This is a genomic window from Halobellus salinus (assembly GCF_014646875.1).
Lineage (GTDB): Archaea > Halobacteriota > Halobacteria > Halobacteriales > Haloferacaceae > Haloquadratum > Haloquadratum salinum.
In genome coordinates, this window is the sequence record NZ_BMOC01000007.1 from 57,672 (window position 1) to 113,613 (window position 55,942).

General features: G+C 68.1%; 55 protein-coding genes and 1 pseudogene (2 of these 56 only partly in view). 37 read left to right on the plus strand and 19 right to left on the minus strand.

Annotated elements, in window-relative coordinates; genetic code table 11:
- On the minus strand, positions 1-468 hold the start of the coding sequence (gene tatC, locus IEX72_RS07140; RefSeq protein WP_188786686.1) for a twin-arginine translocase subunit TatC. Its footprint begins 1,794 nt before the window's first position; the window shows 468 of its 2,262 coding nt (coding positions 1-468); the start codon lies at positions 466-468; its stop codon lies off the left edge, out of view.
- Between the two features lie 104 nt (positions 469-572).
- On the opposite strand from tatC (IEX72_RS07140), the pseudogene tatC (IEX72_RS07145) reads away from it, so the two are divergent.
- Positions 573-1,979 (plus strand): annotated as a pseudogene (gene tatC / locus IEX72_RS07145) (twin-arginine translocase subunit TatC); the annotation flags it as partial.
- Positions 1,980-2,496: 517 nt separating this feature from the next.
- Here tatC (IEX72_RS07145) and larE read toward each other — a convergent pair.
- On the minus strand, positions 2,497-3,477 hold the full coding sequence (gene larE, locus IEX72_RS07150) for an ATP-dependent sacrificial sulfur transferase LarE (protein ID WP_188786687.1): 981 nt from the start codon (positions 3,475-3,477) through the stop codon (positions 2,497-2,499).
- A 252-nt stretch (positions 3,478-3,729) separates the two neighbouring features.
- On the opposite strand from larE, the gene IEX72_RS07155 reads away from it, so the two are divergent.
- The 4 genes from IEX72_RS07155 to rpiA all read left to right on the plus strand — a co-directional run bounded on the left by IEX72_RS07155 (position 3,730) and on the right by rpiA (position 7,904).
- Entirely contained in the window at positions 3,730-5,757 is a 2,028-nt protein-coding gene (locus IEX72_RS07155) for a MutS-related protein (protein WP_188786688.1), read from the plus strand.
- Between the two features lie 16 nt (positions 5,758-5,773).
- Positions 5,774-5,941: a hypothetical protein gene (locus IEX72_RS07160; protein ID WP_188786689.1), complete on the plus strand. Its 168-nt coding sequence runs from the start codon at positions 5,774-5,776 to the stop codon at positions 5,939-5,941.
- 77 nt (positions 5,942-6,018) lie between these two features.
- Positions 6,019-7,143 carry an ORC1-type DNA replication protein gene (locus tag IEX72_RS07165; RefSeq protein ID WP_188786690.1) on the plus strand — a complete coding sequence of 375 codons (1,125 nt, stop codon included), beginning with the start codon at positions 6,019-6,021 and terminating at the stop codon, positions 7,141-7,143.
- 74 nt (positions 7,144-7,217) lie between these two features.
- A complete protein-coding gene (gene rpiA / locus IEX72_RS07170) occupies positions 7,218-7,904 on the plus strand; it encodes a ribose-5-phosphate isomerase RpiA (protein ID WP_188786691.1) in 687 nt (228 codons plus the stop codon).
- 88 nt (positions 7,905-7,992) lie between these two features.
- Here rpiA and IEX72_RS07175 read toward each other — a convergent pair whose 3' ends face one another.
- The gene (locus tag IEX72_RS07175; RefSeq protein ID WP_185194266.1) at positions 7,993-8,160 is read right to left on the minus strand and encodes a DUF1931 domain-containing protein; all 168 of its coding nucleotides are present in this window, start codon (positions 8,158-8,160) and stop codon (positions 7,993-7,995) included.
- Positions 8,161-8,423: 263 nt separating this feature from the next.
- Between IEX72_RS07175 and larB the strand changes: the two genes are divergently transcribed.
- The 5 genes from larB (at position 8,424) to IEX72_RS07195 (ending at position 12,572) form a co-directional block, all read left to right on the plus strand.
- On the plus strand, positions 8,424-9,188 hold the full coding sequence (gene larB, locus IEX72_RS07180) for a nickel pincer cofactor biosynthesis protein LarB (protein WP_188786692.1): 765 nt from the start codon (positions 8,424-8,426) through the stop codon (positions 9,186-9,188).
- Positions 9,189-9,381: 193 nt separating this feature from the next.
- Positions 9,382-9,531 (plus strand): DUF7563 family protein, encoded by a 150-nt coding sequence (locus IEX72_RS15645; RefSeq protein ID WP_425603791.1) that lies wholly within the window; start codon positions 9,382-9,384, stop codon positions 9,529-9,531.
- A 180-nt stretch (positions 9,532-9,711) separates the two neighbouring features.
- On the plus strand, positions 9,712-10,578 hold the full coding sequence (surE, locus tag IEX72_RS07185) for a 5'/3'-nucleotidase SurE (protein WP_188786693.1): 867 nt from the start codon (positions 9,712-9,714) through the stop codon (positions 10,576-10,578).
- A 25-nt stretch (positions 10,579-10,603) separates the two neighbouring features.
- Positions 10,604-10,876, plus strand: coding sequence for a GIY-YIG nuclease family protein (locus IEX72_RS07190; protein ID WP_188786694.1), 273 nt, complete (start codon positions 10,604-10,606; stop codon positions 10,874-10,876).
- A gap of 322 nt (positions 10,877-11,198) precedes the next feature.
- Positions 11,199-12,572 carry a phosphoglucomutase/phosphomannomutase family protein gene (locus IEX72_RS07195; RefSeq protein WP_188786695.1) on the plus strand — a complete coding sequence of 458 codons (1,374 nt, stop codon included), beginning with the start codon at positions 11,199-11,201 and terminating at the stop codon, positions 12,570-12,572.
- Here the strand turns inward: IEX72_RS07195 and IEX72_RS07200 are convergent.
- Together IEX72_RS07200 and samp2 are read right to left on the minus strand one after the other, a co-directional pair.
- Entirely contained in the window at positions 12,565-13,041 is a 477-nt protein-coding gene (locus tag IEX72_RS07200; protein WP_229663774.1) for a GNAT family N-acetyltransferase, read from the minus strand. The two genes, IEX72_RS07195 and IEX72_RS07200, sit on opposite strands and share 8 nt — an antisense overlap.
- Positions 13,038-13,268 carry a ubiquitin-like small modifier protein SAMP2 gene (gene samp2, locus IEX72_RS07205; RefSeq protein ID WP_188786696.1) on the minus strand — a complete coding sequence of 77 codons (231 nt, stop codon included), beginning with the start codon at positions 13,266-13,268 and terminating at the stop codon, positions 13,038-13,040. Before samp2 ends, IEX72_RS07200 begins: the two co-directional genes overlap by 4 nt.
- Positions 13,269-13,397: 129 nt before the next feature.
- On the opposite strand from samp2, the gene IEX72_RS07210 reads away from it, so the two are divergent.
- The 6 genes from IEX72_RS07210 (at position 13,398) to IEX72_RS07235 (ending at position 22,362) form a co-directional block, all read left to right on the plus strand.
- Entirely contained in the window at positions 13,398-16,382 is a 2,985-nt protein-coding gene (locus tag IEX72_RS07210; protein ID WP_229663775.1) for a replication factor C small subunit, read from the plus strand.
- 301 nt (positions 16,383-16,683) lie between these two features.
- Positions 16,684-19,458, plus strand: coding sequence for an alanine--tRNA ligase (gene alaS, locus IEX72_RS07215; RefSeq protein WP_188786697.1), 2,775 nt, complete (start codon positions 16,684-16,686; stop codon positions 19,456-19,458).
- 109 nt (positions 19,459-19,567) lie between these two features.
- Positions 19,568-20,161 (plus strand): DUF7504 family protein, encoded by a 594-nt coding sequence (locus IEX72_RS07220; protein ID WP_188786698.1) that lies wholly within the window; start codon positions 19,568-19,570, stop codon positions 20,159-20,161.
- Positions 20,162-20,200: 39 nt separating this feature from the next.
- Positions 20,201-20,974, plus strand: coding sequence for an alpha/beta fold hydrolase (locus tag IEX72_RS07225; RefSeq protein ID WP_188786699.1), 774 nt, complete (start codon positions 20,201-20,203; stop codon positions 20,972-20,974).
- 133 nt (positions 20,975-21,107) lie between these two features.
- Positions 21,108-21,812: a type 1 glutamine amidotransferase gene (locus IEX72_RS07230; RefSeq protein WP_188786700.1), complete on the plus strand. Its 705-nt coding sequence runs from the start codon at positions 21,108-21,110 to the stop codon at positions 21,810-21,812.
- Positions 21,813-22,041: 229 nt separating this feature from the next.
- Entirely contained in the window at positions 22,042-22,362 is a 321-nt protein-coding gene (locus IEX72_RS07235) for a 4Fe-4S dicluster domain-containing protein (RefSeq protein WP_188786701.1), read from the plus strand.
- 299 nt (positions 22,363-22,661) lie between these two features.
- Here IEX72_RS07235 and IEX72_RS07240 read toward each other — a convergent pair whose 3' ends face one another.
- The gene (locus IEX72_RS07240; protein WP_188786702.1) at positions 22,662-23,798 is read right to left on the minus strand and encodes a sensor histidine kinase; all 1,137 of its coding nucleotides are present in this window, start codon (positions 23,796-23,798) and stop codon (positions 22,662-22,664) included.
- A gap of 692 nt (positions 23,799-24,490) precedes the next feature.
- Entirely contained in the window at positions 24,491-24,868 is a 378-nt protein-coding gene (locus tag IEX72_RS07245; protein ID WP_188786703.1) for a 2'-5' RNA ligase family protein, read from the minus strand.
- Positions 24,869-25,025: 157 nt separating this feature from the next.
- On the opposite strand from IEX72_RS07245, the gene IEX72_RS07250 reads away from it, so the two are divergent.
- From IEX72_RS07250 to IEX72_RS07265, 4 genes are all read left to right on the plus strand, one after another.
- A complete protein-coding gene (locus IEX72_RS07250; RefSeq protein WP_188786704.1) occupies positions 25,026-25,772 on the plus strand; it encodes a tetratricopeptide repeat protein in 747 nt (248 codons plus the stop codon).
- 10 nt (positions 25,773-25,782) lie between these two features.
- Positions 25,783-26,082: a DUF424 domain-containing protein gene (locus IEX72_RS07255; RefSeq protein ID WP_188786705.1), complete on the plus strand. Its 300-nt coding sequence runs from the start codon at positions 25,783-25,785 to the stop codon at positions 26,080-26,082.
- A gap of 88 nt (positions 26,083-26,170) precedes the next feature.
- Entirely contained in the window at positions 26,171-27,448 is a 1,278-nt protein-coding gene (gene sufS / locus IEX72_RS07260) for a bifunctional cysteine desulfurase/selenocysteine lyase SufS (protein WP_188786706.1), read from the plus strand.
- Between the two features lie 143 nt (positions 27,449-27,591).
- A complete protein-coding gene (locus IEX72_RS07265; RefSeq protein ID WP_188786707.1) occupies positions 27,592-29,340 on the plus strand; it encodes a DUF2339 domain-containing protein in 1,749 nt (582 codons plus the stop codon).
- A 15-nt stretch (positions 29,341-29,355) separates the two neighbouring features.
- Here IEX72_RS07265 and IEX72_RS07270 read toward each other — a convergent pair whose 3' ends face one another.
- The 4 genes from IEX72_RS07270 to IEX72_RS07285 all read right to left on the minus strand — a co-directional run bounded on the left by IEX72_RS07270 (position 29,356) and on the right by IEX72_RS07285 (position 31,805).
- Complete coding sequence (locus tag IEX72_RS07270) at positions 29,356-29,931, minus strand: HIT family protein (RefSeq protein ID WP_188786708.1); 576 nt, start codon at positions 29,929-29,931, stop codon at positions 29,356-29,358.
- 5 nt (positions 29,932-29,936) lie between these two features.
- Positions 29,937-30,827, minus strand: a complete 891-nt coding sequence (gene map, locus IEX72_RS07275; protein WP_188786709.1) for a type II methionyl aminopeptidase — start codon at positions 30,825-30,827, stop codon at positions 29,937-29,939.
- 61 nt (positions 30,828-30,888) lie between these two features.
- Positions 30,889-31,536, minus strand: a complete 648-nt coding sequence (locus tag IEX72_RS07280; protein ID WP_188786710.1) for an alpha/beta hydrolase — start codon at positions 31,534-31,536, stop codon at positions 30,889-30,891.
- Positions 31,533-31,805, minus strand: coding sequence for a VOC family protein (locus IEX72_RS07285; protein WP_188786711.1), 273 nt, complete (start codon positions 31,803-31,805; stop codon positions 31,533-31,535). The genes IEX72_RS07280 and IEX72_RS07285 overlap by 4 nt, the downstream gene beginning before the upstream one ends.
- Positions 31,806-31,905: 100 nt before the next feature.
- Between IEX72_RS07285 and IEX72_RS07290 the strand changes: the two genes are divergently transcribed.
- Positions 31,906-32,307 carry a winged helix-turn-helix transcriptional regulator gene (locus IEX72_RS07290; protein WP_229663780.1) on the plus strand — a complete coding sequence of 134 codons (402 nt, stop codon included), beginning with the start codon at positions 31,906-31,908 and terminating at the stop codon, positions 32,305-32,307.
- A 178-nt stretch (positions 32,308-32,485) separates the two neighbouring features.
- Entirely contained in the window at positions 32,486-33,061 is a 576-nt protein-coding gene (locus IEX72_RS07295; protein WP_188786713.1) for a hypothetical protein, read from the plus strand.
- A 34-nt stretch (positions 33,062-33,095) separates the two neighbouring features.
- Here the strand turns inward: IEX72_RS07295 and IEX72_RS07300 are convergent, their stop codons facing one another.
- Positions 33,096-33,755 carry a DsbA family oxidoreductase gene (locus IEX72_RS07300; protein ID WP_188786714.1) on the minus strand — a complete coding sequence of 220 codons (660 nt, stop codon included), beginning with the start codon at positions 33,753-33,755 and terminating at the stop codon, positions 33,096-33,098.
- 317 nt (positions 33,756-34,072) lie between these two features.
- Here IEX72_RS07300 and icd point away from each other — a divergent pair, with 317 nt between their 5' ends.
- The 4 genes from icd to IEX72_RS07320 all read left to right on the plus strand — a co-directional run bounded on the left by icd (position 34,073) and on the right by IEX72_RS07320 (position 37,638).
- The gene (gene icd / locus IEX72_RS07305; RefSeq protein ID WP_188786715.1) at positions 34,073-35,335 is read left to right on the plus strand and encodes an isocitrate dehydrogenase (NADP(+)); all 1,263 of its coding nucleotides are present in this window, start codon (positions 34,073-34,075) and stop codon (positions 35,333-35,335) included.
- A 63-nt stretch (positions 35,336-35,398) separates the two neighbouring features.
- On the plus strand, positions 35,399-36,694 hold the full coding sequence (locus tag IEX72_RS07310; protein ID WP_188786716.1) for a lactate racemase domain-containing protein: 1,296 nt from the start codon (positions 35,399-35,401) through the stop codon (positions 36,692-36,694).
- 57 nt (positions 36,695-36,751) lie between these two features.
- Entirely contained in the window at positions 36,752-37,279 is a 528-nt protein-coding gene (locus IEX72_RS07315) for a DUF5817 domain-containing protein (protein ID WP_188786717.1), read from the plus strand.
- Entirely contained in the window at positions 37,276-37,638 is a 363-nt protein-coding gene (locus IEX72_RS07320; protein ID WP_188786718.1) for a hypothetical protein, read from the plus strand. The genes IEX72_RS07315 and IEX72_RS07320 overlap by 4 nt, the downstream gene beginning before the upstream one ends.
- A gap of 13 nt (positions 37,639-37,651) precedes the next feature.
- Here IEX72_RS07320 and hmgA read toward each other — a convergent pair whose 3' ends face one another.
- Positions 37,652-38,875, minus strand: a complete 1,224-nt coding sequence (gene hmgA / locus IEX72_RS07325) for a hydroxymethylglutaryl-CoA reductase (NADPH) (protein ID WP_188786719.1) — start codon at positions 38,873-38,875, stop codon at positions 37,652-37,654.
- Positions 38,876-39,088: 213 nt separating this feature from the next.
- Between hmgA and pyrF the strand changes: the two genes are divergently transcribed.
- Positions 39,089-39,898, plus strand: a complete 810-nt coding sequence (gene pyrF / locus IEX72_RS07330) for an orotidine-5'-phosphate decarboxylase (protein WP_188786720.1) — start codon at positions 39,089-39,091, stop codon at positions 39,896-39,898.
- Between the two features lie 39 nt (positions 39,899-39,937).
- Here the strand turns inward: pyrF and IEX72_RS07335 are convergent, their stop codons facing one another.
- Positions 39,938-40,129 carry a zinc finger HIT domain-containing protein gene (locus tag IEX72_RS07335; protein ID WP_188786721.1) on the minus strand — a complete coding sequence of 64 codons (192 nt, stop codon included), beginning with the start codon at positions 40,127-40,129 and terminating at the stop codon, positions 39,938-39,940.
- Positions 40,130-40,260: 131 nt separating this feature from the next.
- Here IEX72_RS07335 and IEX72_RS07340 point away from each other — a divergent pair, with 131 nt between their 5' ends.
- Both IEX72_RS07340 and IEX72_RS07345 read left to right on the plus strand, forming a co-directional pair.
- The gene (locus IEX72_RS07340) at positions 40,261-40,506 is read left to right on the plus strand and encodes a glutaredoxin family protein (protein ID WP_188786722.1); all 246 of its coding nucleotides are present in this window, start codon (positions 40,261-40,263) and stop codon (positions 40,504-40,506) included.
- Positions 40,503-41,036, plus strand: coding sequence for a cob(I)yrinic acid a,c-diamide adenosyltransferase (locus IEX72_RS07345; protein WP_188786723.1), 534 nt, complete (start codon positions 40,503-40,505; stop codon positions 41,034-41,036). Before IEX72_RS07340 ends, IEX72_RS07345 begins: the two co-directional genes overlap by 4 nt.
- Before the next feature lie 398 nt (positions 41,037-41,434).
- On the opposite strand, the gene IEX72_RS07350 is transcribed toward IEX72_RS07345, so the two are convergent.
- A complete protein-coding gene (locus IEX72_RS07350) occupies positions 41,435-42,037 on the minus strand; it encodes a helix-turn-helix domain-containing protein (RefSeq protein WP_188786724.1) in 603 nt (200 codons plus the stop codon).
- Between the two features lie 75 nt (positions 42,038-42,112).
- Positions 42,113-42,367, minus strand: coding sequence for a hypothetical protein (locus IEX72_RS07355; protein ID WP_188786725.1), 255 nt, complete (start codon positions 42,365-42,367; stop codon positions 42,113-42,115).
- Between the two features lie 619 nt (positions 42,368-42,986).
- Between IEX72_RS07355 and IEX72_RS07360 the strand changes: the two genes are divergently transcribed.
- Together IEX72_RS07360 and IEX72_RS07365 are read left to right on the plus strand one after the other, a co-directional pair.
- Complete coding sequence (locus IEX72_RS07360; RefSeq protein ID WP_188786726.1) at positions 42,987-43,793, plus strand: oxygen-binding di-iron domain-containing protein; 807 nt, start codon at positions 42,987-42,989, stop codon at positions 43,791-43,793.
- A 36-nt stretch (positions 43,794-43,829) separates the two neighbouring features.
- Positions 43,830-44,570: an MBL fold metallo-hydrolase gene (locus IEX72_RS07365; RefSeq protein ID WP_188786727.1), complete on the plus strand. Its 741-nt coding sequence runs from the start codon at positions 43,830-43,832 to the stop codon at positions 44,568-44,570.
- 36 nt (positions 44,571-44,606) lie between these two features.
- On the opposite strand, the gene IEX72_RS07370 is transcribed toward IEX72_RS07365, so the two are convergent.
- Positions 44,607-45,461: an HpcH/HpaI aldolase/citrate lyase family protein gene (locus IEX72_RS07370; protein WP_188786728.1), complete on the minus strand. Its 855-nt coding sequence runs from the start codon at positions 45,459-45,461 to the stop codon at positions 44,607-44,609.
- Between the two features lie 136 nt (positions 45,462-45,597).
- Here IEX72_RS07370 and IEX72_RS07375 point away from each other — a divergent pair, with 136 nt between their 5' ends.
- Positions 45,598-46,359, plus strand: a complete 762-nt coding sequence (locus tag IEX72_RS07375; RefSeq protein ID WP_188786729.1) for a class I SAM-dependent methyltransferase — start codon at positions 45,598-45,600, stop codon at positions 46,357-46,359.
- A gap of 9 nt (positions 46,360-46,368) precedes the next feature.
- On the opposite strand, the gene IEX72_RS07380 is transcribed toward IEX72_RS07375, so the two are convergent.
- Complete coding sequence (locus tag IEX72_RS07380) at positions 46,369-48,528, minus strand: dipeptide ABC transporter ATP-binding protein (protein WP_188786730.1); 2,160 nt, start codon at positions 48,526-48,528, stop codon at positions 46,369-46,371.
- A 330-nt stretch (positions 48,529-48,858) separates the two neighbouring features.
- Between IEX72_RS07380 and IEX72_RS07385 the strand changes: the two genes are divergently transcribed.
- The 3 genes from IEX72_RS07385 to IEX72_RS07395 all read left to right on the plus strand — a co-directional run bounded on the left by IEX72_RS07385 (position 48,859) and on the right by IEX72_RS07395 (position 52,954).
- A complete protein-coding gene (locus IEX72_RS07385) occupies positions 48,859-50,076 on the plus strand; it encodes an MFS transporter (protein WP_229663776.1) in 1,218 nt (405 codons plus the stop codon).
- A 64-nt stretch (positions 50,077-50,140) separates the two neighbouring features.
- Complete coding sequence (locus IEX72_RS07390) at positions 50,141-51,055, plus strand: isocitrate lyase/PEP mutase family protein (RefSeq protein ID WP_188786732.1); 915 nt, start codon at positions 50,141-50,143, stop codon at positions 51,053-51,055.
- 735 nt (positions 51,056-51,790) lie between these two features.
- Positions 51,791-52,954, plus strand: coding sequence for a 2-methylaconitate cis-trans isomerase PrpF family protein (locus IEX72_RS07395; RefSeq protein WP_188786733.1), 1,164 nt, complete (start codon positions 51,791-51,793; stop codon positions 52,952-52,954).
- Positions 52,955-53,065: 111 nt separating this feature from the next.
- Here IEX72_RS07395 and IEX72_RS07400 read toward each other — a convergent pair whose 3' ends face one another.
- The gene (locus IEX72_RS07400) at positions 53,066-53,893 is read right to left on the minus strand and encodes a COX15/CtaA family protein (protein ID WP_188786734.1); all 828 of its coding nucleotides are present in this window, start codon (positions 53,891-53,893) and stop codon (positions 53,066-53,068) included.
- A 153-nt stretch (positions 53,894-54,046) separates the two neighbouring features.
- On the opposite strand from IEX72_RS07400, the gene IEX72_RS07405 reads away from it, so the two are divergent.
- Both IEX72_RS07405 and IEX72_RS07410 read left to right on the plus strand, forming a co-directional pair.
- On the plus strand, positions 54,047-55,276 hold the full coding sequence (locus IEX72_RS07405; RefSeq protein ID WP_229663777.1) for a M24 family metallopeptidase: 1,230 nt from the start codon (positions 54,047-54,049) through the stop codon (positions 55,274-55,276).
- A gap of 91 nt (positions 55,277-55,367) precedes the next feature.
- Positions 55,368-55,942, plus strand: the 5' end (the start) of a protein-coding gene (locus IEX72_RS07410) for an NADP-dependent malic enzyme (protein ID WP_188786735.1). 1,669 nt of this gene lie beyond the right edge of the window; the window shows 575 of its 2,244 coding nt (coding positions 1-575); its start codon is at positions 55,368-55,370; the stop codon falls past the right edge of the window.

Below are 55,942 nucleotides of genomic sequence, written 5' to 3' on the forward strand. Positions count from 1 at the left end.
GAACGCGAACGTGAATGGGAAAAAGACGTAGTAGCCGTACGCCACACCCGCAACGAAAAGCGTCAGTATCCCCGCGAAGATCAACGCGAGTTGCCAGGCCGGCACGGGCGAGGAGGGCCACAGATCGCGCTCCTTCAGCGCGTCCTGCGAGAAGTAGACGAACGACGGGACGGCGAGCACAACGCCGACAACAAGCCCGATCTTCGCTTGCAGCAGGATGACGTCAAAGGGGGTTTGGGCGATGATCGAGACGTCCCCACTGACCTGCGCGGACATCCGTGCGCGGGTGACCCGCTTGAGGAAGTCCCAGATGTAGAGTCGGAGCGCGTAGAACGTCCCGAGAAAGCCGACCAGAAAGAACACGAAGACCTTCTGGAGGTCCTTCTGGGCGGCCCGCAGCATAGCGCCGGCGGTCTCCCGGCCGGCGTTGAGGGTTGCCCGGGTGTCGTTGTCGAGCGCGCTGGACATACCTGACATCAGCCCGTTGGCGGTTATCAATCTTTTCGACCGGGACCGACGGACCGAGCCGATGCGGAAAGGCCTATAAGAACCGCGGAGCGATCCACGGGTGAATGGGCGACGATTCGGAGCGTGCAGGTCGGGCCTCCGACGGCGAGTCCTCCGTGGACGACGAGCCAGGGAGCGCTGCCGCCGGAACGCCGTCGGACGCCGACGCGCCCGCGTCCGACCCCTCGGACCGCTCCGACGACGACCCGGTCACGGCCGATTCGACCGACCCGGACGCCGACACTACCGGGGACGGGTCGGCTGACGGAGGACCGACCGAAGTTGACGCGGCGGAGACGGTTGAACGCCTGCGGGCCGGCAGCGGCAGTGACGACACCGGCAGCGACAGTGACGACACCGGCAGCGACAGTGACGACACCGGCAGCGACAGTGACGACACCGGCAGCGGCAGTGACGACACCGGCAGCGACAGTGACGACACCGGCAGCGACAGTGACGACACCGGCAGCGACAGTGACGACACCGGCAGCGACAGTGACGACACCGGCGAGTCAACCGACGACACCTCCTCCGACGACGAGTCGGACGAGATCTGGCCCGACAACAGGGGCGCACCCGCCGACGCCGCCGAGGTCACCGGCACCGACGGGGGGACACCGACGGCAGCGGGGGACGCCGCAACCGGGGGCGGGGCCGGGACGGCGTCCGAAGAGTCGCTGATCGACGACGGACTCGTCTCGGACGGCCCCGAGAGCGACGAGGAGATGCCGCTGGCCGATCACATCGAGGAGATGATCCACCGGCTGGCGGTCGTACTCGGGGTCGGCGGCATCATCACGCTACTGCTGTATCCCGGTGCGGATCTCGCCAACTCGGCGTTCGGGCTCGATCTGGTGAGTTCGACCGAGGTTATCGACTTCCTCTGGAACAAACACGTCCCCGGCGCGCCGGAGCTCACGGACCGCCGACCCCGGGTGTACGGCCCGCTTGAGCTCCTCCTGACCGAACTCAAGGTCGCCGCGCTGGGCGGGCTGGTGGTCGGGTTGCCGGTGTTCGTCTACGAGACGTATCTGTTCATGCGCCCCGGGCTCTACCCGAAGGAGCGGCGCTACTACCTCGCGGCGGTCCCGACGAGCATCGTACTCGCGTTCGTCGGGATCTCGTTTGCACATTTCATCGTGCTTCCGGCGATCTTCGCGTACTTCACCTCCTACACCACCGGGACGGCGGTCGTGGCGTTCGGGCTGAAGGAGACGTTCAACCTCATTCTGATCCTCATGGCGTACAACGCGATCATCTTCCAGATCCCGTTGTTCATCATGCTCGCGATCATGATGCGGCTCGTCACCCGGACGTGGCTGGAGGACCGCCGGTTGCTGTTCTGGGGGGCGTTCCTCGGGCTGGCGTTCCTGGTTAGCCCCGACCCGACGGGGATGGCGCCGATCATCATCGGCGTGACTATGATCACGCTGTTCGAGGGGACGCTGCTCGCGCTCAGATGGACCGCGAGCGGGTCGTTCGCGCTCACCTCGGAGAAACTGGCGGCCCGGCGTCCCTACGCCGTCGTGGTCGCGGCGCTCGTCGGCTACCTCCTCAGCTCCCTGCCGGCTCCGGTGGGGTACTACGACCTCCTCCCCTCGGTGGCGGTCGAAACGCTCACCGCCAACGGCCTCGCGGTGTACACCCCCCTGCTCATCGCGGGTGCGCTCGTCGGTGTGTTCGAGCTTGTTTCGGTCCTCCTGCGTCGCTTCGGCCGCTCCCGACGGCTGCTCCGGGCACGCCTCGCGGTCGACACCGCCCGGCGTCCGGTGTGGCTCGTCGCCGCTATCGTGGGGTATCTCGGGAGCCCCGACCCGGTCGTGCTTCGGTTGATCGCCGGAGTGAGCCTCCGCCCGGTGGTGGCCGGCGGGATCGCTGTCGGACTGGTGGTCGGCTACGAGGCGCTCCGCCTCCTGCTCGGCGCTCGCGAGGATCGGTCGGGGTGAACTGTCGGCCGCGTCTCCCCGCTCCGGGAGGGACGGACCCGGATCACTCCCCGGTCGGGTAGTCGGTACCGAAGACGTCCGCGACGGCCGGGTCATCGGCGTCGCTACCGGTCTCCGTTTCGTCCGCGCCGTCCTCGTCTGGACTGACGCTCCCCGTCCGGTAGCCGTGGAGGTCGAGCGTGACGTGGTCGAACCCCAGATCCGAGAGGTGTTCCCGGGCGGCGACCACGAAGTCGTGATTCAGCGCGGCGTCGAGTTCGTCGGGGTCGATCTCGATCCGAGCGAGGCCGTCGTGGTCGCGCACCCGGAACTGGGCGAACCCCCACTCTCTGAGCACGCGTTCGGCGGTCTCGATCCGCGAGAGCCGCTCGTCGGTGACCTCCAGTCCGGTCGGGATCCGCGAAGAGAGACACGCCATCGACGGCTTGTCCGCGACCGAAAGCCCACGACTGTCGGCGATCGCCCGGACCGCCGCCTTCCCGATTCCAGCCTCCAGGAGCGGCGACCGCACCTCCAACTCCTCGACGGCTTGGAGGCCCGGGCGGTGGCCCTCGCCGGGGTCGGAGGCGTTGGTGCCGTCGCACACCGTCGGAATCCCGAGGTCGTGGGCGGCTTCGTACATCCGACCCAGCCGCATCGTGCGGCAGTGGTAGCACCGGTCGTCGCCGTTCGCGACGAAGTCGGGATCGTCGAGTTCGGAGAATTCGACGACCTCGTGGCGGATCCCAATCTCGTCGGCCACCCGGCGGGCGTCGTCGAGCTCCGCGGCGGGGAGCGTCTCGGATTTGGCGGTACACGCCACCGCGTCGTCGCCGAGCGCGTCGTGTGCGAGCGCCGCGACGACCGAGGAGTCGACACCGCCCGAAAAGGCGATCAGCACGCCGTCGCACTCGGCGAGCGACTCCCGGACTGTCGCGGCCTTGGTGTCGAGTGCGGTCGTGTCGCCGTTGGCGTTCGGATCAGCGGCGACGTCCACGTCGCCCGCGTCGCCCGCGTCGGCTACGGCGTCGGAGTCGGTCTGCATACCCCGACCACTAGCGCGGAGTCGCAAAAGCGCGTTGTCGTGGCCTCGGTGGGGATGGGACGGCGCGAGCGGCGGCGAAAGGCCCGTGTTTGGATGTCAGAGTGCCGAACAGACAGCCACCGCTGGGTGGGACTGGAAGGGGCGGGGGCTTCCGGAATCGTCGTCACAGTTCCGGTGATCCTGTTCCCATCCCGCTCGTCGTACTACCAAGACCCGTAACGTTTTGTCGGATGCGGAGCCAACGCCGCTCGAATGGAGTTCGAGGCCATCCCGGGGGTCGGCGAGAAGACCGCGGCCGCGCTTGCGGAGCTCGACGGCGCCGAACGGGCGCTCGAAGAGGGCGACGTCGCCACCCTCGCGCGAGCCCCCGGCCTCTCGGAGGGGCGGGCCGCTGTGGTCGCCCGCGGGGCGATCCGGCGGCGCCACGGCGACGACGGCGGGTTTCTCGCCACCGGCCGCGCCCGGGAGGTCTACGAGGACGCCCTCGATCTCCTCCGGGAGCGGACCGTCACCGACTACGGCGCCAAACGCGTCGCGACCTTCTATCCAACGCAATCGGCGTCGCGGATCTCGGAGGTCCGGGCGTTCGTCGACCGCGCGACCGACCGCGCGACCGACCGCGACTCCGATCCGGCGGTCCGCAACGCCCTGGCTGGCGTCGAACCCCTCGAACCGCCGCCGACGCGTCGGGTCCGTGATCGGTGTCTCGCCACCGCCGACGCCGAGCGGTTCGCCGCCGCGGAGGACGCATTCCCCGAACTCTCTGTCGAGGTCGTCGAAGACACCCGTGGGCTGGCGGAGCTCGCACGCTCCTATGCCACGGTGATCGCACTCGACGAGCGGTTCGCCGGCGTCGATGTCGACGGCGACGTTCGGATCCGCCCCGACGCGCTCGAACACCCCGACGAGATCGTCCCCGAGCGCGTGCTCGCCTTCTTCGCGAGGAACCGCTCCCGGCTCCTCGCGGCCGCCGAGGTCGCCGAAGCCGCCGGCATCTCCCCCGGCTGCGACCTCGACGCCCTCCGGAACGCGCTTGACCGAGTCGACGACGACGGCACCGTGGTTGGCGACGTGGAACTCGGCCGTCTGTTGACCGCGGTCGGCGACCTCGACGCCGCGGTCAGTACGGCAGAATCGGTCGCTAACGACCGGCTGCGCGACGCGATCCGGGAGCGCGACGTGACCATCGATGGCACCGACTTCCTCTCCTTGGTCGAACAGGGCGCCCGCGTCGACTCCCTGTTAGACCGGGAGCTCGCCGACGAGTACGCCGACGCGGTCGACGCCGCCCGCGGGCACCTGGTTGAGGCGCTCGATCTCAAGCCCGAGGAGGCGGGGTTCGCCGAGCGGGCATTTCCCGAGGACCCCGCCTTCCCCGTCGCCCACGAGGAGTCGGTGATCTCGCGGCTCCGGACCGAACTCAAAACCGCGAGAGACCGCCGCGCCGCCCGGTTGAAGCGGGAACTCGCGGCCGATCTCTCCGGGTTGCGCGACCCCGCGGAGTCGCTGGTCCGCGACGCACTGGAAGTCGACGTGGAGCTCGCAGTCGCGCGCTTTGCCGCCGACTTCGAGTGTACGCTACCGACATTCGTCGAGAGTGATGAGAGTGAAGGAAGCGAATCCGACGCCGACGGGGACGGTCACGGCATCACCATCGAGGGCGGCCGCTCGCCGCTCTTGAACGTCGATTTCGAGAACGTCGACCCCGTCGACTACGCGGTGTCGGGCCCGACGCTGCTGTCGGGCGTCAACTCCGGTGGGAAGACCTCGACGCTGGATCTGGCGGCGCTTGTGGTCGTGCTCGCTCAGATGGGGCTGCCCGTTCCCGCTGACCGGGTCGAACTCGCGCGCTTCTCGGAACTCCATTACTACGCGAAGACCCAGGGCACCCTCGACGCGGGGGCGTTCGAGAGTACGCTCCGGGATTTCCGGGGGGTCGCCGACGGCGCCGAAAACCGGCTCGTACTCGTCGACGAACTCGAAAGCATCACCGAACCCGGTGCCTCTGCGAAGATTGTCGCCGGGATCCTGGAGGCCTTAGCGGAGCAGGCCGCGACTGCGGTGTTCGTTTCGCATCTGGCCCGAGAGATCAGCGAGGCCGCAGACTTCGACGTCGCGGTCGACGGTATCGAGGCGCTCGGACTCGAAGACGGCGAACTCGTGGTGAACCGGTCGCCGGTCAAGGATCACCTCGCGCGGTCGACCCCCGAGCTCATTGTCGAGAAACTGGCCGAAGATGACGGCTCGGGCTTTTACGATCGGCTGCTGCGGAAGTTCTGACTGGCCGGCGTGGGCGGTGGATTTTCACGTAGCGCTCGCAGGGATCGGACTCGCAGTCGCGGTCGGCGGGATCGAGCCGTTCCTCCGCGGGTCCGTGTCCCTGACCGCGTTTGTGGCCGGCGTCGTCGCGCTCGCGGTCGCCGTCTTCGCCGCGGTTCGCGCCTACCGCCTCGTCACAGAGTGAGCCGCCCGGAACCCCCGATTCCCCCCGCATCGCCGGCTGGGGAACGGTTAAGTGAGTTCCTCGCCGTCGTTCACGTGATGAGCGACGACCCCGACGAGGGGATGCTGTCGTGGGACGAGTCGGTGTTCCGCGACGAGCACGTCTTCGAGATCGACTACGTGCCCGAGACCTTCGAGCACCGCGAGACCCAGCTCGAAAGCCTGAAATACGCGCTCCGCCCGGCAGTCCGCGGCTCGCGCCCGCTCAACACGATGATCCGCGGCCCGCCCGGGACCGGAAAGACCACCGCGGTCCAGAAGCTCTTCGGCGAACTCGGTGTCCAGACCGACGTCCGGACCGTCCGGGTCAACTGCCAGGTCGACTCGACGCGGTACGCCGTCTTCTCCCGGGTTTTCGAGCACATCTTCGAGTACGAACCACCCGCCTCGGGCATCTCTTTCAAGAAGCTGTTCGGGCAGATCACCGACCGACTGGTCGAAGACGACGAGGTGCTGGCGGTCGCGCTCGACGACGTGAACTACCTCTTTTATGAGAACGAGGCCTCCGATTCCCTCTACTCGTTGCTCCGCGCCCACGAAGCGCACTCGGGAGCGCGAATCGGTGTGGTCGTCGTGTCCTCTGATCTCTCGCTCGACGTTATCGACGAGCTTGACGCCCGGGTCCAGAGCGTTTTCCGACCTGAGGAGGTGTACTTTCCGGTGTACGACGTCGACGAGATCGTCGACATCCTGCGGGAACGCGTCAAGCGGGGCTTCCACAGTGGAGTCGTCGGCGCCCCTGAACTCGACCGCGTTGCGGAACTCACCGCCGAGAGCGGCGACATCCGCGTCGGGATCGATCTGCTCCGGCGGGCCGGGCTCCACGCGGAGATGCGCGCCAGCCGGACCGTCGAGACCGAGGACATCGAGGCGGCCTACGAGAAGTCGAAACACGTCCACCTCTCGCGGAGCCTCCGCGGCCTCTCCGACCGGGAGCGCGAACTCGTCGCGGTCATCGCCGACCACGACGGCGACCGAGCCGGCGAGGTCTACGAGGGCTTCCACGAGGAGACCGGGCTCGGCTACACCCGCTACTCAGAGATCGTGAACAAGCTCGACCAGCTCGGGGTTGTCGACACCGCCTACGCCGACGTGGAGGGCCGCGGCCGGTCGCGGTCGCTGTCGCTGGCGTACGACGTTGACGCCGTTCGCGAACGGCTGTGACACGTCGGCCCCAGCAGTGACGACCACCGGCCCACAGCGGAACTTTTGTCACCCGCCTCCCCGAGACGGCTGGTATGAAGACCACGGACGGCACCGACGGCCAGAAGCGGCGGGCGGGCGAGCGCGCCGCCGAGGCGGTGGAGGACGGCGACGTGGTCGGGTTGGGGACCGGCAGCACCGCCGCACACGCCATCCGCGCCATCGGCGACGCGGTCGACGCCGGACTGGACGTTCGAGGCGTTCCCACGTCGTTCGACGCCCGCCGGCTCGCACGGGACGCCGGGATCCCGCTCCGGTCACTCAACGAAGTCGACGGCATCGACCTCGCGATCGACGGCGCCGATCGGATCGACCGCGACTGTACGGCGATCAAGGGTGGCGGCGCGGCCCACGCCCGGGAGAAGGTTGTCGACGCTGCTGCCGACCGGTTTGTGGTGGTCGCGGACCCCTCGAAGGTCGTCGACACGCTGTCGCACCCGGTGCCCGTGGAAGTGCTCCCCGACGCCTACACCGCGGTTGAGCGGGCGGTCGCAGCGCTCGACGGGGAGCCGACGCTCCGACGCGCGGAGGCGAAGGACGGTCCGGTGATCACCGACAACGGAAACCTGGTGTTGGACTGCGCGTTCGGTCGGATCGACGATCCTACGGGGCTCGCACGGCGGTTGTCGCCGGTCCCCGGGGTGGTCGAACACGGGCTGTTTGTCGGCCTCGTGGACACCGCCTACGTCGGCACCGACGACGGGGTCAAGCGCTTGGAGTGATCGGTACACCCTCTCGTCGTGACTGCCCCCGCGGGCGCATCGCTGACCGTATCGAGATGAAAAATCGGGGTCAGAACCGTGAACCGAGCTACAGGTCGCGGGGCTGCACCGTCTTTCGGTCGTTCGCTTCGGCACGCCGGGCGGCGTCTTCGAGCAGTTCGGTGACTTCGTCGTCGAGTGCACCGTAGAAGTCGGACGAAACGTTCTTGTCGTCGAGCGCTTCCTTGACTGCCGCTTTGACAATAAGGTCTGCCATACGCGTCGTTCTACACCGGCACTATATAAAAATATTTTCCAAAACGCCGGCGTCTCCGGCCGTGCTTGTCGTCTGTAGGGTTTCACAGTAGAATGATTTATATACCCGGATACCCGAACAGGGCTCCGGCCGCCGCGGGACCGCCGCGGAGAGGCGGGTCAGCCGGTTGGGGTGCCGGATCCAGCCGACGGGTGCGGCCGAACAGACGCGTGTGTCGCCCGGCGAGCGTCACATACGTCCCACTTCGCCGCCGAGGGAGGGGTATGCGAGAGTTACTCGAAGCGGTTGCAACTGGCGAGGTCTCCCCGGCCGAGGCCGAGACGCAACTCCGGGGCTACGCCACGACCGATGCCGGCCGGTTCGACGCCGGCCGGGAGACACGGCGCGGGGTACCGGAGGGGATCCTCGCGGCGGGAAAGTCGCCGTCTGCGGTCGCAACGCTCACACAGGCCGCACTGGAGACGACGGGCCACGCGCTCGTCACTCGTGTCTCCGAGGCCGACGTCACCGCCGTGACCGACGAAGTCGCCGACGGCGTGACTGTAGCCCACGACGAACGCGGGCGGACCCTCGTAGCGCGGTGCCGCGGGGACGAGCGTCCGACGGTTGATGCCGAGGTCACAATCGTCACCGGCGGGACCGCCGACGCTGCCGTTGCGGCCGAGGCCGAGACCGTGCTCAGCGTGATGGGCGTTGACACGACACGGGTCGACGACGTCGGTGTCGCCCACCTCGGTCGGGTGCTGGACGAGACCGAGGAGCTGCGGGCTGCGGACGTGCTGGTCGTCGCCGCGGGACGCGAAGGGGCGCTTCCGACGGTCGTTGCCGGCTTGGTCGACACGCCGGTCATCGGTGTGCCGGTGTCGTCGGGTTACGGCCACGGCGGGGACGGTGACGCCGCCTTGGCCGGCCTCCTCCAGTCGTGTACGGTGCTGTCTGTCGTCAACATTGACGCGGGGTTCGTCGCCGGAGCCCAAGCGGGGCTCGTTGCCCGGGCGGTCAGCGACGCGCGTCACGGGTCGACGTGAGCAGCACGGACACGTCACCGGGTGGAGGGCCCAGCCGTGTGCGGGCCACGGGTTTCCTCCAAGAAAGCCAAGAACGGTCAGTTATGTAGCGGTCTTCTGAACGTTTCTCGGCTTCGCGCGCGTGCGCGGGAAGCCATATGTATGCCGGGTGTGTACCCGAAGCACCGGCAACAGGTGGCTGCCGGACACACGCATGCCAAGTTGTGACCACTGCGGGTCACACGTCTCCGACCGGTTCGCGCGCGTCTTCGCCGACAAGCACGGGCGACTCCTCGCCTGTCCAAACTGTTCGGCGAACGCGGGCATCGCCGAAGTCGCACGGCGGCGGACCCGCACAGCGTGACCACTGAAGCGAACCCAGACCACCACGCGAAGCCGTACTCCACGTGTTCCGGTTGGGCGGTAGGACCGCCCGACCACCGTGGCGACACTAGCCTTCCAGCGGGTGCTCTCTGATCGATCCGGCTGTCTCCACCGGAACCGGACCGGAAGGGCTACCTGCGGTTCGACGAAGATGGCACTGATGGCTGCCAACCCCACGATCCTGCTGACGAACGATGACGGGATCAACGCCCCGGGGCTCGCGACGCTCCGGACGGAGCTCACCGCGTTCGGCGATGTCACCGTCGTGGCGCCGGAATCAAACCAGAGCGGCGTCGGCCGCGCCCGAAGCGAGGCCGCGGTGGTTCGCGACCACCCGTGGGGGTACGGGCTGGTCGGGACACCCGCTGACTGCGTCGCCTACGCACTCCGCGGACTCGACACCGACTTCGACATCGTGGTGTCCGGTGTCAATAGCGGCCCAAACGCCGGCAACTACGTCGTCGGGCGCTCCGGGACCGTCGGTGCAGGGATCGAGGCTGCGTTCTTAGGAACGCCGGCACTCGCGGTTTCGGCGTACCACTCCACCGACTTCTTTCTCTCGCCGCCAGCGGAGTACGACTTCGGCCGCCCAGCCCGGATCGCCGCCCGGCTGATCTCCCGGGCGGTCGATGTCGGCGTCTACGACGATGTCGACCTGCTGAACGTCAACGCACCGGTCGACGCACCGAACCCGCCGGTCGTTCTCACCGAGCCGTACCACGACTACGGACAGGACGTAGAGCGGCTGGAGGTCGCAGACCGCGACACCACCGAACTCGGGGTCGACGCCGGGGAACTCGGCGACGACGAACACGTTGTTCGCCTCCGTGACCGGACCTGGCCCGGCGTCGTGGGGTGGGAAAACCCGTTCCCACCGACCGACGAGCACCGCAGCCGGTACCCGGTCGGGACCGACCGCCGGGCGATGGTCGACGCCGCAGTCAGCGTCTCCCCGCTGTCGGTGCAGCACGCCTCGCCCGACAGCGCCGCGCTGGCGGAGGTCGTCGAGACGCTTGACACGGAATGACCGGCGAGTCGAGGGGTGAGTAACGGTGGAAGCCGCCGATTTCGACGCCAGCGCCGACCACTACGTCTACGTCCTGGAGTGTGCGGACGACTCGCTGTACACCGGCTACACGACGGACGTCGAGCGGCGCGTCGCGGAGCACAACGCGGGCGACGGCGCGAAGTACACCCGGGGTCGGACGCCGGTCGAGGTGATCCACGTCGAGACGTTCGACACCAAGTCGGCGGCGATGTCCCGCGAGTACGAGGTCAAGCAGCTGTCGCGCGCCGCGAAGAAGCGGTTGGTCGGCTGGGGATGAACGGGCCGGGTGGCGCGTTGCGGACGGCGACCCGCCGCGGGCGGCAAGGGAGAGCCGCCGCGCGTCGGCGACAGCGACCGGTCGGCCCGGGTGTCGCATCCGAAGATAACGAACAGTCGGCACACCTGTTGCCCGCGTCGACGTGCCGAGCAATCGCTGCCCGACGCGGGGTCGCTCTCAGGTCACGGGAGCGGTGGCCGCGGAATCGTATATAAACCCACGGCGTGAGACACCCGATACCGGCGCTCGCTCGCTGGCGGGACCGACAGTTGACCAGACGCGCTGCCGCACCTTTTTGCCCGGTGGCGGCGAGGCGGGTGGTATGAACGCGATCTCTTTCGGCACGGACGGGTGGCGCGCAACCCTCGATACGTTCACCGACGAGCGGGTGCGGATCGTCGGGCAGGCTGTCGCGGACTCCCTCGCAGACGCGGGTCGGGACGACCCCGTGATCGTCGGCTACGACGCCAGAGAGACCTCCGAGGGGTTCGCGGAGTCGCTTGCCGACGTACTCTCGGGCAACGGCTTCGATGTCCTCCTCCCGGAGCGGGACTGCCCGACTCCCCTCGTCGCGCACGCGGTCGTTGACCGCGGACTCTCCGGCGCGCTGATGATCACGGCGTCGCACAACCCCCCGGAGTACAACGGCGTGAAGTTCATTCCTGCCGACGGCGCCCCCGCGCTCCCCGAGGTCACCGACGCGATCGCGACCCGCCTCGCCGAGCCGACTCTGCTTCCACCCGCCGAACACGGCTCGGTCAAGACCGTCGACGTGGTGACGCCCCACGCCGAGCGCGCTCGCGAGTTGGTCGACGCCGACCTTTCGGGGGTCACGGTCGTCTACGACGCGATGCACGGGTCGGGGCGGGGCGTCACCGACGACCTCCTCCGGTCTGCGGGTGCGGATGTGGTGAGCATCCGCGACGGCCGCGACCCCGAGTTCGGCGGCACGCCGCCGGAGCCCAGCGCGGAGAACCTCGCCCCCCTGGTCGACGCGGTCAAGGCCCACAACGCGGATCTGGGGGTCGCAAACGACGGCGACGCCGACCGCGTCGCGTTTGTCACGCCGGGCCGCGGGCACCTCGATGAGAACCTGTTCTACGCCGCGGCGTACGACTACCTGCTCGAATCGGATTCGGGGCCGGCAGTCCGGACGGTCTCGACGACCTTTCTGATCGACCGGATCGCCGACGCCCACGGCCACGAAACCGTCGAGACCGCGGTCGGGTTCAAGTGGGTCGCGGAGGCGATGGCGGACAGTGACGCCCTCATCGGCGGAGAGGAGTCCGGCGGGTTCTCGATCCGCGGCCACGTCCGTGAGAAAGACGGCGTCTTGGTGGGACTGCTCGGCGCGGCCGCGACCGCCGCGGAGCCCATCGGCGCCCGCGTGGACCGCCTCATCGGCGAGCACGGCGACATCGTCGCCGACAAGATCAGCCTTGAGTGCCCCGACAGCGAGAAGCGCCGCGTCATCGACGAGCTTGAAGCGACACTTCCCGAGGACGTCGCCGACCGCGAGGTTGCCGACGTGGTGACGCTCGACGGGTTCAAACTCCTGCTCTCGGACGGGTCGTGGCTCTTGGTCCGGCCGTCGGGCACCGAGCCCAAGATGCGCGTCTACGCCGAGGCCGGGAGCCGCGAGCGGGCCGATGCGCTGCTCGACGCGGGCCGGGATCTGGTCGCGCCGCTCATCTGAGGACGCCACGGAGGCGGTCGCGGTCCGAATCCTCCGGGTCGTCCTCCCCCACGCTCTCCGGCGCGTCGATCGCAAACCCCAGCGACTCGTAGAACGGCCGGACGCTCTCGCGGAACCGCGCGACGAGCGGACCGTCGGTCCGTGCCGCGGCTGTCTCCACCAGCGACGCGCCGACCCCCCGCCCCCGACGCGACCGATGGACGGCGATCTGTTCGACCTCGGGTGGGCCCGCTCTCGGATCGCTGAGAACGCAAGCGCCGACCACGCGCTCGTCGCGCCCCGCGGTGTCGCCGTCGGTGGACGCCCGACGCTCCTCACGGCTGTGCCCGCGGACGACCGCCACGAGCACGTCACCGTCTGTGACCCGGCCCCGGGCTCGCCCGCGGTCGAACTCCAGCATCGCGGCGTCGAGCAGCCGGACCACGCTGTCGGCGTCGCCGTCGGTCGCCTCGCGGACGGTGTGGGTCACGACGGGGGGCCGAGAGTTGCGCCCGAGGACCCTCCCTTGATCAATCGGAGCACCCGCACGCGGCCGGCGTCGACGGGTTGGTCCTCGGGCACGGGGCTTCCGTCGACCATCACAGACACCTCGTGGGGCGAGTAGCCGACCGCCCGCGCGAGGTCGGCGTACGTCGCGTCCGCGGCGACGTCGACGTTCCGGGTCTCCTCGCCGACGACTTCGACGGTCACGCGCATACTCTCGTGTGGACGCTACCGGGGTTTCCCGGTTTCGCTCGGTGTCGGTGGCGGCCGACCGTAACCGTCGTCGATGCCTGCCGGACGCAACGCGGGTGGTTTATGACCCGCCGGATCCGTCCTTCCCGTATGAGCGAGGCCGACGCGCCAGCGGACGCCGCGGCAGGGCGGGAGATCTGGATCGAGAAGTACCGCCCGGAGCGTTTCGAGGACATCCACGGCCAGGAGGACATCGTCGCTCGCCTCCAGTCGTACGTCGAACGCGACGACCTGCCCCACCTGCTCTTTGCGGGGCCGGCGGGTACCGGGAAGTGCGTCACCGGAGACACACCCGTCCTCACGAACCGTGGGATCGAGCGTGTCGAATCGGTAGTCGGCGACGTCGACGGGTTCGGCACGCCCGACGACGGAGTAGAGGTACTATCACTCACCGACGCAAACGAGTTCGAGTACGTGGAGCCGTCCCACGTGTTCGGAAAAGAGGCGTCTGAGCTCCGGCGAATCGAGACACGTGACGGAGAGACGATGGAGGTCACGCCGGAGCACAAGCTCCTCGTTCTCACGAAGGACGGGCTCACGTGGAAGGAGGCGGATTCCGTCGGCGATGGGGATCGGATCGCACGACCACGGCGCGTTCCGACGCCCCGCGTTCGTGCCGAATCGGAATCGACGGCGCAGTCCGATGTACGGCTAAATTGGCTCGAAAACGTCGACGACGAACGCATCCGGATTCGTCTCACCGAGGAGTTCGCATCGGAGCTCGGACAGCCGAGTACGACCATCTCTCCCGACAGACTCCGAGCACTGGAGCCCGACACGGAAGCGCTCGAAGCCGGCGTCGAGTCGATCCAGTACGTCAATTCGGTCGGTAGAGAATCACGACCCGTCACGCCGCCGTGGCGACTGACGCCCGAACTGGCCCGGTTCGTCGGCCTCGCTGTCGCGGAAGCACGCATCGATGGGGGACGGATCAAGTTCTACAACACCGACAACGACCTCTGCGACGCGTTCGCCGAAGCGGCCCGATCGCTGTTCGGTCTCGAACCGAAACGCGGGACACAGAAGGATGTACCCTACGTCGCGGTCCGGTCGCAGACGCTCACGCATCTGCTCCGGGAGTCGTTCGATGTCTTCCGGAGCGCGAGCGGCGATCAGGGGATCGGATCGACGCTCGTGTCCGGCGACGACGAAAGCCGCGCCGCATTCGTTCGAGCGATGTTCGATGGGGAGGCGCACGTCTCCGACAACGGGATCATCGAACTGACACAAAAGAACGGAGATCATATCACACTTCTCTCCTATCTCCTCTCGACGTTCGGGATCCCGAGCCGTCGGCAGACGGTCCAGAAGTCGGCGACGAACGGTTCGGGCATCGAGCGTGAGTACCACGTGTTGTACGTGTCCGGCGCTCGGAACCTCCGGCAGTTCGCCGACGAGATCGGGTTCAGTATCGAGCGGAAACGGCGTCGGGTCGAGACACACGCTCGGAAAGAAGCCAATCCCAACCACGACACGATCCCCCGGCAGCGTGCCGCTCGGCAACTGTGCGCGGAACTGAACCTCCCTACCCAGTCGCTGCTGTCGGACACGCTCGATCCGGACAGTCCCGGGCGGAAGGCTCACGAATCGGAGCTCGCAGACGTCGTTGCGGCAGCGACGGACCGTATCGAGGCGGCACAGGAGACGCTCGCGGCGATCGAACAGCTCTCGTCGGAGCTGAAAAGCGCCACTGCGGCCCCGGCCGAGTGGGTTCGCGCCAGAGAACAGTTAGAGCCGATAACGTCCCGACGCGACGTATCCGAGTCGACCGGCGTCCGTAGCGATCGGCTGCTGGAGTACGCCGACGGTCGTCGGACCCCGTACGTGTCGCGGGTGACGACGTTACTTTCCGAACTCGATGGAGAGGAACGCGACACGACAGCTTCAGATGCAGGCCAAACCGCGAATATCGGACGCCTCAACCAGGAACTCTCCGCGTGTGTCGACGCACTAGGGGTCTCGTACGAGCGCGTCGCCGAGGGGACAGACCTACGCGGCACCGACGTGAACCAACTCCTGACGGCGGACGGTCAGGAACTCGATGGGCTCGTCAGGTTCGAGACCGTCGCCGACCGGCTGCGCGAACTGGCCGACGGGATGCTCTCGCTCGACGTGATCGAACGTCTCGATTCGATCTCCCGCGTTGCGGACGCTGATCTGTACTACGACGAGGTGACGAGCGTCGAGACGATCAAGGAGCCGCGGCGCGTCTACGATCTCACGGTCCCGTCCTCGCGGAACTACGTCGCCGGGACGAACCCTACCGTGATGCACAACACGACCTCGGCCACTGCCATCGCCCGTGCGGTCTACGGCGACGACTGGCAGAACAACTTCCTCGAACTCAACGCCTCCGACGAGCGCGGGATCGACGTGGTGCGCGACCGGATCAAGAACTTCGCGCGGTCGTCGTTCGGCGGGTACGACCACCGGGTGATATTCCTCGATGAGGCGGACTCCCTCACGGATGACGCACAGGCAGCACTCCGCCGCACGATGGAGCAGTTCGCGGACAACACCCGCTTTATCTTGTCGTGTAACTACTCCTCGAAGATCATCGACCCGATCCAGTCGCGGTGTGCGGTGTTCCGGTTCTCCCCGCTCGGCGACGACGCGATCGCGGCGCAGGTCGAGGAGATCGCCGACGCGGAGGGGATCGAGGTGACCGAAGACGGTCTCGACGCCCTCGTCTACGCCGCAAGCGGCGACATGCGCCGCGCGATCAACGCCCTCCAGGCCGCGGCCACGACCGGGGAGGTCGTCGACGAGGAGGCGGTGTATCTGATCACCTCCACCGCCCGCCCCGAGGACATCGAGGAGATGGTCGAGGCCGCGATCGACGGCGACTTCGCGGCCGCGCGATCGCAGTTGGAGACGCTGCTCGTCGACACCGGGATGGCCGGGGGCGACATCATCGACCAACTCCACCGGTCGGCGTGGGACTTCGACCTCGACGACCGGACCACCATCCGGCTGATGGAGCGGATCGGCGAGGCCGACTACCGGATCACCGCGGGCGCCAACGAGCGGGTCCAGTTGGAGGCGCTTCTGGCGTCGCTGGCGGCCGAGGAGTAGGTCGGCTCGCGGCCGTTCGCGGAATCCGTGGCGTCGACTGCCAGTGTTCGGGGGAGCGATGGCTGAGCGAAAACCTACCGGGTGGGACTGGAAGGGGCCGCGTTCTCGCTGAGCGAGACGACGCAAGGACCGCAGGCGCGAACGAAGCGAGCGCCGAGGACCGCAGCGAGTCGCAGCCAGCGAGAACGCGGGGGCTTCCGAGGTCCCGACTGATCCGCTCAAGACAGTTTCATCGAAATGTAAATCGTATCGACCCCGGTCCCGGAACTGTTTTACCCGGCCACTGGCCAACTCACGGGCAATGAGTGAGCTCGAAGCGGAGTACCGACTCGACTACTTTGAGGAGGAGGGGTTCCACCGGAAACAGTGTCCGGTGACCGACGTCCACTTCTGGACGCGCGACCCCGACCGCGAGACGTGCGGCGAGCCGCCCGCCGACGACTACTCCTTCATCGACAATCCCGGCTTCGACGAGGCGTACACCTTAGCGGAGATGCGCGAGGCGTTCCTCTCGTTTTTCGAGGCCAACGACCACGAGCGGATCCAGCCGTACCCCGTCGCCGCCAACCGGTGGCGCGACGACGTGTTGCTCACCCAGGCGTCGGTCTACGATTTCCAACCGCTTGTCACCTCCGGGCGGAGCCCGCCACCGGCCAACCCGCTGACTATCTCTCAACCCTGCATCCGGATGCAGGACATCGACAACGTGGGCAAGACCGGTCGGCACACGATGGCGTTCGAGATGATGGCCCACCACGCGTTCAACACCCGCGAGGATGCCGACAACGAGTACGCCTACGAGGGGGAAGTCTACTGGAAGGACCAGACCGTTGAGCTCTGCGATCAGTTCCTCGAGCACATGGGCGCCGACCTGGAGGAAATCACCTACATTGAGGACCCGTGGGTCGGCGGCGGCAACGCCGGCCCCGCCTTCGAGGTGCTCTACCGCGGCGCCGAACTCGCGACACTCGTCTTCATGTCGATGGAGCAGGATCCGGAGGGCAACTACGAAATGAAAGACGGCAACCGGTACTCGCCGATGGACACCTACGTCGTCGACACCGGGTACGGCCTCGAACGCTGGACGTGGGTCTCTCAGGGCACCGCCACCGTCTACGAGGCGATCTACCCCGACGCCATCGAGTTTCTCAAAGACAACGCCGGGGTCACCCTGAGCGAGGAGGAGGAAGACCTCGTCCACCGGGCGGCGAAACTCTCCGGATACCTCGACATCGACGAGGTCGACGACCTGACTGCGGCCCGGGCGGAGGTCGCCGACCAACTCGACGTCGACGCCGACGAACTCACCGAACTCCTCGAGCCGCTCGAGACGATCTACGCCATCGCGGATCACTGTCGGACGCTCGCGTACATGTTCGGCGACGAGATCGTCCCCTCGAACGTCGGCACCGGATACCTCGCGCGGATGGTGCTCCGGCGGACCAAACGCCTCGTCGACGATATCGGCGTCGACGCCCCGCTCGACGAACTCGTGGACATGCAGGCCGAGCGGCTGGGGTACGACAACCGCGACACCATCCGCGACATCGTCCGGACCGAAGAGCGAAAATACCGCGAGACGCTCGAGCGCGGCCGCCGCAAAGTCGAAACGCTGGCCGCGGAGTACGCCGATCGTAACGACCCCATCCCGGTCGACGAACTCATCGAACTGTACGACTCCCACGGTATCCAACCCGGGATGGTCGAAGACATCGCCGGGGAGTATGGGGCAACAGCCACCGTTCCCGACGACTTCTACTCGCTGGTCGCCGACAGACACGCCGGCGCGGACGCAACGGCGGCCGCGGAGGGCCACGACGACCGGCTCACGGACCTCCCGGAGACCGAGAAGCTGTTCTACGACGATCAAGAGCGGACCGAGTTCGAGGCGGTGGTTCTCGACGTCTTCGAGCGCGACGGCGACGAGGGCGCGTACGACGTGGTGCTCGACCAGACCATGTTCTACCCCGAGGGCGGCGGCCAGCCCGCCGACCACGGCACCCTCGCGACCGACGACGCGACCGTTCGGGTGACCGACGTCCAGAAGCACGACGGCGTGGTCGTCCACCGGACCGACGGCGACCCGGGGACCGGGGAGTTCGTTCGCGGCCAACTCGACGTGGAGCGTCGCCGGCGGCTCATGCGCCACCACACCGCGACTCACGTGGTCGGGCTCGCTGCCCGACAGGTCCTCGGCGAGCACGTCCGGCAGGCGGGCGCCCAGAAGGGAACCGACAGCGCGCGGCTCGACATCACCCACTACGAGCGGCTCGAACGCGAGGACGTGACGCGGATCGAAGCCGTCGCAAACGAGATCGTGATGGAGAACACGCCGGTGGAGCAGGCGTGGCCCGACCGCAACGAGGCGGAGGCCGAACACGGGTTCGACCTCTACCAGGGCGGGATTCCGCCGGGAGATCAGATCCGGACGATCACCATCGACGACGATGTCCAAGCCTGCGGCGGCACCCACGTGCACCGGACCGGCGACATCGGCGCGATCAAGCTGCTCTCGACGGAGCCGGTCCAAGACGGGGTCGAGCGGCTGACGTTCGCCGCGGGCGACGCTGCCGTTGAGGCCACCCAGCGCACCGAGGGCGCGCTCTACGACGCCGCAGAGGTCCTCGACGTGACCCCCGAGGACGTGCCCGCGACCGCAGAACGGTTTTTCACCGAGTGGAAGGAGCGCGGCAAGACCATCGACCGGCTGCGGACGGAACTTGCTGAGGCCCGTGCGAGCGCCGACGACGCGATTGATATCGACGGCACGCCTGCGGCGGTGCGCCGACTCGACGCCGACGCCGACGAACTCCGCGCAACCGCGAACGCGTTGGTCGATAACGGAACCATCGCCGTGCTCGGCTCCGGCGCCGGCGGCAGCGCGCAGTTCGTGGTCGGCGTCCCCGACGGCGTCGGCATCAACGCCGGGGAGGTCGTCGGTCGACTCGCGGCGGCGGTCGGCGGCGGGGGCGGCGGTCCGCCGGACTTCGCACAGGGTGGTGGCCCCGACGTCGACACTCTCGACGACGCCCTTGAGTCGGCGCCGGAAGTCTTGCGGGCGGTCCACCGGGCGTAGCCGGGCTTCCGCACCGACAGGCCACGAGCGCGTGGTTTGCGCTACGTCCACCGGGTGGCACCGCCGCGACCAGCACAAAATTTATTCGTAACTGTTGTCCATTTAACGTGTGGACGATGTATCGCGAACCGCCTCCCGGATCGACGGGGCGTCGTCGGTGCTGATCCTGCGCCCGCAGTCGGCCGCGCGAGCGGACACCGCGTGGAGACGGGCGCTCGTCGACGATCCAGAGTCAGTCAAGTTGGTCGGTGTGTGCCTGTCCGACCGCCCGGCGGAGTGGTACAAAGAGTGGCGTGAGGTGCTCGGGACCGAACCCGCGGCAGCGGCGGTGATCACGACGCCGGAACTGGCGGGCGACGACGACCCCGACAGCGTCGAGTTGAAAACCGTCTCGACACCCTCGAACCTCACGGGAATCGGGGTGAAGACCACGCCGTACCTGAACCGGTGGGATGACGCGGTCGCAGTGGTCGACCCCCTAACGGTGTTGTGCCAGTACGCTGACACGCAGGAGGTCTATCAGTTCCTCCACGTGCTGTTGGCGCGGCTCCGGGGCAGCGGCCAGGCGCAGGTCTACGCCGACCCGGTAGTCGATGACGAACGCTCGATCGAACTCCTCAAATCACTCTTCGACGCCGTGGTCGAGTACGATCCCGAGGGAGAGCACAACGGCGACTGGAACGCTCGGCGCCGCCAGTCGTGAGTCGGGTGAAATAACCCGAACCGACGTCTCGAGTGAGGTATGCCGACAGTCACGAACGGCGCCGAGATCTACTACGAGACCGTGGGGACGGGTGAGACGGTCGTATTCGTTGGTGACGCGGGGTACGGCGCGTGGCAGTGGGGGTGGCAACACCCCGCCGTCGCTGGCCCGTACGAAGCCATTGTGACGGACCTCCGGGGAGTCGGTCGCTCCGACCGGGGAGCGACGGTCGACGGTGTCGAGACCCTGGCTGCGGATCTCACAGCAGTACTCGCCGACGCCGGTGCCGACGCTGCCCACTTGGTCGGGGCGGGACTCGGCGGGATGGTGGCGCTCCAAGTCGCGCTTTCGACCTCTCGAGTCGAGAGTCTGACCCTGGTCGGGACCGCCGCGCGCGGCCACGGTCTCGACCTCGGCCCGCTGTGGGGCGACCCCGGCGACCCCGATACACTCGAACGGTCGGTCGCGGCCGGACTCTCCGATGCGTTCCTCGACGCACACCCCGACGCCGTTGAGCGGATGGTGGGGTGGCGGGCCGAGGAGGACGCCCCCCGGCCGGTGTTCGAGGCCCACGCCGCCGCCGTGGCGAGGTTCGACGTGTCCGACCGGCTCTACGAGGTCACCCAACCGACGCTGGTCGTCCACGGCGGCGACGACACGGTCTGGCCCCCCGAACGCGGCGCCGCGCTGGCGGAGGACCTCCCCCGCGGGGAGTTCCACGAGGTGGCCAACGCGGGCCACTTAGTCCACGTCGAGGCGTCGCGTCGGGTCAACGATGACCTGCTCGGGTTCCTCGCGGGGGTGTCATACTGAGAGCACTCAGTACGAGCGGGTCGGGCGTCGCCCGTCGCGTTCGACCGGCAGTCGGCGAGGGGCGGTGGGCCACGGCAGCAATCCGTTGTCAGGGTCGCAAGGAATTTGAGCTCCGGCCCCGTCTCGGGTAGTAATGAGTCGACACGACGACCGGCTCCGGGTGGCGCTCCTCGACGCCTCACACGGCGACACCCACACCCGTCGGAACTTCCGGCGGGAACTCGACGCGGAGCTCGTGGAGTTCGACGTGACCGAGGGCGACCGCCCGGCCGGCTTCGAGTTCGATGGCGTGGTGATCACCGGCTCCCGGGCGTCGGTCTACTGGGACGAGGGGTGGATCGATCCACTGGTCGACTACGTCGCGAGCGCCCACGACCGGGGGATCCCCATTCTCGGCGTCTGTTACGGGCACCAGGTTCTCGCCGCGGCGCTCGACGGCCGCGTTGAGTCGATGGGCGAGTACGAACTCGGCTACCGCGAGGTGACTCGTGTCGGGGACGACGACCTCTTCGAGGGGGTCCCCGAAACGCTCACCGCGTTTATGTCCCACTCCGACGCCGTCACCCAGCTTCCGGCAGGAGCGGAACTGTTGGCGGAGAACGACTACGGGATCCACGCGTTCCGCCGGGGCCGCGCGTGGGGCGTCCAGTTCCACCCGGAGTACGACCGTGAGACGGCCACGACGCTCACGAAACAAAAGGACCTCGACGAGGAACGCATCCGGTCGGTCCTCAACGGCATCACCGCAGAGAACTACGACGCCGCCTGCCGGGCCAAACGGCTCTTCGACAACTTCACGCAGTACGCCCGCCGGGTGCGGGCGGAAGCGACCGCCTGATACGTCGGGATCGTTCCCACCACCCGACCCCGGCTCCGCGCACACCCCGATCTTCTCCGAGTCGAGGTCCGCTGTCACGCCGGGGTCCCGCATCGCCGACACGCCCTCCAGAGGCGCGTCAGCGCTCGTGACTCCGACTCCTCGTCCCGGGGCCGGCCGCCACCCAGGGTACCGGCGTCCGGGTCACCGACCGACGGGATTTTCCACCGCGCCCGAGTACCCGTAGACGATGGGAATCGATCCGAACTTCGATGACAACCGCGAGCGCGTCGGCGAGGAGAACGGTGTCGACGTGTGGGGGCCCGTGGACCCGCCGGAGCAGCTCGGAATCCACGGCGTTCACGTCGCGGTCGACTACGACCTCTGTGTCGCCGACGGCGCGTGCCTACAGAACTGCCCGGTCGACGTGTTCACCTGGGTCGACACCCCTGGCCACCCCGAGTCGGACCGGAAGGTCGAACCCACCTACGAGGACCAGTGTATCGACTGCATGTTGTGTGTCGACATCTGTCCAGTGGACGCGATCGACGTGGACGGCTCCCGGTCGTGAATCGCCTCGGGGTCAACCCCTGGGGCACTCTGCTTGTATACTGTGACCTACCCCGCCCCACTCGCTCCCGCTCGCCCTGCGGCGGTCGGTCACTCCGCGAGGGCGGGGCTGGAGGGGGCTTCCGAGGTCTTCGCTCTCTCGATCTGCCCGATGTCACTCCTAACTGAACAGTACCCGCGCTTCCCTGCCGACCTGCTCGCTTTGCTCGCCGAGGCCGGGGGCCCCGCGCTCCCGACTGCTGAACGCCGGGCTGTCGTGACAGCGCGGAGGACCGGGGGCCGTCTCCACTCGAAGGCGGTTCACGCCGCCTGCTCGGCGGCGAGCGACGGACTCGGCGTGGATATGGTTGACGCCGCGCGGGCTCGTCGCAGTCGGAGACACACCACAGTTCCCCCGGATGCGCTCTCCTCGAACCGGACCGAACCGCCGGATTTCACTACGATCCAGTTGACGAGCCACAGTCCCAGCCCGCTCGCGTGTTCCAGGTTGGTCTCATAGCCCCGGTCGAACGCCGCGAGTTCGCTATCCGGAATCCCCGGACCGTTGTCCGCCACGCGGAGGGTGACGAACTCGTCACCGTCCTGCGGGGGAGTCGTCGAGCCGATGGTGACGTGAGGCGCCTCGGCGTCGTTGTGTTCGACGGCGTTTTCCACCACGTTCATAACCGCGGACTTGACGAGTGGATGGGCGACCGCCGGGAGCGTCGGTGGGAGCGAGACGTCGATATCGGCGTCCGAATACTCCGCGCGGATCTGTTTACAGCAGGTTTCGACGAGCGCGGCGAGATCGACGTCTTCGCGTTCCGCGTCGCTCTTGTAGAACAGCCGCTCGATCTCTCTGGCGTGGTCTCCGAGTTCGACGAGGGTGGCCGCCTGTCGCTCGATGGTGCGGGCGTGCTTGATCGATGCTGTGTCCCCGTCAGCGAGCAGTTCGGCGTGGCCCTGGATGACGTTCGCACTCGTGCGGATGTCGTGCCGGAGCACACGGTTGAGCACAGTAAGGTGCTGGCTCAGCTGGTTGGCCTCCGCTCTGGCAGCGCGCTGGCGGGTGTCGTAGACGCCAACAATAAGCCCGACCAAGCCACCCGCCGACGCCGCAGTGACCACGACGACCATCTGGTCGCTCACGGTTACGCCGCGGGCCTGCTGGGAGAGGATCGTGAGCTCCGCCCCGAGGGACAACACGACGGCTCCGCCGACACACCACGCCGCAACGCGCGGGAACTGCGCGCCGTCGACATCGAGTCGACGGAGTTGGGCGCCGCCCGCCAGGATCCCCACGGCGAACCCGGCCGGGATCAACAGTCCGAGGAAGAGCGCCCGGAGGCTCTCGTCAGCGCTGAGGGCGTGGACAGTATGGAGGCCGAAAAGCCCCAAACCGGTGCCGAAGATACCGCCCAACCCGGCGTACTCCTTCCAAGATCCCGATGCGGACATTTTGCGAACCTGTTACATATCGTAAAAGTCAGGTGATAAAAAAGCGCGCACCGCACTATCAGTTTCGATATTTGTGGTGTCCGACGGGTCCGTGCCGGTGGGCGTTCACAACTCGACCGCCCACAGGGTTCCGCAGACCCGCCCGTCGCTCGTCAGGGTGTCCGTCGGGGAAACTTCCCCGCCCCACTCGCTTCCGCTCGCCCTGCGGCGGCCGGTCACTCCGCGAGGGCGGGGCTGTACCGCACCGATACTGCGCCCGCGGTCCCGTGCGTGGGCGCGGCCCGACTCTCTCTTCGCGTCCTGCCGTCGACGTGAGTGCATTGATGCTGCTTCCCGGTGTGCTCGCGCTTTCCTCAACGCGGGGACGGAATTGCCCCGGCCCCAGCCCCGGCCCCGGCCGCGGTCGCCGGTCCCGGGTACGGGGTGCGTTGGAACCGCACCACGGGAGCCAGTTCACTCGTGTGCGAACGCGCTTTCTCGCCGGCCTGCTCGCTCTGCTCGCTGAGGTCGGGGGCTCCGCGCTCCCGACTGCTGATCTCCTCGACCCGGACCCCCGAGGCCCGGGTCGGTCACCTGAACGACGCGCTGCACGAGGTCTTTCCCGCGGGCGTCGGCCGTCCGGGCGAGCGTGATGTTCGGCGTACATTGCCTCGGGGGTGTCGCCCTCGAACACTGGCGCTTCGAGTTCGCGCTCAACGGCTCCGTTGCGTCGGGTTGTTTCGGCACGGACCCCTGCGAACACCGGTCCAGACCACGCTGCTGTCCTCCAGAGCGGGGAAAACGCCGACCCCGCCCACGCGCATCCCCAAGGGATCCACGCCGGCGTCGTCGGCTGCGCGTTCCAAGGCTGATCCGTTCCCGTCGATCCGATCAGGGTCGACCTCCCCGATAACAAAGAGGGTACGGTGAGCGGTGTCGGGGTCGACGAACCGCAACCCGTCGGGGTCGACGAACCGCAGCCCGTCGGGGTCGACGAACCGCAGCCCGTCGGCGTCGGCAAAGCGGTCCTGCGCGTCCGCGACAGCGTCGACGAGGTGGTCAGGGAGGTCGATGCTGACGAAGACTCGCACGCGGGGTTCTCATACTGTCGGCTATAACTACGTGAAGATTTTCGACACCCCGGGGTGTCGAAATACGTCACGCGACTATAGCCGACAGTATCACTCCGAATCCACCGAACGTTCCAGTGACGCAGTCCTTAACCGTTCCGACGACCAACTTCGGGGTATGACAGACGGCGACGCCGACAACCACGAGTTCTCCTCGGGGCAGGGGTTCGACGCCGAGTACGAGGAGTTCACGCTCGATCCGCCGGAGTTGAAGGTGGATCCGGCGACGGTCGACCCCGTCGACACCCGGGTCGTCACCGACGAACTCGACCGGCGGAACATCGCGTCCGACCAGGTCGATGTCGAACAGCTCATGGACGTCGGGCTGTCGTACATGCAGATCAACCGGTTCGAGGAGGCCACCGGCACCTTCGAGCGCGCCGCGCAGTTCGCCGACGAGGACTCCCTCGAAGCTCAGGAGGCGTGGGTGAACAATGGTGCCGCGCACGCCGAACTCGAGGAGTGGGACGACGCGATCGGCGCCTACCGGGAGGCGCTCCGGATCGACGACGACTCCGAGCACGCCGCCTCCGCGGAGACCAACCTGGCGTACGCACTGTGGAACGCCGGCGAGACCGAGTCGGCGCTGCGGCACGCCGAGCGCGCGGTCGAGATCGACCCGCGGTTCGCCCAGGCGTGGTACAACCGCGGGTTCTTCCTCCGGGAGCGCGGGCTGAACGACGAAGCGGTCAACGCCTTCGACAACGCGATCCGGCTGGGGATGCAGACCGCAGACGTGTTAGAAGAGAAAGCCGCCGCCTTGGAGGAGCTCGGGGAGGACGAGCAGGCCGAAGAGGTCGCAGCACGGGCCGAAGACATCCGTCAGGAACGCGAGCAGGAACTGCTCGAACAGCGGGACCAGTGAGGTGACGCGGATGCTCCTCCGCGAGCGGCAGACCGCCGAGGGGCTGCTCGTGTCGGTCTGCGACGCGGCGTGCCTGGGCGAGACCTACGAGGAGGGCGAGGTGTCCCTGAACGTGACCGAAGCGTTCTACGGCGGGGACGACGCCGAAGCGGTGGGCGACGACGCGGTCGTCGAGAGCTTGGCGCGGGCCAGCGTCGCCAACATCGTTGGCGAGGCGTCCGTCGCCGTCGCGATCGACGCCGGGGTCGTCGACGAGACACGCGTTCTCTCGATCGAGGGGACGCCGCACGCACAGCTCGTTCGGATGTGAGGCTCGCGCGGCTCGGGACCCGGAGTCGGCACGCGACGGACTGGATCGACCGAAGCCGTGTTAGTCCTGGGGCCCGTATCGGAGCGTAATGGGAACGCAGGAAACGTATCCGATCGACGTCGGCGCAATCCGCGAGGACTTCCCGATCCTGGACCGGATGGTCGGCGGCGACATCGAGACGCCTGGTGAGGGAGAGGGCGACACGCAGCCGCTTGTGTACCTCGACAACGCCGCCACCAGCCACACCCCGGAGCCGGTTGTCGACAGCATAGCCGACTACTACCGCGGGTATAACTCCAACGTCCACCGCGGAATCCACCACCTGAGCCAGGAGGCCTCCGTGGCCTACGAGGCGGCTCACGACCGCGTCGCGGAGTTCATTGGCGCGTCGGGCCGCGAGGAGGTGGTGTTCACCAAGAACACCACCGAGGCCATGAACCTCGTGGCGTACGCGTGGGGGCTCGCCGAACTCGGCCCCGGCGACACGGTCGTCCTGACCGAGATGGAACACCACGCCTCGCTTGTGACCTGGCAGCAGATCGCCAAGCGAACGGGCGCCGACATCGAGTTCATCCGCGTCGATGACGAGGGCCGGCTGGACATGGACCACGCCGCGGCGCTGATCGACGACTCGACCGAGATGGTGTCCGTGGTCCACGTCTCCAACGTCCTCGGGACCATCACGCCCGCTGCGGAGCTGGCGGAGATGGCGCACGCCCACGACGCGTACATCTTCGTCGACGGTGCGCAGTCGGCGCCGACCCGGCCAGTCGACGTCGAGGCAATCGACGCCGACTTCTTCGCCTTTTCGGGACACAAGATGCTCGGCCCGACCGGGATCGGCGTGCTCTACGGGAAAGAACACCTCCTTGAGGCGATGGACCCCTACCTCTACGGCGGGGAGATGATCCGAAGTGTCACCTACGAGGACTCCACGTGGGAGGACCTCCCGTGGAAGTTCGAGGCCGGCACACCCGTGATCGCTCAGGGGATCGCGCTCCACGCCGCAATCGATTACCTCGACGACATCGGGATGCAGAACGTGCGGGCCCACGAAGACCACTTGGCGGAGTACGCTTACAACCGGCTGGCGGGGTTCGACGACGTGGAGGTCTACGGCCCGCCGGGCGACGAGCGCGGCGGCTTGGTCGCGTTCAATCTGGCGGGCGTCCACGCCCACGACCTCTCCAGCATCCTCAACGACCACGGGGTCGCGATCCGCGCGGGCGACCACTGCACCCAGCCGCTGCACGACAAACTCGGCGTCCCGGCGTCGACGCGGGCGTCGTTCTACATCTACAACACTCGCGAGGAGATCGACGCCTTGGTTGACGCCGTCGACGACGCCCGGCAGTTGTTCGCGTAGCCCGGCGGTGGCCGGTCACCACCGAGGCGATGCTGCGGGACACACACCGCCGTTGCACCGGGGCGGGTGTGCCGGCTTCGGAGGCTTCCACTCGGGTTTCACCTACCGGTATACGTTTGCCGAGTCGGTTCTATGGCCGCGGTATGACCGACGACGACGACCTCGGAGCGGAGGTCCGAAAGCTCCGTTCGGAGGTCGACGCCCTCCAGCATCGCGTCGGGCGGCTCGAATCGAGGCTGGACGGCGAAACGCCGTTCGAAGGGCACAGACCAGGCGAGAGCGACTCCGTCGACGCGCGTTCCGGTGCGGGCGATACACCCGCCGCCGCCGCCGACCACGACCGAAACTGGGAGCGGGACATCGGAACCAAGTGGCTGGGTCGTGTCGGCAGCGTCGCGCTCGTGTTCGGCGCCGTCTTCTTCATCCGGGTGGCGATCGAAGCCGGAATCCTCGGCCCGCTCGGCCGGGTCGCCGCGGGGGCTGCAGGCGGCACCGCACTACTCGCCGGCGGGCGGTACGCTGCGCGCCACCGTGGATACAAGCGGTGGGGACGCGTCACCGCCGGCACCGGGCTCGCGATCGCTTTTTTCAGCGTCTATGCGGCCTACGGGTTCGAGTCCTACCGGACTGCGATCGGGACGCCGCTGTGGGGCGTTCTCCTGGCACTGACCGTCCTCGTTGGAGCCACCGTTGTCGTGTCCGTGTTCGACAGCGATCCGCTGGTGGCCGGCGAGGCGTTCCTGCTGGGGTATGTGACTGCGTACCTCGGGCTCGACGCCGGGAGCTTCGTTGTGACGCCCGCGTATGCACTCCTGCTCGCCGTCGGGTTGGTGGGTATCGCCGGGATCCGGCCGTGGGGCCGGCACGTGACCGCAAGCGTCCCCCTGACGTACGGACTCGTCGTCGCGTGGGCCGCCGATCTCGATCCGGGGTGGGGGGCCGTGGCCGGTGTCACCCTCGCCGGCTTCGCGACCTACATCGCGGGGCGCGTCGTACTCGGACGGAACAGCCGGACTGACGCGTGGACCCACCGCCTGCAACAGGCGTTGACACCCCTCAACGCGGCGTTCGCAGCACCACTGCTGGAGTGGACCACTCGTGAGTGGCTCCCGGAGCTACCGGTGGAGGGAGTCGCCGTCGCGGTGATCGCGGTCGCGCTCGCCGGGGTCTACGCCGCGACGAGTCACCGGTCCACCGCCCGGGACGACGCGGCCGGGACAGCCGCGGTCGTGCTCTTCGGTGTCAGCGTGGTGGTGGCTGCGGGAACATTCAGTGCAACCGTCGGACTGCTCGCGATCACCTGTGGCGCGGTCGCAGCCACGTGGTACGGCGCCGGTGACCCGCCCCGGAGGGGCGCACACCTCGTTGCGGCCGGGACCGCCGGCAAACTCCTCGCCGTCGACGCGGGAGCGTTGCCCGGACTCACCCTCGCGGACCCGCTTGCAACCGCGACCGGGCGGCCAGCCGCGTTTCTCCTCGTAATCACGGTGTTCTACGGCCTCGCGTGGTGGTTCCGGGGTGACACGCTCGCGGTTCCGCGGCGGGACGACAGCGTCGGACTGGCGGTCCCGTATCTCCTGGCCGCGACCACACTCACCGTCGTCGGGCTCGGGCTCGAACTGTCCGGGTTCGGGCTGTCGGTCGCGTGGGCGGCGTTCGGCGCAGCGCTCCTTGGGGGCGGCCTCCGGAGCGAAACGCGCGCGTTCCGGCTCCAGGGCGTGGCCGTGTTCGGCGTGACGACGGCTAAGGCGTTCCTGTTCGACACCCAGGGGCTCGACCCGGTCGCCCGGACCATCTCGTTTCTGGTCCTCGGGAGTTCTCTCCTGGCGGCGTCGTACGCGTACGCCCGCCGGCAGGGCGACCGTCCGCTTGACCGCCTCAGGGAGGTCTGAGAACGTGGGCTACGGCTAGTCGCCGGGGTTCTCGAACCGGAGTTCGACCGCGCGATCGGGGGCGTCGTCCCTTTCGGGAGCGCCGACCGCGTCCGGGTGGGCCGCGAACGCGTCGCGCAACCGATCGTATGTGTTGTCGAGCGCCTCCACGATCACGCTGGTGTCGCCGATCGTGGCCATGAAGTTCGTGTCTCCGCGCCACCGCGGCACCAGGTGGGTGTGGACGTGATCGTCGATTGATCCGCCGGCAGCGTCGCCGCCGAGGTTCTCGCCGGCGTTGATTCCGTCGGGGCCGAGGCCGTCGTGGAGCGCGCCGATCGTCGCGACCTTCACCCGGGCGTGATCCAGGAGTTCGGCGGCCGAAAGCGTCCTCCACTCGCCGGTGTGGCGTCGTGGAATCACCATCGCGTGGCCGGGATTGTACGGGTAGTTGTTCAGGATGACAAAGGAGTGTTCGCTCCGGGCGACGATTCGGCTCTCCCGATCCGCGTCGCGGTCGGGCAACACGCAGAACGGACAGCCGTCGATGTCGTCCGCGTCGGGGTCGCGTTCGACCCACTCGATCCGCCAGGGTGCGAAGATCTGGTCCATCCGACTCACGCGGTCAGGATCTCACACCCGTCGCTGGTGATCACCACGGTGTGTTCGGCCTGGGTCACGAGTTCGCCGTCGGTTTCCTTCAGCACGGGGTAGCCGTGGAGGACGCCCCGCTGTTCCAGCCGCCGGACCGCCATCTCCGCGCGCGGGGAGTCGAGCCACCGGGTCGCAAAGGGCAGCGTCCGGTACTCTTCGGTCACCTGTTCGAGGACCTGCCTCGCCGTGCGGTTCCGGACCGACCGGTCGGCTTCGAGGCTGTAGATCTCCTCTTTCGATCCCTCGGAGACCTTCCCACGGCCGGTGGTTGCGAACGGTTCGATCGCGACCACGTCGCCGACCTCCAACTCAACGCCGCGGTCGGTGCCGCGGTTCGGAACGGTCGGCCCGGTGTGGGCGTCCCACCGAGCGACGCCGTGGCCCGAGAGGTTCAGCACGGGGGTGTAACCGTAGCCGCGGATCACGTCCTCAACTGCGGCACCGATGTCGCCGGTCTCAACACCCGGACCGACCACGTCGAGGGCGGCGTCGAGCGCTTCCTCGGCGGCCTCGGCGAGTTCCGATTCGCCTGCGAGGTCGACCGTCACCGCGGCGTCGGCGATGTAGCCGTCGACGTGGACGCCGCAGTCGAGACAGACGACCTCCTCGCCGAACTCGGTGTCGTCGTCGGCAGCGGGGGTGGCGTGGGACGCTTCCTCGTCGATGCTGATGTTCGCGGGGAAGGCGCAGCCGTCCGCCTCCTTGTTGATCCGCTCCTCGGCGAACTCCGCGACGTCGAGGTGGGACGCGCCGGGTTCGATCAGCTCTGCGGCGTCGTCTAACACCCCCCGGAGTACGGTGCCGGCCTGCCTGTACTTCTCCAACGTCTCGTCGTCGAGCGATCCATAACTCATACGCGTAGCATCGGCCGAACGACCCAAAGAGGTTCCGAAGGCAGTGGTGGTGTGTCCGCAACTACTCGCCGATCGACCCGACCAACTCCCGGAGGTAGTCGATCTCCTCCTCGAAGATGCCGTGGCCGCGGCCGTGGTACTCGTCGAACCGCACGTCGGCGCCGAGTCGCTCGAAGACCGCGACGGTCTCCTCCGCGCGCGACACCGGGATGTGGGGGTCGTCGTCGCTGACACCCAGGAAGAACGGCAGCCCGTCGGCGTCGCCGCCGTGGTCGAACTCCGTCCCCTCCGCGCCGATCAACCCGCCAGACAGCAACACTAACCCGGCGTACTGCTGCGGGTCGCGCGCCACGAACTCCGAGGCCAGACACGCCCCCTGAGAGAACCCCACGAGGAGCACCTTCTCGGCCGGGAGCCCGCCGGAGCGGGCGTGTTCGACCGCCCGCCCGACGTGCGCGAGCGCCGAGTCCAGATGCGGCTGGTTCTGCTCGACCGGGGCGAGAAACGAGTTGGGGTACCAGGTGCCGCGCTGGGCCTGCGGCGCTGCGTAGTGGAGCCCTTCCCGTCCGAACTCCCGGGCGAACTGGAGCATCCCATCGGCGCGCGCGCCGCGACCGTGGACCAGTACGACTGCCGCGTCGGCGTCCGCGACATCGGTGCCGGCCGTCCGGATCGGTTGGCCGCTGTGGGGACCGTCGGCGTGGCTCATCCGGCCACCTCTCCCTCCGCGAGCACCCCGGGAGTTCCGCCCGGTTCCTCCCGGCACGACCCCGGCGGCGCACCCCCCACGGGAACGGACGCGAGCGCGGCGTCCGACTCGTCAACCCGGGTTCGATCGCATCTGTGGTGCGTTGTCGTGTCGTCGATGCCGACTCTCCCCGTGATGCCCTCCGGTCCGAGGCCGTTCGTGTCGAACCGACGGTTCTCCTGTGGGTCGCTCGCGGCGGCCGTGGCGTGGTGTGGTCCATCCGTGTCCATTGTGCTGTCTCCGAGCGCAGTGCCGGTATCGCTCTGTTACCTGCTATACCACCGAAAGGGTTTGTACCTTCGCGGACGAACGCGACACCAAGTGACATCCGTGCCTCCCGACTCACACCCGACCGGCGACGAACCCTGCCTGGTCATCGACTCGCTGGAACAGATCGGCTCCCAGTGGCGGCTGATTGTGCTCCACGATCTCCAGGGGGGCGAAAAGCGGTTCAACGAGCTCAGACGCTCCACCGACGCCAGTTCCCGGACGCTCTCGCGGGTGCTTGACGACCTCCAAGAGTTGGGGTTCGTGAACCGCCGGCTCGAGGAGGACGCGCCGGTCGCGACGTTCTACTCGCTGACCCCCAAGGGGCGCTCGCTGTGCCCGGTGTTCGACGAGATCGAGGCGTGGGCCGACCAGTGGCTCCACGCCACGCCGACCGGCGAGGACCCGGCGGCCGTCGCGGCGGACGGCGGGGACTCCGAGGCGGGGTCCGAACCGGCCGAGTGAGTCGATCCAAAGCGGCATACACGCTGCCGCTCGGCTTCGGGATTCCGACGAGCGACACGTAGCGAGCGGACCGCGTCGCCACCGACGCCTCCGAGTTACCGGGGCCCGTTCCGGACGTATCATTTTTATGTTAATTGTCTGACGGTGATTTATAGTTCTGCCCCGCAGAACGGAGTGTATGAGCAGTAAGACCCCCGATTCGAACTCCGACGCCGAACAGGATCAGTCCGCCGACGCCGAACAGGATCAGTCCGCCGACGCCGAACAGGATCAGTCCGCCGACGCCGAACAGGATCAGTCCGCCGACGCCGAACAGGATCAGTCCGCCGACGAGACCCCGGAGGCGAACCCGCTCCAGATCGCGCTGCCGGACGGGAGCGCGAGCGTCTCCGACGCGATCGTCACACACAGGGAGATGCTGCGCGCCCCGCAGGAACACGGACTGGCGACCGAGCAGGACGTCACCCACCTCTCTGAGGCGATCGAGTCGCTCTCCGCGAACATCTCTGAGACCAACCAGGAACACGACGAGAGCCGGTCACAGATCGACAAGCTTCAGGACGTTGTGGAACAACAGCGCGGGCAGATTGACGAGCTTCAGGACGTTGTGGAACAACAGCGCGGGCAGATCGACGACCTCCAGAGCGTCGTAGAACGACAGCACGGACAGATCGACGAACTTCAGTCGATGGTCTCTTCGCTCGCGGGCATTCTTGGAACCGAGACGGAGTGGGACACCTTCGACGAGGAGTAGCCGGGCCGGCTTCCGGTATCGACCACCGTGGCACCTACTCGTCGCCGACCAGTCGCTCGAGTTGCTCCGGGGGGACGGCGCCGCGAGCGGCGTAGCCGTCTGCGACGAACGTCGGCACGCCCGTGACCCCCTCCGATTGGGCATCCCGGAACTGCTCGCGGAGCGCAGCCCGGCGCCCATCGTCAGCGAGGGCGTCCCGGACGATACCGGGATCGACGCCGGCGTCCTCTGCGAGTTCGATCAGTACGTCCCCGTCGCCGATGTCGCGGCCGTCGTGCCACAGCGCCTCGAACACGGCTTCGTCGAACTCAAGCCACGCGTCGTAGTCGCACGCGTCGCGGACGGCGACGGAGACGAGTTGTGCGGGCAGCGAGTCCACCTCCGTCGCGAGGTCGAGTTCCATTTCGTCGGCGCCGTACTCCTCGCGAAGGCGCCGGACGTTCTGTTTCGCCTGCTCGAAGTACGCTTCGTCTTTCCCGTCGTCGGCGTCGTGATCGATTGACCCGTCGGGGTTGCGCTTGCCCGACCGGAGGTCGAACGGCCGCCAGTCGATCTGCAGTGGGTCGTCGCGCCCGGAGTTGTAGGTTTCGAGCGACTGCCGGCCCAGGTAACAGAACGGGCAGACGTAGTCGGAGTAGACGGTGATCGTCCCCGTCGCGTCGGTCTCGGCGGCCGTGTCGGGTGCGTCGCTCATCGCGTTCTCGTAGGTCCCCCGCGCACAAGAACCCCGGCCGTTCGTGAGCGTCGCGGTCACAACTGCAGACCGCGGCGGGGCGCTCGGCGAAGTGACCGTCCGGGACCCACCACACCGAGGTTCACATCCCGTCGGCGGTCGAGGGCCCGTGGGTCGCAGTCCGTGACCCACACAAACAACCGCACCGGCGGTGCCCCGCGTTCTCCCGCTCCGGCCGTCGGCACGGTCACGCGATTTCGCCACTCCTCCGGCAGCATTTGCCGGGCGCGGCGGTAACGGCACTGATTTACGGCCGGTGCGGAAAATGGCGGGTGTTTATGAGCTACGATCAGGTCACGGTCCCCGACAAGGGATCGAAGATCACACTCGCCGATCCGAAGACCGGTGAGCTGGACGTTCCCGACACGCCCATCATCCCGATCATCCACGGGGACGGGATCGGGACCGACGTCGGGCCCGCCGCACAGCAGGTGCTGGACGCCGCCGCGGAGGCGACCGGACGCTCCGTCGCGTGGATGCGGCTCTACGCCGGTAGTTCCGCCCGCGAGACGTACGGTGAGAACCTCCCCGACGACACCGTCAACGCGATCCGGGAGCACCGCGCCGCGATCAAGGGCCCGCTCACGACGCCAGTCGGCTCCGGCTTCCGCTCGTTGAACGTTGCGCTCAGACAGAAACTCGACCTCTATGCCAACGTCCGGCCCACCTACTACCTCGACGGCGTCCCCTCGCCAGTAAAGAACCCAGAGGAGATGAACATGGTCACCTTCCGGGAGAACACCGAAGACGTCTACGCCGGCATTGAGTGGGAGGCCGGAACCGACGGCGTCGAGGAAGTGAAGTCGTTCATCGAAGACGATATGGGATACAACGAGATGCTCCACGACGGCCCCATCGGAATCGGGATCAAGCCGATCACGGAGTTCGGCACCAAACGGCTGGTTCGGCAGGCCATCGACTACGCGCTCGCAAACGACCGCGACACGGTGACGCTGGTCCACAAGGGAAACATCATGAAGTTCACCGAGGGCGCGTTCCGCGACTGGGGCTACGAACTCGTCGAGGAGGAGTACGACGACGTGGCGATCACCGAGGACGAACTCTGGGAGGAGTACGACGGCGAGGCCCCCGACGATATGCTGGTCGTCAACGACCGGATCGCGGACAACATGCTCCAGCAGCTTCTCACCCGAACCGACGAGTATGAGGTTATCGCGACCATGAACCTCAACGGCGATTACATGTCCGACGCCGCCGGCGCCCAGATCGGCGGCCTCGGCATCGCGCCCGGCGCCAACTTCGGCGACGGACTGTGTCTCGCGGAGCCGGTCCACGGATCCGCACCCAAATACGCCGGTGAGGACAAGGTCAACCCCACCGCCATGATCCTGTCCGGGCGGCTGCTCTTCGAGTACCTCGGGTGGGACGACGCCGGCGCCTTGGTCCGCGACGCTGTCGAAGACGCCATCGCATCCGGGGAGGTAACCTACGACCTCCACCGCCAGATCGAGGGCGGCACGAAACTGTCGACTTCGGAGTTCGCCGACGCGATCGTCGAGCGGATCCACGACCTGGCCTGAGCGGAGCCACGCCGGCGACGACCGACCCTGTCCGCTTTTCTGCGTGCCCGAACGGGGACGCGTATGGAGTTTCCCGACGCCGAGACCGTTGACGCCACCCTCCCCGAAGTGACGTTTCCGACGTTCGCGCGGGTGTCGTACGACCCCGAGACCCCCGAGATCGACGACGTCCGCGCAGCGACCCACGATGCGGTCGCGTCGCTGCCGCTCTCGGAAGTCCCCGCGGGCGGCACCGTCGCAGTGGGCCTCGGGAGCCGCGGCATTCACGATATCAAGCCGATCGCGGAGACGGTGATCACGGACCTGTCGGCCGCGGGGTACGACCCCGTAGTCGTCCCGGCGATGGGGAGCCACGGCGGGTCGACGGCCGCGGGCCAGCGCCGGACGCTCGCGGCGCTCGGGCTGACCGAGGACGCGCTGGGGTGTCCGGTTGACGCGCGGATGGACGCCGAGGCGGTCGGGACGACCGACCGTGGCCACGGGGTGCCGGTCGCGACCGCCGCTCTGGAAGCCGACGGGATCGTGGTCGTCAACCGGGTGAAACCCCACACCAACTTCTCCGGGCGGGTTGAAAGCGGGGTCTCGAAGATGCTCACCGTCGGACTCGGGAAGCGCGCCGGCGCGCGATCGTTCCACGAGGCCGCACTGACCCACGGCTACGTCGACACCATCGAGCGCGCGCTCGGTGTCGTCCGTGACAACGCACCCGTGATCGGCGGTGTCGCGGTCGTAGAGAACGTCCGCGACCGGACGGCGCACGTCGAAGGGATCCCCGCCGTCGACCTCCCCGACGCAGAGGCAGCCCTCCTGGAGCGGGCGACGGAGTACCTGCCGACGCTGCCGTTCGACGACCTTGACGCGCTCGTGGTTGAGCAGATCGGCAAGGACGTGTCTGGGTCGGGGATGGACACGAACGTGATCGGGCGGTACGGCGTTGTGAACGCCGCTGATCCTCCGACACCCGACATCGACCGGATCATCGCGCTCGGGCTGACCGACGCGACTCACGGCAACGGCCACGGCATCGGGCTGGCGGACGTGACAACTGCCGAGGTCGCCGCGGAGTTGGATCTCGACCAGATGTACACCAACGCCCTAACCAGCGGGTCGCTGTCGCGGTCGTCGATCCCGGTCGTGCTCCCGTCCGACAGGCACGCACTCCGAGCCGCGGTCGCGACTGCCGGGGACTACGACCCGGACGAAGCGCGGATCGCGTGGGCCCGCGACACGGCTCACCTATCGTCGTTCCGCGTTTCGGAGGCGCTCCTCGGCGAGGTCGACGACGCCGTGACCGTCGAGCGTTACGAGCGGCTGACGTTCGACGGCGGCGACGCGAGGTTCGCTCCGGTCGGGGAGTAGTTACCGCCACCTGTTTCGGGCCGAAGGTTCAAACCGGACGCCGCGGAATGGAGGCGTATGTACGCTGTCGTCGGCTGTTCCGAGTGCGACCACCTCTGGCTGCTCTCGGACCCCCGGACCGCCGAGACGGCCACGTGCCCGCGGTGCGGCCGGACCCACCGGACGAAGAAGCTCCGCCGGCTCGCCGAAGACGAGGACCGCCAGGCCGTCCGCCAGGCCCGCGCGGCGCTGCTCGCGAAGCGCGGCGGCAACAGCGAGGCGTTCGCCGACACCGCCCACGTCGCGGCGATGGAGTCGGAGATCGGCGACAGCGGTGTCGACGACCGGGAGTACCTCGAAGGGTCGGGGCTGGACGCCGACGCGGTCGCGGCCGCCGGCGAGCGGGCGTCGTCGCGGTCGACCTCCCGAAGCCGAGACGAGGTCGTCCGGGACGCCATCCGGGAGCAGGACGCCCCGACGGCGGGTGACATCGCCGCGTACGCCGAGTCCCACGGCGTTCCGGGGGAGAAAGCGCGGGAACTGCTGGAGACGCTCGCCCGGCGCGGGGACGTCTCCGAGTCGAACGGTTCGTACCGACTGGTATGAGCGGCACACCGTCGTTCGGGTCGGATGTGGTGGGGTGGATCGCCCGCGGGTCCACCGCCGCCTGCTTCGTGGGCGGGGCGTGGCTCGCGGTGACCGGCCGGCTGGTGATCGCGGGGGTCGCGTTCCTCGCGGCCCACACCCTGCTCGGCGGCGCGGCGGTGGTCCAGGGGCAGCGCCGGCGCGGGGCAGGGCTGTCGCTGTTGGGACTGGGGTGGCTCGCGATGTCGGTCGGGATCGCGGCCGAAAGCGGAGGCGAGGTCGGACTGCCGGCGACGCCGTTGCTCGCCCTCGGCGCCGGCCTGGTCGGAGTCGGTGCGCTCCTCACCACGGGCGGTATCAGCGTCGCCTCGAGCGAGTAGTCGCCTGCGACCGTTACCGCCCCAACTCGGCGTGAGCGCTGGAGAGGTGCCGCGACGCCAGCGCCGACAGCAGGGAGAGTTCGCCGGCGAGCGCGCCCGCTGCGATGTACTCCGCGAACGCGTCGGCGTTCGACCCTGCGGGGTCGCCGCCGCCGCGGATCCCCAAGACGTCGAGCGCTTCGGCCTGCGTCGGGAGCTTCGTCCCCCCGCCGACGGTGCCGACCTCCAGCGACGACAGCGACACCGACACGTAGAGGTCGCCGTCCGACCCGCTCCCGCGGACCTCCGCGGTGGTGATCGCGTTCGCGCCCTCGACCACCTGGGCCTCGTCCTGGCCGGTCGCGAGGAACATCGCCGCGACCACGTTCGCGACGTGGGCGTTGAACCCGAGGCTCCCCGCCTTCGCCGACCCGATCAGGTTCTTGCGGGTGTTTAGCTCCGCGATCGCCTCGGGGGTGGTGTGGAGCCGCTCTGTGACGACCTCCCGGGGGACGGCGACGTCCGCGGTCACGCTCCGCCCCCGACCCTCGACCGCGTTGATCGCGGCGGGTTTTTTGTCCGTACAGAGGTTCCCTGACAGCGCCACCAGCGACGCATCGGTTTCGGCCTCGATCACGTCACAGGCGGCCCCGGTCGCGATCGTGGCCATGTTCATCCCCATGGCGTCTTTGGTGTCGTAGCGGAACCGGAGGTAGACGGAGTTCCCGACGACGTACGGGGTTACGTCAAGGAGTTCGCCGTGGGTCGTGGTTTCGGCGGCCGCCTCCCGTAGCCGGTCGACGTTGTCGCGCACCCACTCGACGAGGGCCTCGGCCTCAACCACGTCTGTGACCCGGAACACCGGCGCGCGGGTCATCCCGGATTTGGTGACGCGAACGTTGGCCCCGCCAGCGGCGTTGACCACCGAACACCCGCGGTTGACGCTCGCCAGCAGCGCGCCCTCGGTCGTCGCAAGCGGGAGGTACGCCTCCCCCTCGGCCGCGCCGCCGTCGACCGCCACGGGGCCGGCGACCCCCATCGGAACCTGGACCGCGCCGATCATGTTCTCGATGTTGGGTTCGGCGGCGGCCGCGGGGAAGCCGTAGTCGCCGACGGAGTCCAGCGACGCGTCGGTCTCGGATTCGACCAGCTGGCGGCGTGCCGCGGCGGCGACGTCGGGATCGGCGTGATCGTCCAATTCGTGGAGTCGGAGCTCCCCTTCGCGGACGCGGGCGGCGAGGTCTACGGCGTCTGTCATACGCGCCCGTTCCGGGGCGGGCGCCTAACGGTTTCCGGTCGATGCTTTTCGAATAGAAGTAGAGAACGTTCGAGAACGGCGGGGAGACGACGCCAGAAGCCCCCGCGGTCTCGCAACCCGTTCCTGGACACGACTCCCAGTCGCGCGACGAGGACGGATCCGGAAGTCGGGCGGAAGGGAAACCTACTCGGCGCCCGGCGCGGAGACACAGGTATGACCGCCGCCTTCTTCGATCGTCTCGGCGACCGGATCGACCGGATCGACAGCGTCGTCTCGGTTGGGCTCGACGCCGACCCGTCACGGATTCCGGAGCACCTCCACGGCGCGGACCTCCCGCGGTGGGCGTTCAACCGTCGGATCATCGACGCGACTCACGAGTACGCCGCCTGCTACAAGCCGAACGCGGCGTTCTACGAGACCAGTGACGGATGGCGCGCGCTCCGGGAGACGATCGCGTACGCTCACGGGAAGGACGTCCCAGTCCTGCTCGACGCCAAGCGTGCTGACATCGGGAACACCACCCGACAGTACGCCGAACTTCTCGACCACGCCGACGCGATCACGGTCAACCCCTACCTGGGGCGGGACTCGTTGCAGCCGTTTCTGGACCGTCCCGACAAGGGCGTGTTCGTGCTCTGTCGGACCTCCAACTCCGGCGGCGCCGACCTCCAGGACCTGGACCTCGCCTCGGGGGAGCCGGTCTACGAGCGGGTCGCCGCGTTGGCGGACCTCTGGAACGAACACGGCAACGTCGGGTTAGTGGTCGGCGCGACCGCACCCGAGGAGTTGGCCGACCTCCGCGAGCAGGTGCCCGACCTACCGTTCCTGGTGCCGGGCGTGGGTGCGCAGGGCGGTGACGCCGAGGCCGCGGTCGCGTACGGCCTGGCCGACGGCGTCGGGGTGGTGAACTCCTCGCGAGGAATCATCTTCGCGGGCGAGGACCGCGGCGAGGACTTCGCGGGGGCGGCGGGCGAAGCGGCGAAACGACTCCGGAACCGGTTGAACACCTACCGCGCCGATTGAATCCGGACGACGGGGACTCCGAAGCACTCCCCGGCGTCGCTACCGGAACTCGGGGACGTCGTCGCCGGCGGGCTGGGCGAACACGTCTTCGGTCCCGTCCGGGTCAGCACAGTGGACGCAGACGCCGCGGTCCTGCTCGAAGTGCACCGGACACACCGCCGCGCCGCACTGGTGACAGGTGTACTCGGCCTCTCGACTTTCGCACACCTGACAGAGGCCCGTGACGCTCATACCCGTGGGTACGACCCCCACACACTTCATTGGCAGGGGCCGAGCGAAACGCCCAAACCTGTGGCCCCTTCGACCTGCTCGCGGCGTCTCCCCGAGCAAACCTCTTTGTCCCGGCGACCCCACGTCGGAGTATGAGCATCGAACTGTACGCGCTCGACGGCTGTCCGTACTGCGAGGCGGTCCACGACGCCCTCTCGGAACACGGAATCGGGTACGAGACCACCTGGGTCGAAGGACTCCACTCCGAACGCGACGGGGTCAAGCGCGTGAGCGGCCAGCGCGCGGTCCCCGTGCTGATCGACGGCGACAACGGCGTGACGATGTCCGAGAGCGAAAACATCCTGACGTACGTCGAGCGTACGCTCGCGGACCGATGAAGATCTACACCGGCCGCGGCGACGAGGGGATGACAGACCTCCGGGACATGTCCCGAGTGTCGAAGACGAGTGCCCGGATTGAAGCGTACGGGACCGTCGACGAGGCGAACGCGTTGATCGGGACCGCGCGCCCGACGGGCTACAACGACGTCGACGACACGCTGGAATCGATCCAGAACCAGCTCCACATCGTCCAGGCCGACTTCGCGAACCCGGACCCGGACGAGGACGACCCGGAACTGACGACGGCCCACGTCGAGACCATAGAAGACGCGATCGACGAGGCCGAGGCGGAGCTCGACCCGCTCACGTCGTTCATCCTCCCCGGCGGCAGCGACGCGGGTGCGACCCTCCACCACGCCCGCGCGGTGGCCCGTCGAGCGGAGCGCCGCGCGGTCGCACTGGCGGCCGACGAACCCGTGAACGGGGAGGCGATCCGCTATCTCAACCGGCTCTCGGACGGGCTGTTCGTGTTCGCGCGGCTGGTGAACGCCCGCGACGGGGTGCCCGAGGAGTCGCCGACGTACTGATACTGATTCCTCTCGTCTCTTACGGAGAATCGAGGAGAAAGCCCCGTGCTTTAGCGCTGTCTCTTACCCACAAATCGAGTTGTTGCCGAGGTCGATTACTTCGGGCAAAATATCGATATCTGCGGGCGTTATACCGTTATGGACCGATTTTGGCGATCTTGGTTACCCGTGTTCAGTAACCCCCGACTGCCGAGATCACCGCCCGACTCACTCCTTACCTCGATCTTCTGAGTATAGATTGGGGTCGACAGCGTCTGAAACGTCTGTTTGGAACTTGGTGGACTTATGGGTAAGAGACAGTGCTTTAGCGCGGGGCTTTCTCCTCGATTCTCCGTAACGAACGCGTCGCTTCGCTCCCCGGTTCTGTGTAGCCGTTCCGGGATGTGCGTCTCGAACAGTCACTCGTCCAGAAACGACTCCCAGAAGACGTCCGGCAGCTCCTGGTCCGGATTCTTCTCGAGGTAGTCCTGTTTCGTTAGGTTCGCCTCTTCGATGAGTGCGGCTGCCTCGCCAGCCCAGGCGTAGAACCCGATGAGCGTCTCGCGACGCATCCGTTCGAGGTCGATCGAGTGGTACACCTTGACAACGCCGCCGCCCTCTCGGTTGAGTTCGGACCGTCGGAGCAGTCCCAACTCGACGAGTTTGTTGAGATACCGCGTGACGGTGCTTCGGTCGTAGCCGAGTTGCTCGGCAACCTCGTTTGCTGACAGTGGCCCTTCACCGATAACGCACAGGCAGATGTCCAGTCCCGCTTTCGGGAGGCCGAACGCCTGGAGGAGGACTTGGCGCACATCGGGTGAGTTGACGCTCATCTCTACGTCCATCACCCGCTCCATCAGTTGGTCGTGACAAGACATCGGCGGGTCGTCGCTTCCAACGACGAGAACGACGTTATCACAACCGGAGACGGTGCATTCGTAGATATCGTACCGACCGGAGTTCGGATCGTACTGGACCTCGTCACGCTCGTCGTTGGATCGGGCGCTGTTTTGATCAGACATCAACCGGTGAATCCTCCATTTGTTCGACTGTTAGCCCCCGCGGCGGTAAATACCGGTCCCCCGCGCTGGAGACCGTTACGGAGAATCGACAACCACCAGCTCGTCGGTGTCGAGAGCCAGCAGCTCTTCGCCGGTGATCGTTATCCGCACGCTGCCGTCCGGATACGGTTTGGCCAGTTCGCACGCTGTGAGTCCATCCACGTGGGATTCGACCGTCGGTTCGTCGGTGTCGAGCGTCGTCGCAAGCGCCTCAAAGGTGGTCGTCTCCCGTCGTGTCGCGTCGGTCGCGGCAGCGAGCTGTTCGAGAACGGAGCGTCTGGTCACGGACATCGGTGGTGAGAGGCGTTCCGCGTCGGGAGGCCAGCCACCCGCGTCAGTACCATCGTTGCGCCCCCCGTGTGGTGGTCGCCGCCGGCGGTGGGTCGAGATGTCGGGAGCGGGGTGTGGATTCCATCGTTTCTCTGGGGGTACTCCTTGACCGTCCGCGGGGGGCGGCCGAAGGAGGCGTCCGGGAGTGGCGGGCCGGCTGCGGCGGGGGGTGCTCCAGCGCGATACGTGTGAGGCGTGTTCGCGACGGCCTGCGGTGGATTCACCACGGGCGTCGTTCCGCTGATCCTGTCGGTCTCCTTGCTGTCGTGGGTCCTCGCCACGCCCACTCGCCGTGTCCCGGCGTCAGCCCACGCGGTATCGACACCTGCGGACCGCGACGAGTCCGTCGCGCCCTCCGGCTCGGGCAGATTGGAAGAGGCAGTCACGAACGTTACCCTGTCTCGTATCGATGATCACCATTATTATCGGTTCCGCGAGCGTGTAACACGGTTACAACCGCCCTTTCGGGGGAAATCGACACGGCACGTCGTGTGGACCCCGTCCGGGTGGTCGGGTTCGCATTCCGGTGACGGGGTTGCGCCCTACAGAGTTTTATATCATACCTCATTAATCGGGATGTATGCCACGCGAGATCACACGCGGGATTCACTGGATCTACGAGCCGGGCCCGGACAGGACCGAATCGTGGGACCTCGACGACCGCAACCCGGGGTGGTACGAACCGGGAGAGGAGGCGTACGTCCCGCAGTGTGCGTACCTCGTCGACGGCGGCGAGGAGACGCTGTTGTTCGATACGCTCTCGCCCGCGAGTACCGACCAGATCCTCGAGGTCGTCGACGACCTGGTGGGCGACCGGGGGCTGGACTACCTCGCGGTCTCGCACCCGGACGTGCCCCACGCCGGCAACACGCTGGCGATTCTGGAGGAACACCCGGAGACGACGCTGGTCGCGCCCGCCTACGGCAACGACCACGAGCTCTACCACCTCGACGACGGGGTACACGTCGAGGAGGGCGACGAACTCGACCTCGGGACCCGGACCGTGAAGTTCCACGAGGCCATATTCCTCGACTCGCCGGTGTCGGTGTGGATGACCGAGACGGAGACCGGGACCCTGTTCCCCGTCGACTGGATGGGCTTCATCCACCTCGACGACGAGCGGCTGACCTTCGTGGACGAGCTCGACGGCGAGTTCGACCGGAGCCGGCTGGTGGAGTTCCACGGCCGGGTGCTGTTCTGGTACCAGTACATCGACGTCCCGAAGACGAACGCCGAGATCGACGCTCTGATCGAGAAGTTCGATCCGGAGATCGTCGCGCCCGCCCACGGGCTCGTCATCCGCAAGGACGCCACAGAGTACATGGCGCTGATGAAGGAGGTGACCCGTGAGCTTGACAGCCAGGAACGCATCGGGACCCTCGGGTGAGCCGATGACGGGGGCTCACACCACGGAGGCGACGGGATGACGGTCCAGGTCGCGCCGAACGTCGAGTGGATCAACCAGTGTTACGACCACGAGGGGAGCCACGAGCACGTGTCGCTGTACCTCGTCTGCGCCCCTGAGGGGACGGTGCTGATCGACTCCGGCTCCTTCTACCACCGCGAGGAGATCACCGCCGCCGTCGACGACGCGACCGGCGGCGAGGGGCCGGACGCGATCGTGCTCTCGCACTCGGATTACCCGCACGCGGCGAACGTCTCCCCGCTCGGCGGCGACACCGACGCGGTGGAACTGGTCGCCTCGTCGGGGTCGCCCGCCCAACAGGGCCTCCCCGACGCCCGGAAGTGCGACATCGGCGGCAGCCTCACCGTCCAGGGCCGGAGGTTCAGCTTCATCGACCCGCCGCTGGCCGACCGCTCGCACACCACCTGGATCTACGACCACGGCGACGGGGTGTTGTTCACCGCCGACGGGTTCGGGAACTACCACGACCCCGGGCAGTGTGACGCTCTCTCGTGCGACTTCCCGGACGTGACCCCCGCCGAGTCGGTGTACGCGTACCACCGCGACAACTTGGTGTGGCTCCGGTACGTCGCCCCCGAGAAGGTCGAACGGACCCTCGACGACATCTTCTCCGAGTTCGACGTGAGCGCGGTCGCGCCGATCCACGGCAACCCGATCGAGGGGTCGGACCTCGACACCTACCGCGACCGACTCGCCGACGCGATGCGCCGGATCGCGGACGAGCACGCCGTCGGGTAGTCGGACATCGGCGCTTCCCCCGCGGGTACGCTGCCCTCACCGGAGCCCGGCAGCTTCTGCCCGCTCGACGACGGTCCGCGCGCGCTCCACCAGCGGCGGGTCGATCATCTGCCCGTCGACGGTGAACACGCCCTCGTCGGCGTCAGCGGCGCGGTCCTGCCCGTCGAGCACCGCCTCGGCCCACTCGAGTTGGTCCGGCGTCGGCGTGAACGCGTCGTTGATCACCGGGACCTGGTCGGGGTGGATCGCGAGTTTCCCGTCGAACCCGATGTCGACCGCGAATGCCGCCTGTTCGCGGAGCCCCTCGAGGTCGCCGATGTCGGTCCAGACGGTGTCGACGGCGTCGACGCCGGCGGCCGCGGCCGCGACCACGGTCCGCTGGCGGGCGTACAGCGACTCGGTCTTGTCGTCTGTCACCGTCGCCCCAATGTCGGCGGTGAAATCCTGGTCGCCGTAGGCCACCGCGTCGACGCCGGGCGCGGCCGCGATCTCCTCGACCGCAACGACGCCCCTGGCCGTCTCGATCAGCGGGACGATGTCGACGCCGTCCGCGCCCAGGTCTGCGAGGTGGTCCGCGAGCGCCTCGACCGTCTCGGGGGTGTCGACCTTCGGGAGCGCGATTGCGTCCGGCGGGGTCGACACGGCGCCAACCACCGACTCAACGTCCGTGCGGCCGCGGCGGTCGTAGGGATTGATCCGGACGCACCGAGCGGGTTCCGTCCCACCCAGGTCGTTGAGCAGTGACTGAACGGTCCCGCGGGCGTCGTCCTTCGCGGCGGGCGCGACGGCGTCTTCGAGGTCGAAGATCACCGTGTCCGCGTCCGTCCCGACCGCCGTCTCCATCATCCCCCGGTCGTCGCCGGGGCAGTACAGCAGCGACCGTCGAACCATACCGGCCACTCGATGGGAGGTGGGAAAAGCCCGCGGTTGTCCCCGACCTCCCGGTCGTCGGCGTCTCCCGCGGCGTCCCGATCACCCCTCGACCGCTTCCGGAACACGTTTCCACGACCGTGCGGACACCAGAGGTATGGCTGGGGGAAGCGACCGGAAGCGGTCCGCGGCGTCCGCGTTCGGTGCCCACGCCGACGCGTACCGCGACAGCACGGTCCACCGCGAGGGCGACGATCTCGACCGACTCGCCGCCTGGTGTTCGGGCGCCGACCGCGCGGTCGACGTCGCCACCGGGGCCGGCCACACCGCGGGTGCGCTCGCTGCGGCGGGTGTCGACCGGGTCATCGCGGCCGATGCCGCCCCGGAGATGGTCGCGACCGCCGCCGCGTCGTTTCCGCGCGTGGAAGGCGTTGTCGCCGACGCCGAACGGCTGCCGTTCGCCGACGACGCCGTCGACGCCGCGGCGTGTCGGATCGCCGCCCACCACTTCCCCGACCCGGTCGCGTTCGTCGCGGCGGTCGCGCGGGTGGTGAAGCCGGGTGGCACGTTCGCCTTCGAGGACAACGTCGCGCCCGAGGACCCCGCACTTGACGAGTTTCTCAACACCGTCGAACGGCGTCGCGACCCGACACACGTCCGGTCACACACCGTCGCCGACTGGATCGGGTGGCTCGAAGACGCCGGGTTCACCGTCGAAACGACCACGGTCGTCACGAAGACGCTCGACTACACGGAGTGGCTGGGCAACGTCGACGCGTCGGCGGAGCGCCGCCGGGGTGTCGCGGCCGCGTTCGCAGACCCGCCGACGGGTGCCGCCGAGGCGTTCTCGATCACTCGCGGCGCCGACGGCGTCGAATCGTTTGCGAACATGAAACTCCTGGCTCGGGCGACCCGGTGACCCGCCCGCTCAGTCGGTTCCGACCGGCTCGCCGACCCGTCCGGGGTCGTCGCTCGGCGACGTCTCGGCCGGGTGAAAACACGCCGCCCCGTGGTCGCCCCGACGCCACGCGTCGAGTTCCGGCTCCGATTCGCGGCACCGGTCGGTCGCCTTCGGGCAGCGCGGCGCGAACCGGCACCCGGTCGGGAGGTCTTCGGGATCGGACGGTTGGCCGTCGAGCGCGACCCGATCGCGGCTCCCGCGGGGGTCCGTCTCCGGGACGGCCGCGAGCAGCGCCTCCGTATAGGGGTGTTGGGGGTCAGCCACGACCTGCTCGGTCGGGCCGGTCTCCACGAACCGTCCGAGGTACATGATCGACAGCCGGTCGGCGATCTGAGTGAGACTCGCGAGGTCGTGGGAGATGTACAGCACACCGATCCCCTCGGTGTTGGCCAGGGTGCGCAGCAGGTTCAACACCTCCGCTTGCAGCGACACGTCGAGCATCGACGCGGGCTCGTCGCAGATGAGAAAGTCCGGATCGACCGCGAGCGCTCGTGCGATCGCGACCCGCTGGCGCTGGCCGCCCGACAGCTCGTTGGGGTATTTGTCCAGGTGGCGCTCGGCGGGGGCCATACCGACCCGTTCGAGCGTCTCCCGGACCGCCGCGTCGCGCTCGCCCGACCGGTAGCCGTGGATTGTCAGCGGCTCGGTCACCAACTGGCCGACGGTGAGCCGAGGGTTCAGCGACTCGTAGGGGTTCTGGAAGACGATCTGGAGCTTCTGTCTGAACGACTGGAGGTTCCCGTCGCGGTAGTACTCGTGTGGCCGGCCGTCGAACCTGAACCCGCCGCCGGTGGGCTCCTCCAAGAGCGCGAGCGTCTGGCCCAACGTCGACTTCCCACACCCGGACTCGCCGACGACGCCCAGGATCTCGCCCCGTCCGACCGACATCGAGACGCCGTCGACCGCGCGCACCGTGGACTCGCTGTCGTCGAACACCTCGCGGACGATCTCGCCGCGCTGTTCGTACCACCGGGTGAGGCTGTTCGTGAACCCCGTCACCGTCGGGGAGACGCCGCCGAGGGGGATCCGTCCCAGCAGCGACTCCGAGCGCTCGTAGTGGGTCTGCAACCCGTCGACTTCGAGTAACGCGCCGTCGGCCGTCGACCGGGATCCCTCGGCGCTACCGCCCCACGTCGCGGCGGTCTCGGCCTCTCGACGCATCACGGCGGCCCGGTCGGCCTCGTGACACGCGACCCGCTGGCTCCGGTAGGGGAGGGCTTCGAGGTCCGGCGCGACTGTCGCACACTCGTCGGTTGCGAACGGACACCGGGGCTCGAAGACGCACCCCGTCGGCTCCGACTCCAGGTTCGGCGGGGTTCCGGGGACCGAGATCAGGTCGCCGCCGTCGGCGTCAACGGCCGGAAACGCGTTCTTCAGCCCCATCGTGTACGGATTCGTGGGGTTGAGCAGCAGGTGGTCGACGCGGCCCTGCTCCAGCACTGTGCCGCCGTACAGCACCGACATCTCGTCGCAGGTCTCCGCGATGACACTCAGGTCGTGGGTTATCAGGAGCAACGAACTGTCGGTCTCCTCCTGGATCTGGAGGATGTTGTCGATGATCTTGTCCTGGACGATGACGTCGAGCCCCGTCGTGGGCTCGTCGGCGATGATCAGTTTGGGGTCCAGCGCCAGCGCCATTGCGATCACGACCCGCTGGCGCATCCCGCCGGAGAACTGGTGTGGGTAGTCGTCGACGCGGTCCTCGTCCAGCCCGACGGTCTCGAACAGTTCCCGTGCCCGCCGGCGTGCGTTCCGCTCGGAGACCTCGCGGTGGGTCTGGATCGCCTGTCTGATCTGTGCGCCGACGGTCATAACGGGGTCCAAGGCGTCGATCGCGGTCTGTGGGATGAACGCGACCTCCTCCCAGAGGAGGTCCTGGCGCTCCGTCGGTGTCAGCGACCGCAGGTCCCGCCCGGCGAACTCGACAGTGCCCGACTCAACCGTCGCGTGGTCGGGTAACAGCCCGAGAATCGCCTTTGCCGTCGTCGACTTCCCCGAGGCCGACTCGCCGGACAGCGCGTAGTTGACGCCGTCCTCGATGGAAAAGGAGACGCCGTTGACGCTGTGGAGCGGTCCATCGCGGGTGTCGTACCTGACTCGCAGATCCTCCACACGCAGGAGTGTCATCCCCGCCCCTCCGGGGGCGACGACGGAGGGACGGCCGGTCGTGAACGGTGGGTGTCGGCCACCCCAGGTCGTGAACGGTGGGTGTCGGCCACCCCAGGTCGTGAACGGTGAGTGTCGGCCACCCCAGGTTCGGTTCCGCGCTCGCGTCGACCCGTCATTGAGACACCTATGATTCATCATCGTTATGAACCCTGGGATCGAACCGTCGGTCGATATGTCGGCCGAGCGACCGCGTTCCGGTCACCCGCCGGGCCTCACCTCTCGCGTTCCAGTCGTCGACCGCGACCCCGCGGGACCGGGGTGTGACGCCGGGCGCCGACGGGGGTGGCGGTGAGCCGTCTCGAACGGTCGCGCCTCGCACGCTTGGCCCGCTTCGACGCCATCGTCCTCACCTCCGCGCTGTGGTTTCTGGGGAAGTTCGTCCGGTTCGCGTTCCCGCCGCTGTTCGAGCGGATCGCGGGCGTCTACCAGATCTCCACCGCGGGGCTGGGCACCGCGTTCAGCGGGCTGTTACTCGTGTACGCAGTGTTGCAGTTCCCTTCGGGGCTGCTCGCCGACCGATTCAGCTCCGTGACCGTCATCGGCGCCGGCGCCACGCTCGCAGCCCTCGGAGCGCTCGCGCTGGCGGTCGACGCACCCCTCGCCGCGCTGATCGCGGCGATGCTCGTCATCGGTGCGGGGACGGGGACGCTCAAGACCGTCGGGGTCAGACTCCTCTCGCGGACGTATCCGCGACAGACCGGGCGGGCGCTCGGGGTGTTCGACACCTTCGGCGCCTTCGGCGGCGTCGCCGCACCCGCGGTAGTGGTCGTCTTCGCCGGGCTCCCCGGGGTCGTCGGCGCCGGGTGGCGGACCACGTTCCTGCTCGCGGGCGTCGTCGGACTCGTCGTGACCGCGGCGTTCGTCACGCGCGTTCCGGCGCGACTCCCGGACGGTGCCGACGGAGACGACCGCGATGGGGGTGTGCCGGTCCGGGAGTACGCCGCGATGTTTCGGAGTTGGCGGTTCTCCACCTTCGTGGTGGTGACGATCCTGTTCTCCTTTGCGTATAATGCCGTGATCGCGTTTCTCCCGCTGTATCTCATCCGCGAGGCGGGCGTGGCGTCGAACACCGCCAGCCTGCTTTTCAGCGCGCTGTTCGCGGTGAGTCTGATCCAACTCGTGACCGGCGAGGTCAGCGACCGGACCGGCACGCTCCCCGTGATGGGTGTCACGCTGGGGCTCGCTACCCTCGGGTTGGGGTCAGTCGTGGTGCTCACCGGCGTCGCCGGCCCGGTGGCGTTGGGCGCGGCAATTGTCTGTCTGGGGGTCGGATCGCACGGGTACCGCCCGGTCCGCGGTGCATACCTCATGTCGGCCATCCCGGCGTCGGTGGCCGGCGGGAGCCTCGGCGCGGTTCGGACGCTGCTCATGATCGCCGGGGCGTCGTCGCCGGCGCTCGTGGGCGTTATCTCCGAGACCGCCGGATTCCGGCCGGCGTTCTGGCTGCTCACCGCGGCGCTCGCGGCTGCGACGGTGCTTTCGGCCGTTCTCTGGGCGTTCGAGTGATCGGTGCGACACCCGACGCCGGGGTTTCGGGTGGTATTTTGCACGGGCGATTCTGCAGTGCCGTATGTACGGACGCGAACGGCTGGCGGCGTCGCTGGCCGCCCCGGAGATCACGGTTGCACCGGGCGTGTACGACGGCATCAGCGCCAGACTGGTCGAACAGCAGGGGTTCGAGACCGGGTTCCTGTCGGGTGCTGGTGTCTCAAATAGCCGGCTGGCACAGCCCGACGTCGGATTCCTCTCGCTCCCGGATATCGCGGATCTGACCCGCCACTTGGCAGACGCGGTTGACATCCCGATTTGGGTCGACGCCGACACCGGGTACGGCAACGCGGTCGGCGTCCACCGGACGGTCCGGCGGCTCGCCGACGCGGGCGCGGCGGCGGTCATGATCGAGGATCAGGAGTGGCCGAAACGGTGTGGTCACATGGCGGGAAAGTCGGTCGTCCCGTTCGCCGAGGCGGTCGCGAAGGTCGAGGCCGCCGACGCGGCTCGGCGCGAGCACGCGCCGGAGCTCCTGATCAAGGCGCGGACCGACGCCGCGACCACCCGCGGGCTCGACGAGGCCATCAAGCGGCTCCGCGCGTTCGCCGACGCCGGTGCCGACATCGTGTTCGCGGACGCGCTCACCTCCGAACCCGATATCCGCCACGTCGCCGCCGAGGTCGACGGCGCCGCCCTCTCGGTGAACATGGGGTTCGGCGTCCGGAGCCGGCCGACGACGCCGCTGATCCCCGCGCGGAAGCTCGAAGCGATGGGCGTCGACGCCGTGATCTACCCGCGGCTCATCACCGCGGCGGCGACCGCTGGGATGCAGCGCGCGCTGGGGGAGTTACGGACCGCGATCGACACACCCGAGACCTACGAGGCGCCCGACACCGTGGTCGACTGGGAGTCGTACATGGATCTCGTCGGGAAACCCGCGGTAGACGACCTCGAAGCGCGGTTCGCGGTAGACGACGAGGAAACGGCCGACTGACGTTCGGTCGTTGGAGGTTGTGTTCGGAGACGCGGTGGCTGACCCCGAACCCACCGTTGGTGGGAGTGGAAGGATCTGCACCCGTCTCGTCCTGTCGACTCTGTCACCGCTTGGGTCTCAGTCCGGCCGTGTTGGTTGACATCCTCCCCGCGCTAAAGCACTGTCTCTTACCCATAAGTCCACCAAGTCCCAAACGGACGTTTTAGACGCTGTCGAACCCAATCTGTCATCGGAAGATCGAGGTGATGAGTGATTCGGGCGGTGATATCTGCGGTGAGGGGTTACTGAATTCGGATAACCGAGATGGGTAAAAACCGTCGCATAGAGGTATCAGATGGGTAGATACAGGATTTTCGTTCGGATTCATCGATCCTAGCACCGACTCGATTTGTGGGTAAGAGACAGCGCTAAAGCACGGGGCTTTCTCCTCGATTCTCCGTAAGCGGATACCAACCGAAGAACCGCCCTCGGGCGGGACTGGAAGGGGCCGCGGTCTCGACGACGGTGACGAGCGCACAGCTCTCGTCAGCCAACCAGAACGCGGAGCGTTCTGGTGAAGGCGGCCGACGTAAGCACCGCAGGCCGTAGGCCGAGGAGCACAACGAAGCCCCCGGGTCGAGACCGTGGGGGCTTCCGAGGCCGTCTCCCTGGTGTTCCCACCGATATTACTCCTAACTAAACACTACCCCCAGTCCCGACCCAACACCTACGTCGGCGCGGGCTGAATCCGCGGCCATGACCGAACCGGCCGGACAGGGGTCGATCAAGGGGACGGTCCTCCGCGGCGGCACCAGCCGTGGGCTGTACGTGACGCCCGACCAGCTACCGCCGGCGGGCGACCGGCGGGACGCGCTCCTGATCGAACTGTTTGGGACGCCCGATCCGCTCCAGATCGACGGCATCGGCGGGGGCAACTCCCACACCAGCAAGGTGATGATCGTCGAGGCGTCCGATCGCTCCGACGCCGACGTCGACTACACGTTCGGCCAGGTCGGCGTCGACACCGAAGTCGTGGACTGGTCGGGCAACTGCGGGAACCTGACAAGCGGGGTGGGGGTGTTTGCGATCCTGTCGGGGCTCGTCGACGCGGCGGAGCCGTCCACGGAACTGCGTCTCTACAACACGAACACGGACACCGACGTCGACCAGGAGATCCCGATTGCCGGTGGGAGGCCCGCGGTCTGCGGCAACTACCGGGTCGACGGCATCCCCGGAACGGGCGCCTGTATCGACTCGTACTTCCGGGATCCGGGCGGCGCCGTCACCGGCCGACTGCTCCCGACTGGAAACCGAACCGATACCCTGCGGGTCGACAGCGACGACTACACCGTCTCGATCGTCGACGCCGCGAACCCGAACGTGTTCCTCCGGGCGCGCGACCTGGGGCTGGACGGGACCGAACACCCCGACGAATTGGCCGGTCCGGATCTGCTCTCGCGGCTGGAACTGCTCCGCGGCGCGGCGTGTGAACGCCTCGGACTCGTCGACGACAGACGCGATGCCGCCGACGAACGGGCGGCGGTGCCGCAGATCGCGGTGGTGTCGGCGCCGCAGTCCTACGACCGCGTCTCCGGCGGGCGGGTCGACGCCGACGGGATCGACGTCACGGCCAGGATCGTGACCACGGGGACGCCGCACCACTCCTATGCGACCACCGGCGCGATGTGTCTGGCCGCCGCGACCCGGATCGACGGAACCCTACCGGCGGCGGTCGCTCGCAACGCCGAGAGGAACACGAAGCCGGTCGACGTGACGATCGGTCACCCGAAAGGGACCATCACGATCGGCGTCGAGACGGCGACCCGCGACGGGGACCTCGCGGTCGAGCGCGTCCGCGTCGGCCGTACCGCCCGGCGCCTCGTCGAAGGCAAAATGTACTATCGTCGCCCCGTAGAGTGACACGAACCGCCGGTGTCGGGTCCCGGTCCTCGCCGACCTGGGTGTGCGACATCCGGGATTCGACAACGGCCCGCCTCGGTCGGGCGCCGCGCCGTCGGAGCGACGCTGCGGTCAGTCGTCGGTCGGGACGCCGTGAACTTCGGGACCGCCGGCGTCCCGGAGGAGGTATCGCGCCGTGACGACGAGTCCGAGCGCGGCCGCAGCACCGCCCACCGAGACGTACTGGAGGGTCCCGCCGTACACCAGCCGGCCCGCGACCAGCAGCGATACCACCATCACCGCGGCGGTGGCGGCGAGGTACCGGATGCGGCGGGCGGAGTGACCGCCGGCCCCCGGCGACCAGACCGCCGCGGTCAACAGGGCGGCGTACGTCACCAACCCGGCGAGGTAGTACGCGGCCTGGACGGTCGGGCCGAATGACACGAACGTGTGCGGCGCTAACACCACAAGCACCGGGAGCAGGCCGCCCGCCGCCGTCAGGGCGATCCGAACCCGCCCAGTGTCGGCGTTGTCGGTGCCGTATGTCCACGCCGCGGCGAGCGCCACGCCGGTGAAGATGATCGACGCAGTGCCGAAATGCGCGAGCAACACCGCCCACTGGTAGGTGGTGACCGTGAGCGCCCCCAGAACGATCTGGGAGGGAAGCAGTATCGTCGCCGCCGCGAGCGCCGCCCGAACCCGGCGGTCGGCGCCGTCGCGCCACGCCGTGATCGTGGTGCCGAGGATCACGAATCCGGTGACCATCGCGACGAATCGGTGGAACCACTCGATGAAGCTGCTCCAGTTCGCGGGGAACAACCCGAGGAAGCCGTCGCAGAGGGGCCACCGCCCCGCGCAGGTCAGCCCCGAACCCGTCGCCGCGGTGTACACCCCGAGGACCATCAGAACGCCTGTGAGCGCGGCTGAGACACCCACGAGCCGGCGGAGACGCGTATCCATACCTGTAAGTCGGGGGCGGAGGCACTTACGGATTACTGTGCGGTTTCGGCCATCGTCGACCCGGCGGTGCAGTGGCGAAAACTCCGGGAGCGCGGCGCGGTTCGGCGGGGCGGGAGTGATGGGAATCAAGTGTCGGTACCGAGAGTGTGGGGTATGACCGACGGAACGCCGCCGGGGGGATCCGAGGAACGCGGGGGAGCAACACCGGCCGAGGGGGGCGGGGACAGTGACACCAACGGGTCGCAACTCTCTCACCGCCGGGAACGGCTGTCGGCGTTTCTCGACCGGGAGGGGCTCGATGCGGTCTGGTTCGGAAAACCCAACTCCTTCGCGTGGCTCACCGGCGGCAGCAACGTGGTCGACCGCGACGCCGACGTCGGCGTGGCGGCCGCGGGCTACCACCGGGAGAAGGGGTTCGTGGTCGTCACGACCAACATCGAGGCCGACCGCCTCGCCGACGAGGAGGTGCCCGCGGCGTTCGAAGTCGAGTCGACGCCGTGGTACGAGTCGTCGCTTTCATCCGCGGTCGCCGACGCGACGCCCGGCGACGGCGCGGCCGACTTCGACGTACCGGGGCTCGACTCCCTGGACGCGAGCCGGCTCCGTCGCCCGCTGTCCGCGGGGGACATCGAGCGGTATCGGGCGCTCGGCCGGGACGTCGCGACGGCGCTGGAACGGGTCGCGGTCGAACTCCAACCCGACGACACCGAGAGCGAGGTCGCTTCGGGGCTCCGAGTCGCGCTGTCGGCACGGGGAATCGAGGCGCCGGTGGTGTTGGTGGGGGGTGCCGAACGGGCGCAGTCGTACCGCCACTACACCCCGTCGCGGGCGGAACTCGGGGGGTACGCGTTGCTGTCGGTGACGGCCGAGCGCGGTGGACGCTACGCCAGCGCGACCCGGACGGTCGCGTTCGACAACGCCCCCGAGTGGCTCGACGACCGGCACCACAAAGCGATGCGGGTGGAGGCGACCGCGCTGGCGGCGACGGTGCGCGCAAGCGGCGGGAGCGGCGGGAGCGCCAACGACTCCGGGAGCGACGACGGGAACGGTGACGCCGGGGACGTCTTCGACGCGATCGCCGACGCCTACGACCACCTCGGAGAGCCCGGCGAGTGGCGGAGCCACCACCAGGGCGGCGCGGCGGGCTTCGCCGGCCGGGAGTGGGTCGCGACGCCCGACGGCGACGAGCGGGTCGATACCCCGATGGCGTACGCGTACAACCCCACGGTTCGAGGCGCGAAATCAGAGGATACCGTGCTCGTCACTGGTGATGGGCTTGAGGTCCTGACACGAACCGGTGAGTGGCCCACCCGGACGGTGTCGTCGCGCCGGGGGGAGGTCACGATCGAACGCCACGCGGTCCGGCGGTTGGGCGGGGAGTAGGGGTGGGGGCGGCGCCCGGTACTGGGTTCGTCATCCGTCGAACTAGGCTTCGACAGGCACCTTTTTTTATGCCGGGGTTGTCGCCGGGGGTATGGGACTCGACGACGACGCCAGAGACTACCACCGGGAGGAACCGCCCGGAAAGATCGAGATATCCACCACGAAGCCCACCAACACCCAACGGGACCTCTCCCTGGCGTACTCCCCGGGCGTCGCGGCGCCGTGCCGCGACATCGACGCCGACCCCTCGCGGGGGTACGAGTACACCGCGAAGGGCAACCTCGTGGGCGTGGTCTCGAACGGGAGCGCCGTTCTGGGGCTGGGCGACATCGGGGCGCAGGCGTCAAAGCCCGTCATGGAGGGAAAGGGCGTGCTGTTCAAGCGGTTCGCCGACATCGACGTCTTCGACATCGAACTCGACCTCGACGACCCCGACGAGCTCGTGACCGCGGTGCGGGCGATGGAGCCGACGTTCGGCGGCATCAACCTCGAGGATATCAAAGCCCCGGAGTGTTTCGAGGTCGAAGACCGGTTGCGGGAGGCGATGGACGTGCCCGTGTTCCACGACGACCAGCACGGGACCGCGATCATCACCGGGGCGGCGCTCCTGAACGCCGTCGACGTGGCCGGGAAGTCGCTTGACGAGCTCGATGTGGTGTTCTCCGG

What these genes read in the sequence shown, in the direction of transcription:
- larE (WP_188786687.1), bottom strand. Translation starts at nt 3,477, where the DNA reads ATGCAGACCGACTCCGACGCCGTAGCCGACGCGGGCGACGCGGGCGAC.
- IEX72_RS07155 (WP_188786688.1), top strand. Translation starts at nt 3,730, where the DNA reads ATGGAGTTCGAGGCCATCCCGGGGGTCGGCGAGAAGACCGCGGCCGCG.
- IEX72_RS07165 (WP_188786690.1), top strand. Translation starts at nt 6,019, where the DNA reads ATGAGCGACGACCCCGACGAGGGGATGCTGTCGTGGGACGAGTCGGTG.
- rpiA (WP_188786691.1), top strand. Translation starts at nt 7,218, where the DNA reads ATGAAGACCACGGACGGCACCGACGGCCAGAAGCGGCGGGCGGGCGAG.
- IEX72_RS07175 (WP_185194266.1), bottom strand. Translation starts at nt 8,160, where the DNA reads ATGGCAGACCTTATTGTCAAAGCGGCAGTCAAGGAAGCGCTCGACGAC.
- larB (WP_188786692.1), top strand. Translation starts at nt 8,424, where the DNA reads ATGCGAGAGTTACTCGAAGCGGTTGCAACTGGCGAGGTCTCCCCGGCC.
- IEX72_RS15645 (WP_425603791.1), top strand. Translation starts at nt 9,382, where the DNA reads ATGCCAAGTTGTGACCACTGCGGGTCACACGTCTCCGACCGGTTCGCG.
- surE (WP_188786693.1), top strand. Translation starts at nt 9,712, where the DNA reads ATGGCTGCCAACCCCACGATCCTGCTGACGAACGATGACGGGATCAAC.
- IEX72_RS07195 (WP_188786695.1), top strand. Translation starts at nt 11,199, where the DNA reads ATGAACGCGATCTCTTTCGGCACGGACGGGTGGCGCGCAACCCTCGAT.
- samp2 (WP_188786696.1), bottom strand. Translation starts at nt 13,268, where the DNA reads ATGCGCGTGACCGTCGAAGTCGTCGGCGAGGAGACCCGGAACGTCGAC.
- IEX72_RS07210 (WP_229663775.1), top strand. Translation starts at nt 13,398, where the DNA reads ATGAGCGAGGCCGACGCGCCAGCGGACGCCGCGGCAGGGCGGGAGATC.
- alaS (WP_188786697.1), top strand. Translation starts at nt 16,684, where the DNA reads ATGAGTGAGCTCGAAGCGGAGTACCGACTCGACTACTTTGAGGAGGAG.
- IEX72_RS07225 (WP_188786699.1), top strand. Translation starts at nt 20,201, where the DNA reads ATGCCGACAGTCACGAACGGCGCCGAGATCTACTACGAGACCGTGGGG.
- IEX72_RS07230 (WP_188786700.1), top strand. Translation starts at nt 21,108, where the DNA reads ATGAGTCGACACGACGACCGGCTCCGGGTGGCGCTCCTCGACGCCTCA.
- IEX72_RS07235 (WP_188786701.1), top strand. Translation starts at nt 22,042, where the DNA reads ATGGGAATCGATCCGAACTTCGATGACAACCGCGAGCGCGTCGGCGAG.
- IEX72_RS07240 (WP_188786702.1), bottom strand. Translation starts at nt 23,798, where the DNA reads ATGTCCGCATCGGGATCTTGGAAGGAGTACGCCGGGTTGGGCGGTATC.
- IEX72_RS07250 (WP_188786704.1), top strand. Translation starts at nt 25,026, where the DNA reads ATGACAGACGGCGACGCCGACAACCACGAGTTCTCCTCGGGGCAGGGG.
- IEX72_RS07255 (WP_188786705.1), top strand. Translation starts at nt 25,783, where the DNA reads ATGCTCCTCCGCGAGCGGCAGACCGCCGAGGGGCTGCTCGTGTCGGTC.
- sufS (WP_188786706.1), top strand. Translation starts at nt 26,171, where the DNA reads ATGGGAACGCAGGAAACGTATCCGATCGACGTCGGCGCAATCCGCGAG.
- IEX72_RS07265 (WP_188786707.1), top strand. Translation starts at nt 27,592, where the DNA reads ATGACCGACGACGACGACCTCGGAGCGGAGGTCCGAAAGCTCCGTTCG.
- IEX72_RS07270 (WP_188786708.1), bottom strand. Translation starts at nt 29,931, where the DNA reads ATGGACCAGATCTTCGCACCCTGGCGGATCGAGTGGGTCGAACGCGAC.
- map (WP_188786709.1), bottom strand. Translation starts at nt 30,827, where the DNA reads ATGAGTTATGGATCGCTCGACGACGAGACGTTGGAGAAGTACAGGCAG.
- IEX72_RS07280 (WP_188786710.1), bottom strand. Translation starts at nt 31,536, where the DNA reads ATGAGCCACGCCGACGGTCCCCACAGCGGCCAACCGATCCGGACGGCC.
- IEX72_RS07285 (WP_188786711.1), bottom strand. Translation starts at nt 31,805, where the DNA reads ATGGACACGGATGGACCACACCACGCCACGGCCGCCGCGAGCGACCCA.
- IEX72_RS07295 (WP_188786713.1), top strand. Translation starts at nt 32,486, where the DNA reads ATGAGCAGTAAGACCCCCGATTCGAACTCCGACGCCGAACAGGATCAG.
- IEX72_RS07300 (WP_188786714.1), bottom strand. Translation starts at nt 33,755, where the DNA reads ATGAGCGACGCACCCGACACGGCCGCCGAGACCGACGCGACGGGGACG.
- icd (WP_188786715.1), top strand. Translation starts at nt 34,073, where the DNA reads ATGAGCTACGATCAGGTCACGGTCCCCGACAAGGGATCGAAGATCACA.
- IEX72_RS07310 (WP_188786716.1), top strand. Translation starts at nt 35,399, where the DNA reads ATGGAGTTTCCCGACGCCGAGACCGTTGACGCCACCCTCCCCGAAGTG.
- IEX72_RS07315 (WP_188786717.1), top strand. Translation starts at nt 36,752, where the DNA reads ATGTACGCTGTCGTCGGCTGTTCCGAGTGCGACCACCTCTGGCTGCTC.
- IEX72_RS07320 (WP_188786718.1), top strand. Translation starts at nt 37,276, where the DNA reads ATGAGCGGCACACCGTCGTTCGGGTCGGATGTGGTGGGGTGGATCGCC.
- hmgA (WP_188786719.1), bottom strand. Translation starts at nt 38,875, where the DNA reads ATGACAGACGCCGTAGACCTCGCCGCCCGCGTCCGCGAAGGGGAGCTC.
- pyrF (WP_188786720.1), top strand. Translation starts at nt 39,089, where the DNA reads ATGACCGCCGCCTTCTTCGATCGTCTCGGCGACCGGATCGACCGGATC.
- IEX72_RS07335 (WP_188786721.1), bottom strand. Translation starts at nt 40,129, where the DNA reads ATGAGCGTCACGGGCCTCTGTCAGGTGTGCGAAAGTCGAGAGGCCGAG.
- IEX72_RS07340 (WP_188786722.1), top strand. Translation starts at nt 40,261, where the DNA reads ATGAGCATCGAACTGTACGCGCTCGACGGCTGTCCGTACTGCGAGGCG.
- IEX72_RS07345 (WP_188786723.1), top strand. Translation starts at nt 40,503, where the DNA reads ATGAAGATCTACACCGGCCGCGGCGACGAGGGGATGACAGACCTCCGG.
- IEX72_RS07350 (WP_188786724.1), bottom strand. Translation starts at nt 42,037, where the DNA reads ATGTCTGATCAAAACAGCGCCCGATCCAACGACGAGCGTGACGAGGTC.
- IEX72_RS07355 (WP_188786725.1), bottom strand. Translation starts at nt 42,367, where the DNA reads ATGTCCGTGACCAGACGCTCCGTTCTCGAACAGCTCGCTGCCGCGACC.
- IEX72_RS07360 (WP_188786726.1), top strand. Translation starts at nt 42,987, where the DNA reads ATGCCACGCGAGATCACACGCGGGATTCACTGGATCTACGAGCCGGGC.
- IEX72_RS07365 (WP_188786727.1), top strand. Translation starts at nt 43,830, where the DNA reads ATGACGGTCCAGGTCGCGCCGAACGTCGAGTGGATCAACCAGTGTTAC.
- IEX72_RS07370 (WP_188786728.1), bottom strand. Translation starts at nt 45,461, where the DNA reads ATGGTTCGACGGTCGCTGCTGTACTGCCCCGGCGACGACCGGGGGATG.
- IEX72_RS07375 (WP_188786729.1), top strand. Translation starts at nt 45,598, where the DNA reads ATGGCTGGGGGAAGCGACCGGAAGCGGTCCGCGGCGTCCGCGTTCGGT.
- IEX72_RS07380 (WP_188786730.1), bottom strand. Translation starts at nt 48,528, where the DNA reads ATGACACTCCTGCGTGTGGAGGATCTGCGAGTCAGGTACGACACCCGC.
- IEX72_RS07390 (WP_188786732.1), top strand. Translation starts at nt 50,141, where the DNA reads ATGTACGGACGCGAACGGCTGGCGGCGTCGCTGGCCGCCCCGGAGATC.
- IEX72_RS07395 (WP_188786733.1), top strand. Translation starts at nt 51,791, where the DNA reads ATGACCGAACCGGCCGGACAGGGGTCGATCAAGGGGACGGTCCTCCGC.
- IEX72_RS07400 (WP_188786734.1), bottom strand. Translation starts at nt 53,893, where the DNA reads ATGGATACGCGTCTCCGCCGGCTCGTGGGTGTCTCAGCCGCGCTCACA.
- IEX72_RS07405 (WP_229663777.1), top strand. Translation starts at nt 54,047, where the DNA reads ATGACCGACGGAACGCCGCCGGGGGGATCCGAGGAACGCGGGGGAGCA.